The sequence below is a fragment of the Deinococcus aquiradiocola genome, from assembly GCF_014646915.1.
In the GTDB taxonomy this organism is placed as follows: Bacteria; Deinococcota; Deinococci; order Deinococcales; family Deinococcaceae; genus Deinococcus; species Deinococcus aquiradiocola.
This window is the reverse complement of sequence record NZ_BMOE01000020.1, coordinates 1-44,737: the sequence shown is the minus strand read 5'-3', so window position 1 is coordinate 44,737 and position 44,737 is coordinate 1. Positions and strand designations below refer to the sequence as shown.

Genomic DNA, 44,737 nt, shown 5'->3' with positions numbered 1-44,737 from the left:
CGAGGCGCGGGACCGGGTGCTGATGGGACCGGAACGGCGGAGCATGGTGATCAATGAAGCGGACCGGCGGGTGACGGCGTACCACGAGGTCGGTCACGCCCTCGCCGCGCAGCTCCTCCCGCACGCGGACCGCGTGTCGAAACTGACGGTCGTGCCGCGCGGCCGCGCCGCCGGGTACATGATGCCGCTCCGCGAGGACCGCGTGCACTACATCCGGCCCGTGCTGGAGGACATGATCGCCGTGGCGCTCGCCGGACGCGCCGCCGAGGAAGTGGTGTTCGGGGCCGTCACGACCGGCGCGCAGAACGACTTCCAGCAGGCCACCAACATCGCGCGCCGCATGGTGACCACCTGGGGCATGAGCGACCGCCTCGGCAAGGTCGCCCTCGCCAGCGACGAGAGCGCGTACCTGGGCGGCGGCATGCAGCCCGGCAACTACAGCCAGCAGACGGCGCGCGTCATCGACGAGGAAGTCTCGCTGCTCATCCAGCGGCAGTACGAGCGCGTCCTGAGCCTCGTGCGCGAGTACCTGCCGCGCCTGCACGTCATCGTGCCGGAACTCATCCTGCGGGAGACGCTGCTCGGCGCGGAATTCTCCCAGCTGCTGTCTGGCGGGACGCTCGAAGCGCACGTCCCGCGCGACCTGCCCCCCACCGGCCTGACCGGCGCGTGATCCGGGTGCGGGCCGGTCAGCGGGGGCATTGCTGAACGGCCCGCACCTCCGTCACTTCTGCGGGTCGCGCCGCTGGTCTTTCTCGGCCTGCTTCGCTTCCGGCTCCATCTGCCGGTCATCCACCTTGTCGAGCGTCACCGGCCCCTGCGCCGGGGTGGGGGAGGGGTCGCGGCTGATCCGCACCTCGATGGGCGCGGGGCCAGGCACGCCCAGGTCCGCGCTGTCCATCGCGATCCGGATGCGGCGGTTGAACTCGCGGCCCACCGCGAACTGCGACTTGGGCAATACCTTCAGCAGCGTGCGGATCTCGATGCCGTCGTTGCTGAGGTTCGTGACGCCCTGCACGTCCGGCGCGGCCAGGAACTTGCGTTTCCAGACGGGATCGGTGTGCAGTGCGTGCGCGACCTCCGTCATGACCTCCAGCGCCCGGTCGATGTCCGCGCCGTTCGGGACGGTGAACGTGCCGAGCACCTGCGACCAGTCCTTGCTGCTCACGCTGACCGTCAGCACCTGACCGTTCGGAATGAGGTGCACCGTGCCGTCCAGGGCGCGCAGGACCGTGAGGCGCAGCGTGAGGCGCTCCACCGTGCCGGACAGCGTCCCGCCGTTCACGCGGATGATGTCGCCCACCCCGTACTGGTCCTCCAGCAGGATGAAGAACCCGGTGAACACGTCCTTGATGAGGCTCTGCGCGCCGAACCCCACCGCGAGACCCAGCACCGACACGCCTGCCAGCAGCGCCGTGGCGTTCACGCCGAGCGCCTGCAGGACGCTGATCGCCGTGAGGATCACGATCACGAGCCGCAGCGAGCCCTCCGTGACGGACGTGAGCGTCTGCACGCGCACGGTCCGGCGCGTGAACGACTCCCCGTCCGTGCTTTCCGGCACGATGCGTTTCGCGGCGATCGTCACGAGGTTCCACGCGATGAACGCGATGGCAGCCACCACCACGATTTGCCCGCTGCTCGCCCGGACGCCCTTCCAGACGATCTCGCCGTGGTCGTACAGCAGCGGCACGTCCAGCCGCAGCGCGAAGATGGTCGCCGCGAGCGTCCCGTACGCCGCCGTGACACTCCACAGGACCCGCAGCAGACGTGAGAGGCGGGCGTTGATGTGCGGCGTGACGAGCTTCAGGAGCGCCATCACGCCCAGCCAGACGGCGTACCCGACGCCCAGCGTGAAGATCAGCTTGAACCAGTACACCGGCTGCGACATGTGATTGATCAGGACGTCCACCGCCACAGCCTACCGAACCCGGCATGAGAGATGCACCCGGCCCCCACCCGTGCGGCCCGCCCGCAACGCGAACGGCCGCCCCTGGAGGCGACCGTCGGCAGCTCTGCCGGAAGAAGCCGCATGTGCCTTGAAGTGCCGCTGCCCACAGACGCTCGGCTGAACTTCTGAAGCTCAGCTCAAGTTGGGATCAGTCGGTGCCGACCGGCGCGGCCGTCTCCAGGCCTTCCTTCAGGCGCGCGATGAGGCGCGTCTGGTCCGCGCGGTCCGCGCGCAGCAGGGCGTTCTTGACGGCGCGCGCGTCGGCGCTCCCGTGCCCGATGTAACTCAGGCCGTTCACGCCGATCAGCAGGCTCGCGCCGTACGTGCTCGGGTCGAGACGCGCCGCCACGCCGCGCAGCGACGACCGCACGAGCAGCCCGCCCAGCTTGCTGAGCAGCGACGTGCCGAGCGCGTCCCGCACCCACCCGAACAGCACCTTCGCCTCGCCCTCCGCGAGCTTCAGGGCGATGTTGCCGGTGAAGCCGTCCGTGACCACGATGTCCGTCGTGCCCTGGAAGATGTCGCGGCCCTCCACGTTCCCGTGGAAGTTCAGGTCCCCGCGCCGCGCCGCCTCGCGCAGCAGGGCGTGGACCTCCAGCGTGAGCGCGTTGCCCTTGTGGTCCTCCTCGCCGATGCTCAGCAGGCCCACCGACGGATTCTGCCGGTCCTCGACGACCTTCAGATACGTGCTCGCCAGGCCCGCCCACTGCGCGAGGTACGCGGGCTTCACGTCCGCGTTCGCGCCCACGTCCAGCATCGTGATGAACCCGTTGCGGGACGGGAGGTGCGTCAGGATGGCGGGCCGGTCCACGCCCTTCAGGCGGCCCAGCGTGAGCAGCGACGACGCCATGCTGGCCCCGCTGTGCCCCATGCTCACCACCGCCGACGCGCGGCCCTCCTTCACGAGCCGGTTCGCGACGTTGATGCTCGCGTCGCGGCGGCCACGCACGTCGCTCGCGTGGTCATCCATGCCGATCACGTCGCCGGCCTCCACGATCTCCAGCGGCAGGGACGCGCTGCCCGGGTACTTGCCGAGCTCCGCGTGCAGCTTCACGCGGTCCCCGACCAGCAGCACCTTCAGGCCCGTGCGGGCCGCAGCGACCGCGCCCTCCACGTTCGGCAGCGCACCGAAATCCCCGCCCGCCGCGTCCAGCGCGACCGGCAGGCCCGAACCCGCCCCGCCCTCAGCGTTCATCGGTGTCCGCCGCGGCCGTCATGTAGAAGGGACGCGTCAGTTCACGCTCGGCCTTGCCCGCGTCACGGCCCTCGCTCGGCAGGCGGTAGCCGGGGCGTTCCACCTCCGCGCGAATGTCCTTGAAGTCGATGTACTCGTCCGCCGCGTTCCGCAGCTCGTAACTCGTCATCTCCGGGATGCTCGCCACCACCACGCGTTTCCCGCGCGCGCGCAGCACCTCCGCCGGACGTTCGAAGTCCCCGTCGCCCGTCAGCAGGACCGCCACGTCGTACAGGTCCACGGTCGACAGCAGATCCGTCACGATCTCGATGTCGAGGTTCGCGTGCCGGTGCATCTCACCGTGATCGTCGGTGCTCTCGCGCAGCACCTTGGTGCGCACCGTGTACCCCATGTACGTCAGCGCGTCGATGAAGCGCTTCTGCTTGTCGTCCACGCTGGACGGGACGGCCGTGTAGTAGTACGCGTTGTACAGGCGGCCCATGCCCGCGAAGTGGTCGAGGATCTTCCGGTGATCGAAGTTCCAGCCGAGTCGTTTGGCGGCCGCGTACACGTTCGCCCCGTCAATAAACACACCGATCCGTTCCATGCTGCTCCCTGATGCCTTGTTCATGATCCGGCTGTGCAGGACGAAGCCTGCCGTGCCGGTGACCCCTGAATGGGTGGGGGTCCGCTTGAAGTGGTTTCCCGCTGTGCTGTCCGTCCTGCTCTCCGGGGGGCCAAGGTGAAGGCCGTACCCCGGAACCCTGGCAGCATACAAGACCGCCCCGGCCGTTGAACAGAGGCCGGGGCGGTCCTGGCTGAGGGCCGTGTCAGCTGACGTTCACGATGAAGTGATGGTAGCCGGTCGCGCCTTCCGGCAGGGCGTCCTTCTCGGCCTTCTTCTGCTCGGTGCTGCCGGAGTACGCACGGACCGCCAGTTCGTAACTGCCGGGCGTGAGCGTGACCGGCAGTTCCCACGGCGTCCACGCGTACCGGGTGCGCGGCGCGACAAGCCGCGCGTCCCGCCAGGACTTGCCGCCGTCCACCGTCACCTCGACCCGCGTGACGGGCTTGCCGCCGAAGAACGCGATGCCGCGCACGAACGACGCGCCCGCCTTGACGTTCGGGTTGACCTCCTGCGGCTCGTCGATGCGGCTCAGCAGTTCCACTTCCGCCGTGCGGCTCCACCCCCGCTTCACCCAGTACCCCGGCACGTCCCGGTCTGACAGGCTGATGCGCGTCAGCCAGCGGGGCTGCTTCATGCCGTACCGGCCAGGGATCAGGACGCGCAGCGGGAAGCCGTGCTTGCGGTTGAGGGGCGCGCCGTTCAGGGTGTGCACCAGCAGCACGTCGTCCTCCAGCGCCCGCCCGAGCGGCAGGGACTCCGTGTACCCGTCCGCGGCCTCCCACAGCAGGTACTTCGCGCCCGGCTGCACGCCCGCCGCCTTCAGCAGCTCCGAGAGGCGGAAGCCGACCCACACGCCGTTGGAGAGGAGCGGGCCGCCGACGGGGTTCGAGATGCAGCTGAGCGTGAGTTCCTCCGTGACGGGCGTGAAGCGTTTCAGGTCCGTGAGGCTCAGGCTCATGGGCGTCCGGACGAGGCCGTCCACCTTCAGTCGCCATTTCGCGCCGTCCACGGTCGGGTCGAAGGCCTCCAGGTTCTTGGACACGTAGTACCACTGGTCCACGGGCGTCACGCCGAACGGCAGCGGACCGCCGGGCGTGATGGTGGCCGGGGCGGACGCGGCCGCGCCGCCCGAATCCCGGAACAGCGCCGTGAGACCGCCGCCCGCCACGAGCGCCCCGCCCGCCGCGAGGGCCGCCGTCGTCGCGCGCCGCGTCCCGTCCGGCAGGGCCGGAGGTGCCGCCGTGACCGCGGCCCCGTCCGTGGAGGGCGGCACGATCACGCGCCCCTCGCCACGCCGGGCCGGAACGCGTACGGCACCCGCAACGCGCGGCCCCAGCAGGGCCTGCAGGGCGTCCAGCAGCAGCCAGAACGCGATCCCGTACCCCAGCGCCACCGGCCACGGCGCAAAGACGAGCGTCAGCACGCACGCCACCAGCCCAGCCACCTGACCGCGCCACACGCTGCCCAGCAGCGTCAGCCCACCCAGCCACAGCACCGCCACGCCCATGAACGCGAAGATCTTCCCGCCCTGCCCCAGTCCGAACACCTGATGCACCAGCTGAAACAACTTCGGAATCCCGAGCAGCTGCGTCAACGCGCCGAACAGGCGCAGCGGCGGGTACGCCACACCGCTCGCCACGAACAGCGCGTACCCGATGGCGCTCAGCAGCACCGCAGCAATCCACGCCCTCAACACCCGCATCCTCACCCTCCCTCCGGGCCACCGGCCCGTACACCCATCATCTCCTGTACACGCAGGAGCGGCACGCCGCCCTGAAGCTGCGTGCCGCCCCCCCAGCCTGGCCCGTGCGGGTCAGGCCGTGCCGATCACTTCGCCATCATGGAGTCGGCGACGACCTTGTCCTCGGTCACCACGAAATCCAGGGTGTTGCCGGCCATGGTGCCCAGCGCGAAGATGCTGTAGCTCTTGCCGCCCGCGACGGACACGCCGCTGAGGTTCTTGACGACCGGGGTGGTCTTGCCGAACGGCACGATGTCGAGGTTCACGCCCATCGGGTCGACGTTCACGGTGTACTCGTTGCCGTACGCCACGCCCATCGGCAGGATGGCGGCGTTGTTGTAGTCCTTCGCGAGGGCCTGCACGCGGGGCGCGTCGGGCGCGAGGTGGTACACGTTCACTTCGGCCTTGCCCTTGTTCATGTTCAGGCTCTTGGCGGTGAAGATCTTCGGCTTGAGGTTCTTCAGGTAGCCGACGGCGGCCACCGTGTAGTACGTGCCGGCCGTGAGGGTCACGTCGCCCTTGAAGACGACGGTGTTCTTGTCGCCCGCGGCGGTGATCATGACGTTGTGCTTGCCTGCAGGCACGTTGCCGTATGGGGTGACGGCCTTGAAGGGCGCGTTGGCGACGGTGCGCGTGCCGTCCACGTACACGTCCACGGCGGGCGCGTCGGACACGCCGTGCACGACACGGACGTACGCGGACTTCATGTCCATGCCCTGCGCCGAAGCGACGGTCAGGCTGGCGGTGGCGAGGACGAGGGCGGTCAGGGTGATGTTCTTCATGGTGAGCTCCTTGTGCAGCCGGTGCTCCCTGGCTGCTTCCTGACCTGTTATATGCAGCGCCCCCCCGACTGGATTGCCGGATGTGGTACGGAACGCGAGCGTGAAGTTCCCGTGAACGTCCCCGCCCCGGCCTGCCGCACACTGAAGGCATGACGAGTCTCACCGCCCGACCCCGCCGCCCGCGCCCGTGGCTGCGCGCCACCGGCGTCCTGCTGCTGCTGGCCCTCGCCTTCACGCTCGGCCTGCTGTGGCCCACCCTGCACCGCCCCGCCCTGAAGCTCGGGCAGGACGCCGCGTACCCGGACGCCCGCGCCACCACCCGCTGGTCCGAGCAGGACGGCGGCGTGATCGACATCCGGCCCGTCGGCACGCCCGCCACGCGCCTCCTCGTGCTGTACCCCGGCGGCCTCGTGCGCCCCCAGGCGTACGAATGGCTCGGCACGGCCCTCGCCCCGTGGGGCGTGCAGACCGTCATCGTGCGCTTCCCGCTCGACCTGGCCGTCACCGGCATCGGCCGCGCCGACAGCGTCATCCGGCACTACGCCCAGGGCCGCCCCGTGTACCTCGCCGGACACAGCCTCGGCGGCGCGATGGCCGCCCAGTACCTCAGCAGCCACCCCGGCACGGTGCAGGGCCTCATCCTGATGGGCGCGTACCCCGCCGGAAACGTCACCCTGAGCGGCCAGAAGACCCTGCGCGTGCTGGACCTGATGGGTGAACACGACACGGTCGCCGACCCCGCCGACGTCAAGGACGGCCTGACGCGCCTCCCCGCAGGCACGCGCCTCGTCACGGTGCGCGGCTCCGTGCACGCCTTCTTCGGCCGTTACGGCCCCCAGAACGGCGACGGCGTCCCCACCGTCACACGCGCCACCGCCGAAACGCAGATCGTGCAGAACATCCGCGACTTCATCACGCGCCGCTGAACCGGCCCTGCCACGTTACCAGCCCCAGCTGCCCGGCTCGCCCTTGAACGGCCCCACCACGTCCGGCGTGATCCACCCGCCGTAAAACTCCCCCGGCTGCGGCGTCACCGTCACGCCCCCCAGCGTCACGCGGTCCACCCGACCCGCGTACAGCGCCACGCGGTCCCGGATCGGCAGGAACTCCGGCGTCGGCCACCCGTAACTCCACGCGGCCGCCTCCTCCACACGCCCCCCGGCCGACAGGGTCCAGTAACTCGCGCGGCCCTTCCACTCGCACACGCTCCCGCCCGGCGCGGGACTCAGCACGCCCGGCAGGAACGCGTCCGGCGACAGGTAATACACGGGCGGATGACTCGTCTCCAGCACCCGGAACGCCCCGGCCGCCTCCACGATCCGCACGCCGCCCAGCCACACCTCCACCCGCCGGTCACTCCACTCCAGCCTCGGCGGACGCGGGTACTCCCACACGGACTCCTGACCGACGCCAGGACGAACAGGTACAGGTCGCATCTCGCCACTCTGCGCCGCGCCCCACGCCTGCGCTGTACCGCGCCCCCCAATCCCGCACGCCTACACTGACCGCATGACCGAACTGCGCCCCATGACCGACGCCACGTTCCGGCGCTTCCTGAACCACGCCACCACCGGGTACGCCGAAGAAAAGACCCGCAGCGGCCAGTGGGACGCCGCCAGCGCCCAGGCGCGCGCCGAAGGCGAATTCCTGATGCTCTGCCCGGACGGCCTGCACACCCCGGACCACCACCACTTCGACCTGCACGACCCCACCACCGGCCAGGACGTCGGCGTCCTCTGGTACGCCCTGCGCCACGAAGGACACCGCACGAGCGCCTTCGTGTACGAGATCGAGATTCACGCCCCGTACCGCAGGCGCGGGTACGCCACGCAGGCCTTCACGCTGCTGGAACAGGACGCCGCCGCACGCGGAGCCACGAACATCCAGCTGCACGTCTTCGGGCACAACACCGGCGCGCGCGCCCTGTACACCGGCCTGGGCTTCCACGAAACGAGCATCATCATGCGCAAAGACCTGAGCTGAAGCAGAAACGATACGATTTTGAGCTGAACGTTTGGAGTTCAGCCGAGCGAAGCGAGCACCAACAAGTACGGTTTGGAGGAGATGGAAGCGGGCAGGCGTCCTGCAGGGCGTCCGTTCTGCCCAAGAAGGGATGCCTTCGCTGTTTCCGGCATCCCTGGAATCGGATCAACACCGTGTGACGGGTGCAGGTTCAGTGACCTGATGCCGCTGAGCACCCTGAATCTATACCGGTATCACTAGCTGTCCAGGCGGCTGTTACGCCGCCTTTTTCCGCCTCGTCCTGAGGGTCTTTTCGCTTTCCAGCAGGCGTTTGAGGGCGGCTTCGCTGCGGGTGAGGCCGTCGAGGTCCGTTTCGCCTTTCGTGGCTCGGGGTTCGTAGTCGTCGAGGACCTTGCCTTCCAGGTAGCGGTCGAAGATGACGGGGCAGATGTAGCTGCTGCGCGTGACGGCGGGCGTGTTGCCCAGGTCGGCGGCGACGTGCTTCACGCAGTCCACGAGGGTCTGCCGGGCAGCACGCTCGGTGTCGGCGATGCCCGCTTCGGCGAGGTACTCGGCGGCGAGCAGGGTGCCGCCCCAGGTGCGGAAGTCCTTGGCGGTGAACGGGCCGATGACTTCTTTCAGGTACGCGTTCAGTTCGCCGCTGCGGACGCGCCTGCGGTTGCGTTCGCTGTCCACGGTCTGGAACAGCCAAGGGCCGGGGAGTTCCAGCAGTTTGCCGATGTTGCTGGCGAGGGTGCGGTCGGTGGTGGCCTTGTGCTGCGTGATGCCGTGCTTGCCCCTGAAGTGGAAGGTGACGGTGCTGCCGCTGACCTGCACGTGCCGCTGGCGCAGGGTGCTGAGGCCGTACGTCCTGTGCTGCTGGGCGTAGGTGTCGCTGCCGACGCGGAAGCGGGCGACGTGCAGCAGGCGCGTCATGAGGGCGGCGACCTTGCGGGGCGGGAGGCCGCTGGCGCGGAGGTCGGCGCCCGTGACGGTCTTGAGGGTGCCGAGCGCCCCGGCGAACCGCGTGAGGCGCTGCCATTTTTTGAGGGCGCCTGCCTGCACGAAGTCCGGGTGGTAGCGGTACTGGAGTCGTCCGGCGGCGTCCCGCCCGAACGCCTGGAGTTCCGCGTCCGGGTCGGGGGAGACGTACACGTCCTCGTAGGCGGGTGGGACGGCCAGTTTCGCGATGCGCTCTTTCCCGCTGCGGTCCCTGTAGGGCGTGCCGTCCGGCCAGAAGTACCTGAACTTTTTCGGGTCGCTGCCCTCGCGGCGCAGGTACGCTCCGGCGAGCAGCTCGGTGCGGGAGGTCATTCTTCCGCCTTCATCGGGAGTTGCCAGTCGATGGGGGTGCGGCCTGCCTCCTGCAGCGCGGCGTTCACGCGGCTGAAGGGGCGCGTGCCAAGGAAGTTCGCGACGCTCAGCGGGCTGGGGTGCGCGGACTCGATGACGACGTGCTGCGGCCCGGTGATGAGGGCCTTCTTCCTGCGGGCGTACGCGCCCCACAGCACGAACACCACGCGTTCGGGCCGGTCGTTCACGGCGCGGATCACGGCGTCCGTGACGGCCTCCCAGCCCTGATTGGCGTGGCTGTTCGGCTGGCCCTCACGGACGGTCAGGACGGCGTTCAGGAGCAGCACGCCCTGCTCCGCCCACGCGCGGAGGTAGCCGTGGCGGGGCGGGGTGAAGCCGGGAAGGTCGGTCTGCAGTTCCTTGTAGATGTTGCGCAGGCTGGGCGGGACGGGCACGCCGGGCCGGACGCTGAAGCTCAGGCCGTGCGCCTGCCCGGGGCGGTGGTACGGGTCCTGACCCAGGATGAGGACCTTCACGTCCTCCAGCGGCGTGAGACGCAGCGCACTGAACACGTCCGGCGCGGGCGGGTAGATGGTCTGCTCCCGCCGTTCGCGCACCAGGAAGTCGCGCAGCTGGTGGAAGGCGGGCGCGGCGAACACGTCCTCCAGGGCGTGCTGCCAGCTGTCCGGCAGTCCGGCGGGCTGGATGGCTCTGGGGGTGGGGGCCTCGGGGGTCAGGCCGAACAGGTCGGGTTGGTCACTCATGCGTGCCTTCCTTTGTACGCCAGCGGAACGTGCGGCGCGTGGGGGTTTGGGGGGGAGGCCCAGAGCGTTTCTTTCGGCTCGCAGGGCGGCCTTCTTGCGGCTGCCGTGCCGGTCGTACACGCGCCGCGCTTCCGCCTGGAATTCCGGCGTGGCGCGCACGGCGTTCAGGCGGGCGTGCGCGGCGCGGGACGCGCCCGTTTCCGGCACGATGGGTGGCGGGTACCCGGTGCGGGTCGTGCCGGACCACTCCCACGGTGCGTGAACGTAATCGGTGGGCACGTCCGTCAGTTCCGGCACCCAGCGGCGGATGAAGTCGCCGTCCGGGTCCTGCTCGCGCGCCTGCCGGGTGGGGGAGTACACGCGCAGGCGGTTGATGCCGACCATGCCGCTCTGCATCTGCACCTGCGCCCAGTGGATGCCGGGCTCGTGGTCCAGCCACAGGCGCGCGAGCGTCAGGCCCGTCTCGCGCCACGGGAGGTGCAGGTGGTGCGTGGCGAACGACACCAGCATGGCCCGCATCCGGAAGTTCAGCCAGCCGGTCGCGTGCAGGGCGCGCATGCACGCGTCGATCATGGGGTAGCCGGTGCGGCCGTCCGTCCACGCGCGCAGGCGTTCGCGGGCCGCGTCGTCCAGTTCGGTGGGCAGCAGGCCTCGCAGCGCGCGGTTCAGCGCGTGGAATTCCATGTCCGGCTCGCTCTCCAGGCGCTGCATGAAGTGGCAGTGCCAGTGCAGGCGGCTCTCGAAGCTGCGCAGGGACCGCAGCCAGCGCGGGTCGGCGCCCGCGTCGCCGCGCGCGGCCGCGAGGCGTTGCCGGGTGGCGTGCACCACGGTCCGCAGGCTGACGGTGCCCATCATCAGGTGCGGGCTGAGGCGCGAGCAGGCGTGCCCGGCGCCCAGCGGGGAACTCATCTCGCGCGTGTAGTTCACGCCGCGCACCGTCAGGAAGCTGTGCAGCGTCTCGCGGGCGAGCGTCTCCCCGAAGGTCCCGGCGGGCCAGGGGAGCGTCTGCGTGAGGGGCGGCAGGCCCGCCGCGCGTGGCCGGAGCGGCACGAAGGGCGGCGCGGCTGGACCGTCCAGCCGTCCCGGGGCGGGCAGCGGAGGGGCGCCCATGCGGGCCTCCCATTCGTCCGCCCAGGTGTCCCGGTCGCGCAGGCGGCGGATCACGCCGTTCTGCGGCGGTTCGTGAAAGGGGAGGCCCAGCGCGCGGGCCCAGGCGCGCACGCGGCGGTCGCGGGCGTAACTGACGGCGTTGCCGGTCTCCTGGTGCGCGTAGATGGCCGTGAACCCATACTGTGCCTGCAGGGCCGCGATGACGCTGGCGGCCTCGCCGTGCCGGACGTGCAGCGGCGCGCCGAGCCGCGCGAGGTCGCCGGACAGGTGCGCGAGCGCGTCGTTGGTGAGGGTCAGCTGCGTGCTGGAGTACTCCGGGTGCGTGAGCTGCTCGTCCTCCCAGATGTACAGGGGCAGCACCCGGCCGCGTTCGGCGGCGAGCGTGAGCGCGGCGTGGTCGTGGACGCGCAGGTCGCGTTTGAACCAGACCAGCGAGAGGGGCATGCCACAGTGTGGCGATTTGGGGGGTGTGATTCTGTATCGAGAATCAGGGTTTGTGCAAATCAGACCCCTCCTTTCACCTGTTTGCATCCGGTTCAACCGCGCCCCACCCCGCCGCCCTCGCCACCCACGCTGCCGCTCCCGGCCGGGCGCGCCCCACCGCTATACTTCCCCCCATGATCGAAGCCGCCGAAGTGCAGCATCTCGCCACGCTCAGCCGACTGGAGCTGACCGAACAGGAACAGGGCGACCTGCTCCACGACCTCAACAAGATGCTCGGGTACTTCCAGAAACTCCAGGAACTCGACACCGAGGGCGTCCCCGAGATGCAGCGCCCCGTGCACCTCGTCAACGTCCTGCGCGCCGACGAGCCCGGTGAGATGTTCGACCGGCGGACCGTCACGGACCTCGCGCCGGAACACCAGGACGGCTTCATCCGCGTGCCGCGCACGGTGGAAGGCTGATGCTCGACCTGAAATTCATCCGCGAGCACCCCGGCGAGGTCCGCCGCGCCGCCGAACTCAAACGCGTCGACCTCGACCTCGACGACCTGCTCCGCGTCGACCGGGAACTCCTCGACCTGAAGCAGCGCGCCGAAGTCATGCAGGCCGAACGCAACCAGAACGCCAAACTCGTCCCCAAGGCCACGCCCGAGGAACGCCCCCTCCTCATCCAGAAAGGCAAGGACCTCGCCGAGAGCCTGAAGGCCATCGAACCGGAACTCCGCGCGCACGAGGACGCCCTCAAGCAGCTCCTGCTGCGCGTTCCGCAGATCCCGCACCCCAGCGTCCCCGTCGGCCGCGACGACAGCGACAACGTCGAACTGCGCCGCGAAGGCACGCCCCCCACCTTCGACTTCACGCCGCAGGACCACGTCGCGCTCCTCGAACGGCACGGCTGGGCCGACCCGGAACGCGTGGCGCGCGTGTCCGGCAGCCGCTCGTACCTCCTCAAGGGCGACGCCGCCCGCCTCGAATGGGCGATCCTGACGCTCGCCCTCGACACGCTCGCCGACGCGGGCTTCGAGATGCTCAGCACCACCGCCCTCGTCCGCCCCGAAACCTTCGTCGGCAGCGGCCACTTCCCCGGCGGCGAGGACCAGGTGTACAAGATCGAGGGCGACGACCTGATGCTCGCCGGGACCGCCGAGGTGCCCGTCAACAGCCTGTACGCCGGAGAGATCCTCCCGCACGACCAGCTGCCCGTCCGGTACGCCGCGTACTCCAGCGCCTTCCGCAGCGAGGCGGGCAGCGCCGGGCGCGACGTGCGCGGCCTGATCCGCGTGCACGAGTTCAAGAAGGTCGAACAGTACGTGATGATGCACGCCGACGAGACCGCCGCGCTCGACATGTTCGCCGCGATCCTCGCGAACGCCGAACGCATCCTGCAGGCCCTGGAACTCCCGTACCGCGTCGTGCAGAACTGCACGGGCGACATGGGCGCCGGCAAGGTCCTCATGTACGACATCGAGGCGTGGGTGCCGTCCGAACAGCAGTACCGCGAGACGCACTCGTGCAGCTACCTCGGCGACTGGCAGGCGCGCCGCACCGGCCTGCGCTACAAGGGCGAGGACGGCCGCATCCACTTCGCGCACACCCTCAACAACACCGGCATCGCCGCGCCCCGCATCCTCGTGCCGTTCTTGGAGAACCACCAGCAGGCGGACGGCCGCGTCCGCATCCCAGAAGCGCTCCGCCCGTACCTGGGCGGTCGGGAATACCTCGGCCAGCCCACCTGAACCGCACCTTCAGGGCGAGCGGCAGTCCCCGCGCCCCTGACCCTCCGGTCACGCGCCGCCCGCTAGAGTGACGCGGTGAACGCCTCCACCCTGTACGCCCTGATCTCCGCCCTCGTGTACGGGGTGGGGGACTTCTCGGCGGGCCTCGCGTCACGCCACAACCCCGCCATTCGCGTGGTGGCGCTCACGCACCCGCTCGGGCTGCTCGCGTACCTCGCCCTGGCGCTCGTCACGCACGAGACGCTCCCGCACGCGCCGCAGCTGTGGCTGGCGGCCCTGACGGGCGTGATCGGCATGACGGCCGTCGTGCTGTTCTTCCGCGCGCTCGCGCTCGGCCCGATGGGCGTCGTGTCCGTCAGTTCCGCCGCGATGGGCGCCGTCGTGCCGGTCGCGGCGGGCCTCCTCGCAGGCGAGACGCTCACGCCCGCCCGCCTGCTCGGCTCGGCCCTCATCCTGACGGGCATCGTGGTGTTCTCGCTCGCCCCGTCGCACGGCGGACGGGGCGGCCTGCCGCTCGCGCTCGTGGCGGGCGTGGGCTTCGGGCTGTTCTTCGTGCTGCTGTCACACGCCACCCCGCAGGGCGGCGGGGTGTTCTGGCCGCTCGCTGCCGCGCGCCTCGCCAGCAGCCTCATCGCCGTGCCGCTCGCCGCGCGGCAGGGCGGCCTGCGCCCGCAGCGCCCCTGGCTGATCCTGGGCAGCTTCCCCGGCGACGTGTTCGGGAACCTGTTCTTCACGCTGGCCGCCCGCACCGGACCGCTCGCCATCGCGGGCCTCCTCACCAACCTGTACCCGGTCTTCACGGCCCTGATGGCCGCCCTGGTGCTGCACGAACGCCTGCGCCGCTACCAGTGGCTCGGGGTGGGCGTCGTCCTGGTGGGCCTGCTCCTCGTCCGCTGAGCGGCCCCCGCAGGACGCGGCGGCACGGACGGTGAAGGAACACGCCGGGGCCGCGCGGCCCGCACCTCGCCCCGCACTCACGGACGGGCGTGTACACTGGGCCGGTACTGTCAACCACAGGAGGTCATCACATGGATACATTTGAACAGGTCAAGGAAGTCATCGTGGACAAGCTGGGCGTGGACGAGGCCAAGGTCGTGCCCGAAGCCCGCTTCGTCGAGGATCTCGGCGCCGACAGCCTCGAAACCGTCGAGCTGATCATGGGTCTGGAAGACAAGTTCGGCGTCAGCATCGCCGACGAGGACGCCGAGCAGATCCGCACCGTGCAGGCCGCCGTCGACTACATCGCCAGCAAGCAGTAACCCCACACGGGCACACTTCGGGGCGCGGTCACACCGCGCCCCGTCGCATTGCACCCCCCACCCCCGCACCGTGCCTCTCCATCCCGCACAGTGCCCCTCCACCCCGCACCGTGTCCGCCTGAGCGTTCCCTCAAGGCCCATCCTGCACCCGTTGGAGCGAGTTCAGGAAGCGTCCGGTATATTTACGGCATTTGGAGGCCGTCACTATGCCAGAACGCACGAACATCACCGTCCAGCCCGCAGGGGAACAGCAATGAAGCGCGTCGTCATCACCGGCATGGGACCCGTCACGCCCATCGGGATCGGCGAGGCCGCGTTTGCGCAGGCGCAGCGCGAGGGCCGCAACGGCATCGGACCGATCACCCGTTTCGACATCAGCAACTACCCCGCCAAGATCGCCGGACAGATCAACGACGACCTGAGCGGCCACCTCGACCCGCGCGAAGCCAAACGCATGGACCGCTTCGTGCAGCTCGCCCTGATCGGCGCGGACCTCGCCGTGCAGGACAGCGGCCTCACCCGCGAGGAGCTCGCCGGTGAAGGCAGCGGCACCATCATCGGCACCGGCGTCGGCGGCATGGAAACCTGGGAGGAGCAGTCCGGCATCGCGCACGGGCGCGGCGCGAACCGCGTCAGCCCCATGTTCATCCCCATGATCATCTGCAACATGGCGTCCGGCCACGTCGCCATGCGCTACGGCCTGACCGGCCCCAGCAGCACCGTCGTCACCGCCTGCGCCACCGGCTCCGGCTCCATCGGCGACGCGTTCCGCACCATCCAGCTGGGCCTCGCGGACATCATGCTGACCGGCGGCACCGAGGCCGCCATCACGCCCATGTCCATCGGCTCCTTCGGCAACATGAAGGCCCTCAGCACCCGCAACGACACGCCCGAAACGGCCAGCCGCCCCTTCACCGCCAGCCGGGACGGCTTCGTGCTCGGCGAGGGCGCAGGTATCCTCGTGCTCGAAGAACTCGAACACGCCCTCGCGCGCGGCGCGCGCATCCACGCCGAACTCGTCGGGTACGCCACCAGCGCCGACGCGTACCACATCACCATGCCCGCCCCCGAAGGGCGCGGCGCGCAGGTCGCCATGCGCGCCGCCCTGCGCGGTGCGGGCGTCACGCCCGAACAGGTCGGGTACATCAACGCGCACGGCACCAGCACCCCCGCCAACGACCTCAACGAGACGCTTGCCATCCAGGCCGTGTACGGCGACCACGCCGCCACGCTCGCCGTCAGCAGCACCAAGAGCATGACGGGCCACCTGCTCGGCGCGGCCGGCGCCATCGAAGCCATCGCGACCGCGCAGGCCCTGCGCGACGGCATCCTGCCGCCCACCATCAACTTCAACGACCCCGACCCGCAGCTCACGCTGGACTTCATCCCCAACCACGCCCGCCAGCAGCAGGTCGAGTACGCCATGAGCAACAGCTTCGCCTTCGGCGGCCAGAACGCCGTGCTGCTCCTCAAACGCTGGCAGGCCTGACGGTTCCCGGCCCCGGCCGGGTGCGTGATTACAGGATGAGGGCGGGCGTCAGCGCCGGGAATTGACTCCCCGCTGACGCCCGCCCGCTAGGTTCCCGAGAGGTCACATGAAACACAAGAAAACCACCCCTGGCGAGACCCACCCCACCAGTGCCCTGCAGGACAGCGTGTTCCTGAACCGGGAGCTGAGCTGGCTGGCCTTCAACGAACGCGTGCTGGCCGAAGCGCAGGACGCCCGCAACCCGCTGCTGGAGCGCCTGAAGTACGCGGCGATCTGTGGCAGCAACCTTGACGAGTTCTTCATGGTGCGCGTGGCGGGCGTGCACCGGCAGATCGCGGCGGGCGTGGTGATCAAATCGCCGGACGGACTGCTGCCGCGCGAGACGCTGGCGCTCGTGCGGGAACGGACGCACGGGATGCTGCGGGAGATCGAGCGGGCGACCCGCAAGACCCTGAACGACCTGCACGCGGCGGGCGTGCGGATCGTACGCGTCGCGGACCTCGGCAAGAAGGCGCGCGTGACGTTGCGGGAGCACTACCTCACGCAGATTCAGCCGGTGCTGACGCCGCTCATCGTGGACCCCAGCCACCCCTTCCCGTACATCAGCAACCTGAGCCTGAACCTCGCGGTGCAGCTGCGGGACGACGAGGGGCACGAGCCGGAGTTCGCGCGCGTGAAGGTGCCGGTGGGCGTGCTGCCGAGGTTCGTGCCGATCGGGGACGTGTTCGTGCTGCTGGAGGACGTGATCGCCGAGCACCTGCAGGAACTGTTCCGGGGGCGGGAGGTGCTGGCCGCGTACGAGTTCCGCGTGACGCGCAACACCGACTACGAGTTCGACGAGGACGAGGCCGAGGACCTGCTGGCGACCATCGAGGACGGGCTGCGGCGCAGGCGCTTCGGGGCGGTGGTACGGCTGGAAGTGACGCGCGAGATGCCCGCCGCACTCCTGAGCTTCCTGGCGGAAAAGCTGAAGCTCGACGATCACGACGTGTTTCAGCTGGACGGGCCGCTCGGCACGGCGGACCTGATGGCGTTCCCGTCGCAGGACGTCGCGAAGCGCCTGCCGGAACTGAGTTACCCGGCGTTCACGCCGCACGTTCCGGACCTGGAGGGCGACGAGGACGACGGGATCTTCGCGGAACTGCAGCGCGGCGATCAGATGCTGCACCACCCGTACGACAGTTTCGCGGGCGTGCTGGCGTTCCTGGAGGCGGCGGCCGTGGACCCGGACGTGCTCGCCATCAAGCAGACGTTGTACCGCACGGGCGACGACCGCCGCCTGCTGGGCGCGCTGAGGACGGCGGCCGAGAACGGCAAGCAGGTGGTGGCGCTCATCGAGCTGAAGGCCCGGTTCGACGAGCAGCGCAACATCAGCTGGGCGCGGCAGCTGGAGCGGGCGGGCGCGCACGTCGTGTACGGCGTGAGCGGTCTGAAGGTGCACGCCAAGGTGGCGCTCGTCATCCGGCGCGAGCAGGGGAGACTGCGTTCGTACGTGCACGTCGGGACGGGCAACTACAACGCCAAGACGGCGCGGCTGTACACGGACCTGTCGCTGCTGTCCGCCAACGAGGAACTCGGGGCGGACGTGGCGCTGCTCTTCAATCACCTGACCGGGTACGCCGAAGCGGAGTACGGTCGCCTGCTGGTCGCGCCGGACACGGCCCGCTCGGGCCTGCTCGACCTGCTGCAGGTGCTGGCGGAGCGCGTCGCGGCGGGCGAGCAGGCGTGGGCGCGCGTGAAGATCAACCAGCTGACGGACCCCGCCATGATCGACGGCATCTACCGCGCGTCGCAGGCGGGCGTCCGGGTGGACCTCATGATTCGCGGCGTGTGCTGCCTGCGGCCGGGCGTGCCGGGCCTGTCCGAGAACGTCCGCGTGCACAGCCTGCTGGGCCGGTACCTGGAGCACGCGCGCGTGTACGCGTTCGGGCACGGTCCGGTCGGCGGTCCGGACACCACGTACGTGTACGTCGGCAGCGCCGACTGGATGAGTCGCAACCTCGACCGGCGCGTGGAGGTGCTGGCTCCCATCCTGGAACCCCGTCACCGGGACGGCGTGCTGGACCTCGTCGCGGCCGAGTGGGCCGACACGCGCGGCAGCTGGGAGCTCGGGCCGGACGGCGTGTACCGCAAGCTGCCCGGCGACCTGAGCGCGCAGGAGACGTTCATGCGCGCGCGCGGCAGCATCGCGGGCTGACCTGCCTGCCCCCGCCCTGCGGGTGGCGGAACGTCCCGCGCGTCCGGCGGGACCGCTTGGCATAATGTGCTCGTGAACCGTGCCCTGCTGCTGGCCCTCCCCGTGATCCTCGCGTCCTGCTCCGGCGGGGACCTGACTGGCGTCAAGACCTTCAAGTACCAGGGTGGTCAGCACCAGGAGGGACAGATCGCGTACACCGAGCACCCCCCGGTGGGCGGCACGCACAACCCCCGCTGGCAGAAGTGCGGCGTGTACGACAACCCCCTCTACGACCAGTTCGCGGTGCACAGCATGGAGCACGGCGCGGTATGGATCACGTACCTGCCGAGCCTGCCCGCCGGTGACGTCGCCAAGCTGAAGGCCGCCGTGGACGGCCGCAGCTACACGCTGCTGTCCCCGTACCCCGGTCAGGCCGCGCCCGTCATGATGAGCGCCTGGAACGCGCAACTGTCCCTGCAGGACGCGTCGGACCCGCGCGTCAAGGCCTTCCTGTCCAAGTACGAGCAGGGTGCCACCGCCCCCGAACGCGGCGCGGCCTGCGACGGGCCGTACTCCACCACCGAAACGCAGTGACGGCCCGCCCCCCCACCTTCCACCCGTCGTCCTCCAGGCGCGGCGGGACGCTCCGCCTCCTGTGGCCCGTCCTGGCCGTGCTGCTGGTCCTGGGCGGCGCGTGGTTCTGGCAGGCGCACCGCTTCCCGCAGGAAGGCAGCCCCGCCGTGCGTTTCGCGCGCGACATGCGCCTGCACCACGGGCAGGCCGTGGAACTCAGCCTGCACATCCTGGAACGCCCCGTGTCGGCACCCGTCCGGCTGCTGGCGCAGGACATCACCGTCACGCAGGAAGCGCAGCTCGGACAGATGGGCGGCTGGCTGGACATCTGGGGCCTGCCGTTCTCCGGACCGGACGCGCCCATGCAGGGCATGAACCGCGCCGCGATGGGCATGGCGAGCGACGCGGACGTGCAGTCCCTCGACACCCTCCCCGCCCGGCAGGCCGAAATCCGGTACCTGCAGCTCATGCTGCGCCACCACCGGGGCGGCGTGCAGATGGCGCAGGAGGGCCTGAAGTCCGGCGTGCCGCCCGTCGTGACGGTCGCGAACGCCATCGTGGTCAGCCAGACGGCCGAGATCGACCTCATCACCGGCATGCTCAGGGAACGCGGCGCGGCCGTCCCCCCCGCGAACGGCACGGTCGCGCCCGGCAGCACGGACGGGATGAACGGCATGCCGATGAACCACTGAACCGGATTCCGGTCCATCCACAACGAAGCCAAGTGGCCCGGCCAGTCTTTCCGTCAGTACAGGCCGCTGCCGTGGCCGGGTTCCAGCACGTACCACGCACGGTCGCCGCGCCGTGCGAGGCCCGTCACGACGTACCCGTCCCGCAGGGCCGTGCCGAGCGCTTCTCGCAGCGCGAGACGCCACGCGAGGCGCAGCGGGCCGGGCAGGGTGTCGGCAGCGGTGGGCACTTCCGCCAGGGTACGGGGCGCGCCGGGGCGGGGCGTGAAGGGTCCGGGCGTGCCGTCCGGGAGGGCCGTCAGGAGCGGTTCGCCGTCCGGGGTGGGGGCGGGCTGCTCCGCGTGCGGGGCGTTCAGGTCCCATTCGATCATCAGGCGGTCGGCAGGCACGGCCGGGCCGGACGTGGGGGCGGGCAGGTCGTACCACGCGGGGTGGTAGCTGACGGCGCGCGCGCCGAGCTTCCCGAGGTTCAGTCGTGCGTTGCGGGCGACGAGCGGGTCGAAGGTCCACGTCATGCGCGTGAGGCCCTGCGCGCGCGCGAGCCGAGCCTGCTCCAGCTTCAGGGCGACGGCCGCGCCGCTCCCGCGCCAGTCGGGGTGCACGGCCAGCAGGTGCGAGTGGTGCCACGCCTGCCCGTCCCGCAGGGCGGGGAAGCCGTACGCCAGCCCGAACGGCGTGCCGGACCCTTCCGGGTACGCGCCGACGACCACGCCGCCGCTCGCGGCACTGATGCGGAACATCGTGCCGGGCAGCACCTCACGGTCCGCGTACCCCCACGCGGCCACCTGCACGTCCTCCAGGGCGCGCATGTCGGCCGCGTCCGTCACGGCCCGCACCACGTACCGGAGGGTCAATTCCGGCCGTCCAGCATGACGTGCTCGGTCGCGACGCGCTCCACGAACTCCCGGTTGAGCGTCACGCCGAGGCCCGCTCCGGCCGGGACGCGCTGGTGACCGTCCGTCATTTCGAGCGCCTCGTGCACGGTGTCCGTCTGCCAGTAGCGGCTGGCGGACGCGGTGTCGCCCGGCTTGCTGAAGCCCGGCAGGGTGGACAGGTGGATGTTCAGGGCGCGGCCCACGCCGCTCTCCAGCATCCCGCCGCACCACAGCGGCACGCCGAACGCCTGCGCGACCTCGTGCACGCGGACCGCTTCGGCCACGCCGCCCACCCGGCCCTGCTTGATGTTGATGACGCGCCCGGCATCCATCCCGAGCGCCTTGCGGGCCGACGCGGCACCCACGATGCTCTCGTCCAGGCACAGCGGCGTGCGGATGCGGGCCTGCAGGGCCGCGTGGTCCACCATGTCGTCGTATGCGAGCGGCTGCTCCACGTACTCCAGCCCGTACGTGTCGAGCGCCTGGAAGACGCGCGTGTCCTCCAGCGTGTACGCGCTGTTCGCGTCCACCGTGAGCCGGATGTCCGGGAAGGCCGCGCGGACCGCCGCGACCGGCTGCACGTCCCAGCCGGGCTTGATCTTCAGCTTGATGCGCCTGTACCCCTGCGCCACGTGCCGCTCCACCGCCGCGACCGTCGCCGCCTCGTCCGTCTGAATGCCGAGGCTCACGCCGACCGCGACCTCCTGCCGCACCCCGCCCAAGAGCGACATGAGCGGCACGTCCAGACGCCGCGCCCACAGGTCCCACGCGGCCCCCTCCAGCATCGCCTTCGCCATGGGGTTGCCCCGGAAGCCGTCCAGGGCGCGCGTCATCGCCTGCGGGTTCACGAAGCTCCGCCCGAGCACGGCGGGCAGGAACGCGCCGCGCAGCAGCGCGAGCGCGCCCGTCACCGTCTCCTCGCGGAACATCGGCGCGTCCTCCATCACGCCCTCCCCGAGCCCCGTCAGGCCCACCGCGTCCCCGCCGCCGTGCAGCACGAGCAGCGGCACGGTCTTGGCGGTCTGCACGCCGAAACTCGTCTCGAACCGGAACTTCAGGGGCAGGCGGAGCACGAACAGCTCGGCACGGTCGATCTGCAGGGTGGGCGGCATGGCTCAGGATAGAGCGGGCAGAATCATTTGCACTTCAGTGCGAACTCCATGGCGCTGACCGGCGCGAACGGCAGGCCGTCCAGTCGGCCTTCCCTGAGGGTCACGTCGGTGGGGCGGTACAGGATGCGCGTGACCGTGAAGGGCGGCGGGCCGCTCGTCGTGAAGGTCGCGGTGAGGTTCGCGCCGGGCGTGAGCTGACGGTTGGGGCTGGCCGTGTCGTCCCAGGTGTTGAACGGCTGCACCTGTCCGTCCGCGCTCGCCGCGAAGAGCGTGCCGGAGTTCACGTCGGCGTCCCCGGCGGGGTTGAAGTCCCGCCGTGCACCGTTCGCCACGCGGAACGTCACGGCGTACCGGTCGTCCTTCAGTCCGGCGGACAGCAGCGTGAGGCGCACCGCGCCGTTGAAGAGCGGCTGGCCCGCGCAGCCCTGGATGGCCTTGATGGGCTCGGATCCGCCCGCCACGAGCGCCCCGGACTTCTGCAGGTCCGTCATGGGCAGCTGCACGAACGACTTGCCGCCCACCGTGACGACCGTGCCCTGGATGGGCGTGCCGTTGATGTACACGGTGGTGGTGCCGGGCCGGGCGGGCGCGACCGTCTGCGCGAGGGCGGAGGACGTGGCGAGCAGGGCGGCCAGGATCGTCAGGGAACGCATGACCGGAATGTAGCGCAGGAGGGGTTTGGAGGCGTCATGGCCGCGCCGGTCGGCCTGGACGGGTCAGGGCCGCCCGGTGTGGCGCGGCCCTGTGGTCCCTCGTGCCGGTCATGCCGGTGCGGGCGTTCAGCGTTCGCCGGTCTCCTGCAGTCTCGCGGTGAGCTTCTCGGGCTCCAGCAGGCTCGCGCCCGCCCCGTAGCGGGCGGTGACGGCGCGCTGCACCAGCCAGAACCCGACGCCCGCCCCGATCAGCGAGACGGCGAGGCCCGGCACGCGCATCACGGCGTTCGCCTGCGCCACCTGCGCGTTGAAGGCGTCCGTCCCGAACTTCGCGACCACGATGTGGTAGTTCGCGACGCTGTTCACGACGCCGCCCAGCACGTCCACCAGCCCGAACACCAGGGTCGCCTGCACCAGTGCGCGCGCCACGCCCGGATCGCGCATCACGACCTGCGTGGACGCGCGGTGTTCGGGGGACTCGGCGATGCTGGCGGCGTCCAGGAAGATGCGGAACATCGGGTACGCCGTGGCGATGCTCACGAACGCGAAGATCGCCGTGAGGTACGAGCGGGCGCTGTCCTTCACGGCGTACCAGAAGCCGTCCACGTACCAGAAGGCGAGCGCGCCGCTCACGAGGGCGGCCGCGCCGCCCAGCAGCGCGACGGGCGACACGTTGCGGTTCACGAGGATGTCCCACGCGACGTACGCGACCGGGATGAGGGCCGCGATCAGGTACGCGCGAACGTTGCCGCCCGTGCCGCCGCCCATCAGGTTCGCGACGCTCACGCCGCTCCCCAGGATGTTCGGGGAGAGGATCAGGATGGGGATCAGGAGCGTGAAGATCAGGTCCCAGACGGTCTTGGGCACGCTGGATTTCTTGGTGGCGGCAGGAGTGGTCATGGCTGCCCTGCATTGTGCCACTCCCAGATGAACGTCAGGCGGAGCCGCGTTCAGGCCGGGCCGTGCCCGCCGGGTTGCTCTGGTGGCCCAGGTGGTTGCGGGCCGTGCGCCCTGCTCGGCAGCCAGTACGTTTCCAGCCAGTGCTTCAGGAGCGTCGCGGTCGGCACGGCCAGCAGGCCGCCCACCAGTCCGAACAGCGTCAGGCCGACCAGCAGCGACAGCAGCACGGCCGCCGGGGAGAGGTTGTTCGTGCGGCCCAGCACGTACGGCGCGAGGGCGTTCCCGATCACCTGGTTCGTCAGGAAGTACAGCGCGAACACCAGCGCCACCTGCACCCACCCGCCCGGCAGGGCCAGCAGCAGGGCCGGAATGGCGGCCAGCACCAGCCCGATGTAAGGCACGATGTTCAGCGCGGCCAGCAGCAGGCCCAGGCCCAGCGCGTTCGGGACGTGCAGGGCCAGCAGGCCCAGCGTGACGAGCAGGCCCGCGCCCGCCCCGATGATCAGCTGCCCGCGCAGGTACCCGCCGAAGGAGTCGGCCACGTCGCCCGACAGTCGCCGCGCGTTTCCCTGCCAGTGGACCGGCAGGAGCCGCAGGACGCTCGGCCCGAGCTTCGGGTAGTCCAGCATGAAGTACGTCGCGAGCGTGATCGCGAACGCCGCCTGCCCCACCCAGCCGACCACGGACGTCGCCCCGCCGATGAGGGCGCTGCCGGACCCCAGCAGGCGCTGCACGAGCGGCATGGCGTTGCGTCCCAGGGCGCTCACCTGCGCGTTCAGCGCCCTGCCGAGGCGTTCGGGTGCGTCCTGCAGGCCCGGCACGCCGCGCAGGCGCTCCAGCAGGTGCGTGGCGAGGTCCGCGAGCTGCGTCCCGAACTTCGGGAGGTCGCCGAGCAGTCCCGCCAGCTGCGCCGCGCCCGCCCACACCAGCAGGCCCGCGAGGACCGTCAGGGTCAGCACGATCAGCAGGACGCCCAGCCCGCGCGGCACGCGGTGCCGGGACAGCCAGCGGAGCAGCGGTTCGAACAGGTACGCCAGCACGAACGCCACGACCGCCAGCACGATCACGCCCTGCAGCACCCGCGCCAGCAGCAGCACGCCCAGCAGCGCCAGCAGGGCCGCCAGCAGCCGCACCCACGCGCGCGCCCAGACGGCCCGCAGCAGCTCCGGAACGCTGCTCACGCCGTCCCGCCGCGCCCGGGTGCGGGGAGCGTCACGTTGTCTCGACGCGCAGCGGCCCGAAGGTCTGCGCCCACAGGTCGCCCTTCTGCGTCACGCCGTCCAGCTCCAGGCCGTGCGCGCCGGACACGCGCAGCACCCAGCCGCGCCCGTCCCGGTGCAGGCCGCGAATGCGGGCCGCCTGCGTGTGCGCGCGGTCCAGGCCGTCCGCGACGCGCAGGATCGCCGCGAGCTGCGTCACTCGCCGCTGCGTGACCGCGCCGAGCGCCGCGAACTCCGCGTGACTGGCCTTCGGGACGCTCCTGCGGTGGTAGCGGGCCACCTGCGCCACCACCTCGATCTGCGCCGGGTCGTAGCCGAGCAGGCCCGCGTGCCGGATCAGGTACGCGGAGTGCTTGTGATGGCTGCTCTGCCCGACCAGCAGCCCGATCTCGTGCAGGGTCGCGGCGGCACTGAGGAGGCTGCGGGTGGTGTCGTCCGCGTCCGCGCCCGTCCCGCCCGCGTCGAGCGCCCCGAGGGACTGCAGGCGGTCGTAGAGGTTCTGGCTGAGCAGCGTCACCTGCCGCGCGTGCGCGAGGTTCGCGCCGAACCGTTCCGCGAGTTCCAGCACGCTCCGCTGCCGGGCCGACAGGCCCTGCGTCCAGTGCTCCTGCTCCTGCAGGTACTCCAGCAGCATGCCCTCGCGCAGCGCGCCGCTCGACACCGTGACGCTCGCGGCGCCCAGGCGCTCCAGTACCGTGTGCAGCACGGCCGCGCCCGCCACGATGATGTCCGCGCGTTTCGGGTCGAGGCCCGGCACGCGCCCGCGCTTCTCGGCGCTCATCTGTGACAGGTCCGACAGCAGCCCCCCCAGGTCCGCCACCGTGAACTTCACGGCGTTCAGACCCCCTTCCGGCAGCGGGCCGCTGCGGGCCGCAAGGACCGCCGCGAGCGTCTCGAAGGTCCCGCTCGACCCGAACACCTGCGTCTCCGGCTCCAGCCTGAACGCGTCCAGGTGCGGCTCCAGGCACGCCAGCACGTGCGCCTTCAGGGCTGCGAGGTCCCGCTTGCGCGGCGCGCGCGTGTCGGGCGTGCCGCCCAGGAACTGCCCGTGCAGCCGCACCGAGCCCAGCGGGACGCTCAGCACCTCGCCCGGCCCGCCCGGCCCGCCCCGGACCAGTTCCAGGCTCCCGCCGCCCAGGTCCAGCAGCACGTTGTCCGGCCCGAAATGCACGCTGCCCGACGCGCCCAGGTACGTGAGCTGCCCCTCGCGCTCCCCGGAGATGATGACCGGGTACACCCCCACCTCCGCCCGCAGGCGCTGCGCGACCTGCTCGCCGTTCGGCGCGCCGCGCATGGCGCTCGTCGCGTACGCCCGCAGCTCCTGAATGCCCTGCGACGCCGCCAGCGCCCGGAAGCGCTCCAGGCTGTGCGCGAGGCGCTCGAAGCCCTCCTCGGTCACGTTCCCGTCCGCGTCGAGGCACTCGCCGAGCCGCGTGCGGTCCTTCAGGGCGTCCAGCACCCGGAAGCCGCCCGGGCGGGTCTCCGCGATCAACAGGTGGGTGGAGTTCGTCCCGACATCGGCCACAGCAACGCGCATCATCGGGGGTAGCTTAACCCGCGCGGCCCCCCAATCCCACCCGGGGCCCGCCGCTACGCCTGCCTGCGGCGCCGCAGCACCCACACCACCGCGTACCCCAGCAGCAGCGCCAGCACGCCCGTCCCCACCGGCCCCACGTACTGCCCCACCACCTCGTAATGGTCGCCCAGCAGGTAGCCCGCGCCGGACAGCAGCAGCGCCCACAGGCCGCTCCCCACGGCGCTGTACAGCACGAACGTCGGGAGAGGCATGCCGCTCATGCCCGCCGGGAGGCTCAGCAGGCTGCGGATGCCCGGCACCATCCGCCCGAACAGCACGGCACTCCACCCGTACCGGTCGAACCACGCGTCCGCGCGCCGTACGTCCTGCCCGCGCACCGTCAGCCAGCGCCCGTAGCGGTCCGCCCAGCGCACCAGCCGCTCCTCACCCACCGCGCGCCCCAGCCAGTACAGCGGCAGCGTCCCGATCACGCTGCCCAGCGCGCCCGACGCGGCCACGCCCGCCAGGTGCAGCTCCCCGCGCGCCGCCGCGAACCCCGCCGCAGGCAGGATCAGCTCGCTCGGCAGGGGAGGGAAGAGGTTCTCCAGCACCATCAGCAGCACGATCCCCACGTACCCCAGGCGGTTCATCAGGTCCAGCGTCCATTCCACCATCGCACGTCCAGCGTACCTGCCGCGCCGCCCGCCTGCCCTTTCGGGAGCACTCATGCCGCACCCACGCGCGGCGCCGCTGACGCCTGCCCGGCGAACGATGCTCTAGGGTAGAGGACGTGCGCCCCGTCCCTTCCCTGTCCAGGACCGCGTTCGCCCTGCTCGGCGGCGTGGCGGGCCTCGCCTTCGGCAACATCTACCGCTTCCGGGTGCGGCAGGAACGCGTGCGGCTGCCCGGCCTGACCGCGCCCGTCCGCGTCCTGCAGCTCAGCGACTTTCATTACGGGACCTTCATCGGCGCGCGGACCGTGGCCCGCTGGGTGACGGCCGCCCTCGCGGAGCGCCCCGACCTGATCGTGATCACCGGCGACTTCCTCGACAGTTCGCTCGGCCTGCGCCCGCAGTCGGCCCTGCTGCGCGAACTGTCGCGCCTGCACGCGCCGCTCGGCGTGTACGCCGTGTTCGGCAACCATGACTGGACGAGCCTCAACACCACCGCCACCCGCGCCCGCTTCGCCAGCGACCTGCAGCGCGCCGGGATCACCGTCATCAACAACGCGGGCCTGCACGTGCGCGGCGACCTGTACCTCGCGGGCATCGACGACTGGTGGTTCGGCACGCAGGACGAACACGCCATGCTGGGCGCGTACGCGGGCGGCGCGGTCCTGCTGCTCAGCCACAACCCCGACTACCTGCCGCACGTCCCGCCGCAGGTGACGCTCACCCTGTGCGGGCACACGCACGGCGGCCAGATCCGCGTTCCGCTGCTCGGCCCGCTGAAGCGCGCCAGCCTGTACGGCACGCAGTTCCTGGAAGGCTGGGTGGAGGCCGCCCCCATGCAGCCGGACGACGCCGACCACAGCCTGCCCGTCACGCCGCCCCGCGTGATCCGCGGTTACGTCACGCACGGCCTGGGCGTCACGGGCCTCCCGCTGCGGCTGGGCGTGCCCGCCGAGATGACCGTCTTCGACTTCCGGCCCTGACCCGGCCCCCACACGGCAGCCGGTCCATCAGGTCTGCACGCCCCGGTGGACCGGCTGCCTGTCGCCCGGTGCCCGCTGCGCCCGCCCGGACTTCAGGAGGTCAGCTCAATCTGGTCTTATCCGGTTTTGATCCGATTCCAGGGATGCCGGAAACAGCACCGACATCCCTTCCATCTCCTCCAAACCGTACTTGTTGGTGCTCGCTTCGCTCGGCTGAACTCTACAAGTTCAGCTCAAAACCGTATTACTTGCTCAGCAGGTACGCTTTCGGGTAGTGGCCGCCGCTGTACACCTGGAAGAGTTCCCTGGCGTGCCAGCGGGTCTGGGCGGCCAGCACGCGCTCGAACAGCTTGATCTCGTGCGTCAGGATGCACAGGCGGCCGTTGCGGGCCGTGAGGCGCGCCATCTCCTGCAGAAACGCCGGGTACAGCGCCTCGTTGCCGCCGTGCGAGCCGATCGCGTCGCCCCACGGCAGGTCCGAGATCACCAGGTCGAAGCTGCGGTCCGGCAGGCCGGTGTTCAGGGCGTCTACCTGCGCCACCTCGATCTCGCGTTTCGCGGCGCGGATGTTCGTCTGCGCGCACTTCACGGCGTCCGGGTCGATGTCCACGCCCACGATCGCGTCGAGGGGTCCCATCAGGGCGCGCTCGATGAGCAGGGTGCCGCTGCCGCTCATGGGGTTGAAGATCCGGTCGCGTTCCCGCTGGCCGCTCAGGCGGTGCATGGCGTACGCGATGGTGGCGTTCAGGCCGCCGGACATGTTGCACTCGCGCCACGCACGGGCCGACAGCGGGCGGCGCGTGATGCGTGCCAGGATCTCCCAGCCGGGTTCCGTCTCGCAGGGCCGCACGCGCAGCAGCAGTTCGCCTTCCTCGGGGTGGTGCGGCAGGCCCAGCTGTTCCTCGATCTCCTGCGTGAGGCGCGTGAAGGTCTCGCTGTCCTTCCCGGCGGCGCTCAGGCGGAAGCTCTGGTGGCCGCCCATCTCGATCACGCTGCGCAGGTACGCCATGACCTCCCCGAGCACCTGATGCCCGAGCAGCGCCTTGGGGCGCGGCACGTCCCAGCTGTGCACGCGGTACACGGCGACGGCGCCGCGCAGGCGCGCGAGGCGCTCCCAGCCATTCTTCACGAGCGGGTCCGGTGCGAACTGGAAGCGCACGCCGCCGCTCGGCAGGGGGCCGCCGCCGCGCACGTACGGCACCTCGCGCAGTTCCGCTTCGGCCACGGCCTCCAGACCCTTGAGTGCCTCCAGTTCGAAGTGCTCGTAGCGGCGGGGCGCGGGGCGGGGTTTGGCGGAACGGGAACCGGAGGTGCGGGAGGTGCTGCGGGTGGGGCGAGGCATAAGCCCAGAGTATAGCGTGCGCTCCCTCTGCCCCCGGGCTGCCGGTCCCGGCCGGACCTCGGGCGGGCACGGGACTCCTGAAGGAACAATTCAGCATCAGCTTCCAGCGCGGCCCGCGCGCGTGCGCTAGCCTGTACGCATGACGCAGGACGCCCCGACCCCCCCTCAGAGTGCAGGTGCCGCCGAGCGCGACGCACGGCTGAAGGCCGCCCGGCAGCACGACGCCGAGCTGCGCGAGGCGCAGTACACCCGCAAGCTCACGCTCGCCATCCTGAGCACCCTGCAGAACAAGGGCGTCCTGAGTTCCGCCGAGGTGGACTCCATCCTGCTGGCCGCGCGCCGCGCGACGGACGCCGCCATGGCGAACGTCACGCCGACCGCCGCCGTGCGCGCCGACTTCGAGACGCCCGAGGCCGTGCCCGTCAAGCCGGACAGCTGGGTGAAGACCGCCCCGAAGGCCCCGCCGGTCTTCGACATCCAGATCGACTGAAGCCTTCCTTCATGCAGGCCGCCCGGACGGACGCCCGGGTGGCCTGCACGCCTGTTCGCCCGGGTTCCTGCTCTACACTGCGGCCATTCCCGCAGGACCAACAACAGGAGTACACCGTGGACTTTACGCTGCCGAGTGACCTTCAGGAGATCCAGACGACCATCCGCGACTTCGTGCTGAACGTCGTCGAACCGCGCGCGCAGGAGATCGAGCACAGCAACAGCATCCCGCCGGAACTGATCCGGCAGGCGGCGGACCTCGGCCTGTTCGGCCTGAGCATCCCCGAGGAGTACGGCGGGGTGGGCCTCAGCACGCTGGGCCGCTGCGCGGCGTACGAGGCGCTCGGGCAGGGCCACATGGGGTTCGGCGGCATGGTGAGCGCGCACGCCAGCATCGGCACGTCCGGCCTCGTGCGGCTCGGGACGGACGCGCAGAAGCAGCGGTTCCTGCCGGGCATGGCGGCCGGTGAGATCATCGCGGGCTTCGCGATCACCGAGCCGACCAGCGGGTCGGACGCCGCCAACATCCGCACGCGAGCCGAACGTCACGGCGACACCTGGGTGCTGAACGGCACGAAGCACTACATCAGCAACGCGCCCATCGCGGGCCTGCTCACCGTGATCGCCGTGACCGACCCGTCCAGGGGCAGCAAGGGCATGAGTGCCTTCCTGGTCCCGATGGACACGCCGGGCGTCACGGTCGGCAAGATCGACGAGAAGATGGGTCAGAAGGGCAGCCTGTCGGCCGAGGTGATCTTCCAGGACGCGGCGCTCCCGCAGGACAGCCTGCTCGGCCCGCAGGACCTCGGGTACCGCGAGGCGCTCGGCATCCTCACGAACGGCCGGGTCGGGATCGCGGCGCGCAGCACGGGCGCCATGCAGCGCCTGCTGGACCTGTGCGTCGCGCACGCCAGGGCGCGCGAGCAGTTCGGGAAGCCCATCGCGGAATTCCAGGCGGTGCAGTTCATGCTGGCCGAGATGGAGATCGACATTCAGACCTCGCGGCTGCTGTGGCAGAAGGTCGCGTGGATGGTGGACGCCGGGCAGGACGTGCGGCGCATGGCGAGCGTCGCGAAGTACCACGCGACCGAGGCGCTGTCGCGCGTGGCGGACAAGGCCGTGCAGGTGGCGGGCGGCATGGGCTACATGAAGGAGTACCCCATCGAGCGCTTCTACCGCGACCAGCGCCTGCTGCGCATCTACGAGGGCACCAGCGAGATCCAGAAGGTGATCATCGCGGCGGACCTGCTGCGCTGAGGGCCGTGTGGCACGGCGCGGGAGCGGCCCGGTGAGGGGCGGCCCCGCGCCGCTGTGCTGCCGTGCGGAATGCCCTTGCACCGGGCGCAAAAAGCTCCGGCGTTCTGCGCCCAGTCGGGGTTATTGACACCCTGCCCCCACCATGCCATCCTGAGCCACTGTACCTAAAACGAGTGTTTGGTGGCTGCCCGTCAGCCCGCTGTCCCGGCGCTTCACTTCGCCCGTCGCCCCCCAGGGTGCGGACGCATGGAAGCGTTGTTCTGGACTGTTCGGGCGGTCCACCGTTCCCACAGGTCAGTGCTGGTCCCTGCGTGGTGTCGAGTGGTCATTCCTGGCCGGGCACGTCCCGGCCTGCTGTTCCCGGAGGTTCCCCATGAAGAAGGCTCCTGCTCTGCTGCTCTCCCTCGCTGCGCTCGCCCTGGCCGCTTCCGCGCAGGCGAAGGTCGTGAACATCGGTTATTCCGGCCCGCTGTCCGGCGGCGCCGCCTCCTACGGCAAGGACGTCCAGAGCGGCATCCTGATGGCCATCGACGAGATCAACGCCGCGGGCGGCATCACCGTCAAGGGCGAGAAGGTCACCTTCAACCTCGTGTCGCTCGACGACCGTTACCTCCCCAACGAGACGGCCACCAACGTCAAGCGCCTCACCTCGCAGGGCATCAGCACCATCTTCGTGCCGCACGCGGGCGGCATCCTGACCGTGCAGCCCCTCGCGACCCGCGACCCGAACTTCCTGCTCGTCGCGTACTCCAGCGAACCGAAGATCCTCGCGGCGAACAACCCCATGACCCTCATGCTCCCCCCCCGCTACGACAACTACGTGGCGCCCTTCGTGAAGCAGGAGATCAGCACCTTCGGCAAGAAGCTCGGCATGATCGGCACCACCAGCGCCTACGGCAAGGCCTGGGGTGACGTGGTCAGCGCCGAATGGAAGAAGCAGGGCGGCACGGTCGGCACCGACAACGGCGTGGACTACAGCACCACCGTCGACTACAGCAGCGCCGTCACCAAGGCCCTCGCCGAGAAGCCCGACGTGCTCTTCATCGGCGGGCCCAGCCAGCCGACCGCGCTGGTCGTGAAGGCCGCGCGCGAGCAGGGCTTCAAGGGCGGCTTCATCGTGATGGACCAGGCGAAGTTCGAGCAGATGAACCAGGTCGTGCCGCAGAGCTACCTGAACGGCGCAGTCGGCGTGCTGCCCATCGCGCAGTTCCCCGGCACGCAGGTCTTCGTGAACCAGTACACCCGCAAGTACAAGAAGATCCCCACCAGCGAGGCCGCCCTGAACTACATGGGCATGAACATCGTCGCGGCCGCCATGACCGCCGCCGGGACCACCGACGACGCCGTCGCCATCCGCGCCAAGGTCGGCGCGGCCGCCGCCTCGCTGCCGCGCACCAAGAGCATCTTCAGCATCAAGGGCGTGACCGCGCAGGGCCACGTGGACGCCGACGTGCTCGCCGCGTACCTCAAGGACGGCAACTTCACCAAGCTCCGCCTGCCCGGCCTGAAGTGACCCGCGTGCGGGACGCACGGCCCGCCGGGCTGCGCGTCCCGCCGACGGAACGCGGCCCGCGCGGCACTCCCTCCCTTCGCCCCTGACCTGCCGCGCTCCTCCACCCAGCCGGGGGAGCGCGGCGTTCTCGTTCACCGTTCGTTCCGTGCCGCTCCCGCTCCTGTCCGGGCGGTCCGTGGCGACCACGACCGACCGCCCGGACGTTCTCGCCCGTGGTTCTCTGGAGGCAACACCCGTGATCATCTTCTTTCAGCAGTTTCTCAACGCGCTCGCGCTGGGCGGCGCGTACAGCCTGGTCGCGCTGGGCCTGACGCTGGTGTACGGCGTCATGAAGATCCCGAACTTCGCGCACGGCGGCCTGTACATGGTGGGCGCGTACGTGACGTGGGCGCTCCTCACGAATCTGGGCGTGCCGTACTTCCTGGCGCTGGGCCTGTCGGCCGTGACGCTGGGCCTGCTCGCCATGCTGCTCGAACGGGTGGTCTTCTACCCGCTCAGGGCCGCGCCGCACATTCACCCGATGATCGCCGCGATCGGTGTGCTGTTCTTCCTGGAGGCGGTGATCGCGCACCCGCAGGTGTTCGGCGCGGACTTCAAGATCCTGCCGTCGCCCGTGACGGGCATGCTGAGCTTCGGCGGCATCAGCCTGACGGGGCAGCGGGTGCTGATCATCCTGGCGTCGCTGGTCGTGATGCTGGCCCTGTTCTACTTCCTGAAGCGCACCACGACCGGCGCGACCATCGAGGCGATGGCGCAGAACCGTGAGGGCGCGCGCCTGGTGGGCATCAACGTGAGCCGCGTGGCGTCCCTGACGTTCTTCATCTCGGGCGCGCTGGCGGCCATCGCGGCGAGCCTGTACGCGCCCACGAGTCTGGTGTCGCCGAACATGGGCGAGGTCATGAACCTCAAGGTGTTCGCGATTATCGTGCTGGGCGGCATGGGCAGCGTGCCGGGCGCCATCGTGGGCGCGTTCCTGCTGGCCTTCGCGGAGACGTTCGGCGGGGTGTTCGTCGGCGCGAACTTCGCGGACGTGGTGGGCTTCGCGGTGCTGGTGCTGGTGCTGGCGATCCGGCCGCAGGGCCTGTTCCGGAGGACCGCGTGAGCGCCGCTCCTGCCCCGCGCGCCCTGCCGACCGGCTGGCCCTGGCTGCTGGTGCTGCTGCTGTCGGCCGTCGTGCCGCTCGTGACGCGCAACAACTACGTGCTGGACGTGGCGATCAACGTGATGATCTTCTCGGTCGCGGCGTACGGCATGAACGTCATGCTGGGGTACGCGGGCCTGCTGCCGCTCGCGCACGCCGGGTTCTTCGGGATCGGCGCGTACGCGGTCGGCATCCTGACCCTGAAGGCCGGGTGGAGCTTCTGGCTCGCGTGGCCTGCCGGGATCGCCATCTGCGCGGTGCTGGGCCTGCTGCTCGGGCTGGTGGCGTTCCGGACGCGTGACGACGTGTTCGCGATCTTCACGCTGGGCGTGGGCGTCATCATCACGCAGGTCATCAACAAGTGGGACGCGCTGACAGGCGGCAACGACGGCCTGAACGGCCTGCTCGCCCCGCAGCTGTTCGGGATCGATTTCGGGAAGTCCCGCAACTTCTACTACCTGGCGCTCGCTGCGCTCGCCCTGACCATCTTCCTGGTGGCGCGCGTGCGGGCATCGCTGTTCGGGCGGTCCCTGATCGCCATCCGGGGCGGCGAGGACCTCGCGCGGTCGGCGGGCATCAACGTGTACACGCACAAGCTGCGCGTCATGATGCTGTCCACGGCGCTCGCGGGCTTCGCGGGCGGGCTGTACGCCGTGTACGTCGGGTTCCTGGGGTCGGCCATCACGGGTCCCGCGACGACGTTCACGGTCCTGCTGTACCTGCTGGTGGGCGGCGTCGGCACGCTGGCCGGGCCGCTGCTGGGGACGTTCATCATCCGGGTGCTGCAGCAGAGCATTCAGGGCCTGCAGGATTACCAGTACATCGTGTTCGGGCCGCTGCTGGTGCTGCTGGTGCTGTTCTTCCCGGCGGGACTGGCGGGCGTGTGGGCGAACCTGCGGGGTCGCCGTGCGTCCGTGCAGGGCACCGGCCGGGGCAAGGGGGTGCGCGATGCTGGCGTTTGAGGATCTGGGCATCCGTTTCGGCGGCAATCAGGCGGTGCAGGGCGTGACGGGCAGCATCACGCCGGGCATCATCACGGCGATCATCGGGCCGAACGGGGCGGGCAAGAGCACCTTCTTCAACCTGCTGAGCGGCTTCTACAAGCCCACCAGTGGCCGCATCACCTTCGGCGGGCAGGACATCACGCGCCTGCCCACGCACGAGGTCGTGGCGCTCGGCGTGGCCCGTACCTTCCAGACGACCACCATCTACAAGGAACTGAGCGTGCTGGAGAACGCCGTGCTCGGGCACCGCGTCCGCACGCGCAGCGGCCTGTGGGACGCGCTGCTCGGCACGGGCCGCGAACGGCAGGAGCGCCGCGCGAGCGAGGCGGCCGCCATGGACGCCCTGCGGCGCGTGGGCCTGGAAGGTCAGGCGCACGTCCCGGCGGGCAGCCTGACGCAGGAGGCGCAGAAGCGCGTGAGCATCGCCCTGGCCCTCGCGACCGGGCCGAGCGTGCTGCTGCTCGACGAGCCTGCGGCCGGCATCAACCCGGAGGAGACGGTGGCGCTCACGCGGACCATCCGTGAACTCGCGGCGGGCGGCCTGACCGTCGTGCTGATCGAGCACAAGATGAGCATGATCATGACGCTCGCGGACCACATCATGGTGCTGCACCACGGGCAGAAGATCGCCGAGGGCAGCCCCGCGCAGGTGAGCCGCGACCCGGCCGTGATCGAGGCGTACCTCGGCGGGCACGCCGCGCCGCACGTGCGCGACGAACTGAAGGCCGACCTGCTGCAGAGCGCGGCGGAACTGCCGGGAGGCCAGCATGCTTGAAGTCAGGAACCTCAGTGTCCGTTACGGGGCGTACACGGCGCTGCACGGCGTGAACCTCACCGTGAACAGCGGCGAGATCGTGGTGCTGCTCGGCGCGAACGGGGCGGGCAAGAGCAGCCTCTTCCGGACCCTGTCGGGCCTGCAGCGGCCCAGCGGCGGGGACGCCGTGTACAACGGCGAGACGCTCACGCTGGGCCGCCCGGAGCGCTGCGTGACGCTCGGCGTGGCGCAGTGCCCGGAGGGACGCATGCTGTTCCCGCAGCTGAGCGTCGAGAAGAACCTGCGGCTCGGCGCGTTCACGCACCGCCGGGACGCGGCGGGGAACGACGCGGAACTGGAACGCATCTACACCCTGTTCCCGATCCTGCGGGACAAGCGGGCGGACCCGGCGGGCAGCCTGTCGGGCGGGCAGCAGCAGATGGTCGCCATCGGGCGCGCACTCATGGCCCGCCCGAAGGTGCTGCTGCTGGACGAGCCGAGCCTGGGGCTGGCGCCGCTGGTGGTGGATCAGGTGTTCGAAGCCGTGCAGCGCGTCAACCAGGCGGGCGTGAGCGTGCTGCTGGCCGAGCAGAACGCCTTCGCGGCGCTGGGCATCGCGCACCGCGCGTACGTGATGGAGGGCGGGCACGTCACCATCGAGGGCAGCCGTGACGAGCTGCTGCACGACGACCGCGTGCGGAGCGCGTACCTGGGCGTGTAGGAGCAGGGCAGACGACGCAGGGGCCGGGAGTGTCTTCCCGGCCCCTGCATCGTCTGCCTGCCGCTGGAAGCGTGTTCAGTCGGACGCGATGAGGGTCAGTGCGGGGGCGTGGTCGGCCGTGGGCGCGAGGTCCACGAGTTCGCCGCGCTCGTAGCGTTCGAGCAGCGCGAGGGCGCGCAGCACCCGGTCGGCCTTTTCGGGGGTCTGGGTCCGGCAGAGTTCGCCCACGCCGGGCGTGGCGGACACCACGGCCAGCGGTTGGGGGTGGTGAATGGCGACTCCGTGAACGCGGCGCACAGTGAAGCTGTTCATGATGGACTCAGTCTAGTTTATGAACTCTTAACGGAGTCTGACGCGGGAGCGCTCCTGTCTGTACAGCTTCGCGCGTGCCCGCGCCAGCTGCGCCTACCCGGCCCCCACACCACGCCCGCCACGCCCTTCATGCGCGCCCCATACACCGCTTGACTTCGAGTGCGCTCTAAGTTCTACGGTAGTGGAGTGACCGAACACCTTCAGGAGAAACTGAGCATAGGAGACGCAGCGCTGCGGCTGGGCGTGAGTGCCCACACCCTGCGCTACTACGAGCGCGTGGGCCTCCTGGAGGTGCCTCGCCTGAGCAGCACGCAGCGCAGATACGGTCCGCAGGAGCTGGAATGGCTGAGATTCCTGCTGGCGCTGAGGGCCACCGGCATGCCGATGCAGCTCATCCGGCGCTACGTGGACCTCGTCCATACCGGCGAGAACACGGTCACGGAACGCAAGGGGCTGCTGCTGGAACACCAGCGGGCCGTGGAGACACAGATCGCGGCGCTGCACGAAAGCCTCGGCGCGATCGAGCGGAAGATTCGGTGGTATGACCACGAGGAACAGGTGAACTGAGCATGGACAAGATCAAACTGGGAAGTCAGGGACTGGAAGTCAGCCGCCTCGGCCTCGGCTGCATGGGCATGAGCGAGTTCTACGGCACCGCCGACGAGGCCGAGAACCTCCGCGTCTTCCAGGCCGCGCTGGACGCGGGCATCACCTTCTTCGACACGGCCGACATGTACGGCCCCTTCGTCAACGAGGAACTCGTCGGCCGCGCCCTGCGCCCCGTCCGGGACCGCGTGATCATCGCCACCAAGTTCGCCAACATGCGCGGCGACGACGGCAGCTTCAAAGGTATCAACGGCCGCCCCGAGTACGTACACCAGAGCGTCGACGCGAGCCTGAAACGCCTCGGGATCGACACCATCGACCTGTACTACCAGCACCGCGTGGACCCCAACGTCCCGATCGAGGAGACGGTCGGCGCGATGAGCGAACTCGTGCAGCAGGGCAAGGTCCGTTACCTCGGCCTGTCCGAAGCGACGCCCGAACAGATCCGCCGCGCGCACGCCGTGCACCCCATCACGGCCCTGCAGACCGAGTACAGCCTGTGGAGCCGCGACCCGGAAGACGAGATCATTCCCACCCTGCGGGAACTCGGGATCGGGTTCGTGCCGTACAGCCCGCTCGGGCGCGGCTTCCTGACCGGGCAGTTCAAGTCCCCCGACGATTTCGCGCCGGACGACTACCGCCGCCACAGCCCGCGCTTCATGGGCGAGAACTTCCAGAAGAACCTCACGGTCGTCACGGCCCTCGAAACGCTCGCGCAGGAGAAGGGCGTCAGCACCGCCCAGCTGGCCCTCGCGTGGGTGCTCGCGCAGGGCCCGCAGGACTTCGCGCCGATCCCCGGTACGAAACGCGTGAAGTACCTGCAGGAGAACGTCCAGGCGCTCGACGTGACCTTCACGCCCGAGGAACTCGCGCGGATCGACGCGGTCGCGCCGGTCGGCGTGGCGGTCGGCGAACGCTACGCGCCCCGCCGCTGACCGGCACCACAGCACCGGCAGGACCATGAGGGAGGGGCAGGCGCGCGAACGCCTGCCCCTCCCTTCTGCCGTCTGGTTCAGCCGTTCGTCAGTTCGGCGTCCAGGTCCAGCACGGCCGTGACGAGCAGGTCGTTCTGCGCGCGCGTGCCGACGCTGACGCGCAGGCAGCCTTCCAGCATCGGCTGTTTGTCCTGACGGCGGACCAGCAGGCCACGGTCCAGCAGGAACCGGTACGCGCGGTCCGCGTCCGGCGTGCGCAGCAGGAAGAAGTTCGCCCGGCTCGGCAGGGCCTGCAGGTGCTGCATGGCGCCCAGTTCGCGCAGGACCCGCTCGCGCTCCCAGACGGTCTCCTCGGCGCGCGCCGTGACGTACTCCGGGTGTTCCAGGGCGACTTCCGCGACGGCCTGCGTGAGCGTGTTGACGTTGAAGGCGCTCACCAGCTTCTGCAGGTTCTCCGCCAGGGGCGGCTGCGCCAGCGCGTACCCGAGGCGCAGGCCCGCGAGGCCCCACGCTTTGCTGAAGGTCCGCAGGGACAGGCGGTTCCCGCGCTCCAGCACCCAGGACTTGTAATCGCTGCCGGAGTACTGGTGGTACGCCTCGTCGATCACCACGATCCATCCGTCCCCGGCGGCGTCCACCACGGCCCGCAGGTCCGCCGGCGTGTCGAGGTGCCCGGTCGGCGCGTGCGGCTGCGGCAGGAACAGCACGCCCGGCCCGCCGCGCCGCAGTTCGGCCTGCAGGGCGGGCACGTCCAGCCCGAAGTCCGGGCGGAGCGGCACGCGCGTCAGGTTCGCGCCGAGCATCTGCGCTTCGAGTTCGTACACCGAGAAGTTCGGGCTGACGCTCAGCATGCGCCGACCGATGCCGCCCATCTCCATCAGCAGCTTGATGATGACGTTGCTGCCGGGCGTGACGACCACGCCCGCCAGGTCCCAGCCCTCGTACGCGCCGATCTTCGCTTTGAGCGTCTCGGCGTGCAGGTCCGGGTAGCGGTTCCAGTCGCGTTCCAGCAGGCGCTCCACCGCGAGTTTCCGCAGGTGCGGCGGGAAATCCAGCGGGCTCTCGTTCTGGTCGAGCTTGAAGGGCGCGTCGATGGGCGTGAACGGGTACGCGGGCGTGTCGCGCACCTCGTCGCGCACGCCCGCGAGCGGCGCGAGGTCAGGCGTTCCTGGCACAGAAGTCATGCCCGATGTTAACGCGGGTCGGCGCGCGGCACGGTGGGCGCAGATGACGTCCGTCCGGGCATCACGCGCTACACTCGGTCCAGAAGCATGTCCCTGCCTGACTCCCCCTCCCCCCACACGCCGGACGCGGCCGACAGTCCAGTCTCACGCCGCGAGCAGATCTACCTCGTGGCGGGCCGCCTGTTCTCCGAGCGCGGGTACCACGCGACCAGCATGCGGGACCTCGCGGCGGAACTCGGCATTCAGGGCGGGAGCCTGTACGCGCACATTTCCGGCAAGGAACAGCTCCTGATCGAGATCGTGAACCGTGCCGCCGCGCAGTTCGACGCGGCCCTCTTCAGCCTGAGGGATGAGGCGCTCGGCCCGCAGGACAAGCTGCGCGAGGCCATGACGCGTCACCTGACCGTCATCGCCGAGAACATGGACAGCGCCACCGTCTTCTTCCACGAGTGGAAGCACCTGAGCGCCGAGCCGCTCGCCGCCGTCATCGCGTGGCGCGACGGCATCGAGGCCTTCTACCGCGAACTCGTGCGCGAGGGCGTGCAGGAGGGCGTGTACCGCGCGGACCTGAACGTCAAGATGGCCGCGAACCTCGTGCTGAGCAGCGTCAACTGGGCGTACACGTGGTACCGGCCCGGCGGCCCGATGAGCCCGCAGGACGTGGCGGTCAGCTTCGAGCGCATGCTGCTCGGCGGTCTGGAACGCCCGGAAGGTGAGGCGTAATGGCCCTCCCGACCGTCACCGTCCGCATCCGTGACGCCCTGAGGTTCGGGCAGCAGCGGGCCGTGCAGCTGGAACGCACGCAGCAGCTGGAGCTGGGCGACAACCTCTTCATCCGCATCGCGCCGGGCGGGCGCAGCTTCCTGCTGTTCCAGCTGGAGGGCGAGCCGGACGAGGGCACAGGCCGCGCCGTCGCGGAGGCACTCGGCCTGCACGACCCGCAGTTCGGGTGGTTCCAGGGCAGGTCCCTGCGGTCCCTCACGGTGATCGAGGCGGGCGACGAGACGGCCCGCGCCGCGTACGAGCGCGCGCAGGAGCAACAGACGGCCAGCGCGGCGAACGACCTGCCCGGCGACCCCTGACCGCCCCTCCCCGCGGGCCGCGTTCGTAAGCTGCGGCACAGCATGAAGGGTTGGCGCCTGTCGCTCCCTGCCTCCTGCACGTACAGTCAGGGCATGACGCCCGACACCAGCACGCCCACCGGCAGCGCGCCCGCACAGCAGGGCCCGTCCGCCACGCCCGAAACCCCGGACCGTGCCGCGCAGGACCGCCGGTTCCTGAAGCACGCCCTGCGCCTCGCGCGGGAAGCGCAGGAGCTCGGCAGTTCCCCCGTCGGCGCGGTCATTGTCGGCCCGGACGGTCAGGTGATCGCAGAGGGCCAGAACCGCACCGGCGAGAAGTTCGGCCCGGACCGCGTGGGCGGCATGGGCCTCGCGCACGCCGAGATGGACGCCTTCTTCCGCGCCGGGCCGCTCGAACACCCGGAGCAGCTGACCCTGTACACCAGCCTCGAACCGTGCCTGATGTGCGGCGGCGGCAGCGCCCTCATCGGCGTGGGCCGCATCGTCTGGGCCACCGACGACGCGTGGGGCGGGTCGGGCCGCCTCATCGCCTGGGACGAGCACCCCGCCATGAAGGACACCGAGGTGACGCCCACCCCCTTCGCGGACCTGGAGCACGACGGGGCGGTCCTCTTCGCGCCCGAAGCCAGGAAGGCGTTCCCCGACGAGGGCTGGCAGATGTGGCGTGAACGCTACCCCGAGGAGACGAAGGGCGTGAAACCCCGCGAGTAAAGGTTAGCCGGACAGCAGAAGGGAGGGACGCTTCGGTGAAGCGTCCCTCCCCGTCCTGTGTTCCTGACTGCAGATTCATACGGTGTTGATCCGATTCCAGGGATGACGGAAACAGCGCCGACATCCCTTCTTGGGCAGAACAGCGCCCATGACTGGGACAGCTCCGCAGGAGAGGACGCTTGCCCGCTTCCATCTCCTCAACACCGTACTTGTTGGTACTCGTTCCGCTCGGCTGAACTCCAAGAGTTCAGCTCCAGACCAGATCAGTCGGCGTTCAGCGGTTGCCGCCGCGCGGGCCGCCACGGCCGCGTCCGCCGCCGCTGCGCTGGCCGTTGCCGCGGGCCTCGCCGGGCGCGGGCGCGACGGTGCTGAAGCGCGCGTTGTCGGCCGGGCGAGCCTGTCCGCCCTGCCCACCCTGACGCTGACCGCCCTGGCTGCCGCCCTGACCCTGGGCGCGCGGGCCGCTGGGACGGCCACTCTGGCCGCCCTGCGCGTTCCCGCCCTGGCCGCCGCGTCCGCCACCGTTGCCGCCCTGAGCGCCGCGCCCGCCGCCCTGACCGTTGCGCTGCGCGCGGTGCGCGGCCAGACGGTCACGCAGCGGGATTTCCAGGCCCTCCTGCGGCTTGGCCGTGTAGTCGAAGCCGTCCAGCTTGGCGCGCTCGATGGCCTTGCCGGTGAACCGCTCGATGCTGCGCAGGCCGTCTTCCTCGTCCCGCGCGAACAGCGTGATGGCCGTGCCGCTCAGGCCGGCGCGGGCGGTGCGGCCCGCGCGGTGCACGTAATCCTCCGCGCTGACCGGCACGTCGAAGTTGATGACGTGACCGAGTGCGGGCACGTCGATGCCGCGCGCGGCGATGTCGGTCGCGACGAGCACCTTGTACTTGCCGCTCTTGAAGCCGTCGAGCGCCTCGGTGCGGGCCGCCTGCGAGCGGTTGCCGTGAATGCGCTGCGCGCTGATCCCGGCGCGTTCCAGCTTCTCGGCCACGCGGTTCGCGCGGTGCTTGGTGCGCGTGAACACCAGCGCCTGATCCACGTCCGGCGCGGCGAGGAGGCCCGCGACGAGATCGACCTTCAGTTCGCTGCTCACGGCGTACGCGAGTTCCGTGATCTTCGCGGCGGGTCGGCCGCCGTGCCGCACGCCGACCCGGATGGGGTTCACCTGGAAGTCCCGCGCGAGCTTCAGGATGTCGTCCGGCATGGTGGCGCTGAACAGCAGCGTCTGACGCTGGTCCGGCAGGGCCTTCAGGATGCGGCGGATGTCGGGCAGGAAGCCGAGGTCCAGCATGCGGTCGGCCTCGTCGAGGACGAGCACTTCGAGCGCGCCGAACTTGGCGTTCCCCTGGTTGATGTGGTCGAGGAGGCGGCCGGGCGTCGCGATGACGATCTCGGTCCCGCCGCGCAGCGCGGCCGCCTGCGGGTTCTGGCCGACGCCGCCGAAGATGCTGGTGACGCGCAGGGGCGTGTTGCGCACGAGTTCCAGCGCGACTTCCTCGATCTGCGCGGCGAGCTCGCGGGTGGGGGCGAGCACGAGGGCGCGGGTGCGGCGCGGGGTGGCGGCGCCGGACAGCAGCTTCTCGATCAGGGGCAGCAGGAACGCGACGGTCTTGCCGGAGCCGGTGGCGGCCGTGCCGAGCACGTCGCGGCCCTGACGGGCGGGCGGAAGGCTGAGCGCCTGGATCTCGGTCGGCTGCGTGTAGCCCATGCGGGTCACGGCGTCGTTGAGGGTCTTGGGGAGCTTCATTTCCTGGAAGGTCGTCAGGGTGGCGGTGTCGGTGTTCGTCATGGTTGGCCTTGGCACAGCAGGAGAGGAAACGCCGCAGCACGGTGCTGGGGGGCGTAAACGGCGTGACCGCCTGAGACGTTCAGGTCGGTGCAGCCCGGCAGAGGGCTGTGGCCTCTGCGTACAACCTGGATTCTGGCCCGAAGGGGAACAGGGGGCCGCTTGCGTGCAGTCTGACAGGTTTTGACGGGAATTGCGCGCCTCACCGAACAATTCCTGGCGTGCACCTGTGCCTGCGTCGGGGACGCGCGGCCGGACGGACGTGCAGGGTCCCCGCCACCCCCCGCACTGCATCAAGGTTTCCTCAAGCCCTGGCGGCCCCCGTTCGCCTCACCTGGGACGAAGGCTCACAGTTCCGCGCGCCCTCCTCTTGCCACACTGCTCACGGTCAGCCGACACCGGGGCACACGAGCGTCACGACCCGGCCCGCCCGGCGTGCCCGTCACGGCGCACGCAACCCATCACGGAGGAACCCATGAAGATCACGTTTATCGGCCACAGCGCCTTCCTGCTCAGCGACGGCGAGCACACCGTCCTCATCGACCCCTTCATCGAGGGCAACCCCGTCGCGAAGCACACCGTAGAGCAGATCAAGGGCATGAACGTCAGCAGCATCCTCATCACGCACGCGCACGGCGACCACTGGGGCAACGCCCTGCAGCTCGCGGAAGACGGCGCGCCGATCATCGCCACGGCCGAGATCGGCGGGTACGCGTCCGCGAACGGCGCGAAGAACGCCATCGGCGCGAACATCGGCGGGACCGTCAGGCAGCCCTGGGGCAGCGTATACTTCACGCCCGCGTGGCACAGCAGCAGCTTCCCGGACGGCACGTACGGCGGCATGCCGACCGGCCTGATCATCGAGTTCGGCGGCAAGCGCCTGTACTTCGCGGGCGACACGGCGCTCTTCGGTGACATGAGCCTCATCGGGGACCGCGGCATCGACCTGGCGTTCCTGCCGATCGGTGACCACTACACCATGGGGCCCGAGGAGGCCGGACGCGCGCTGGACCTCATCCGTCCCCGCGACGTGATCCCCATGCATTACGGCACCTTCCCGGGCCTGAGCGGCGACCCGCAGGTGTTCGCCGCCGAGGCGCAGAAGCGCGGCGTGACGGCGCACCTCGTGCAGCCCGGCGAGACCATCGAGTACTGATCTCCGTTCCTCTGCGTCCGGGACCACGTTCCTGAGGCGCGTGAACACCCCGGTTCCGGGCGCACCGGCAGACGTGACGGCCTCCCTCCGTGGGGGCCGTTTCTGCTGGCCCGCTCCGGCGGGCGGCGTCAGGTGCTACACTCGAGGGACGCCTGCGGGCTGGAGTGGGGGCGCAGTGTCGGCAGGCGACGTCGACCGACACCGTGTTCCGACTCCGGCCAGACAGTGACCGGGTAGGCCACCGACAGGAACCACACCCCGAACACAGCCACACCAGCCAGTGCCGCCCACGCCCGTTCAGGTTCACGTGGGCCGGACACGACGCGTCAGGTGGTACGGTGCGGGAGCGCAGCGCGGGACGCTGACCTCCTGTCCCGGACCGGACGGCGGCTGGGCGCAGAGGCGTAAAAGGACAGATATGAGCGACGATCAGATGAACACGCAGGCCCCCGAGCAGGACACCGACACCGCCGCGCAGGACACCACCACTCAGGCCGCCGCGCACGAGCAGGCCCCGGCCGAACTGCACGGCGTGATCAGCGCCCTGCAGGACGGCCCCATCGACGAGGACAGCGTCATGGACGAGGAGGAAGGCGAGGGCGAGGAGGACGAGACCTTCGTGGACGCCGACGAGCTGTTCTCGGTCCTCTCGAAGCTGACCACCATGCTGGAGGACCAGGCCAAGGAGATCCGTGGCCTGCGCCGCGAGATGCGCGAACTGCGCGAGGGCATGGGCAGCCAGGCGCAGCCCGCCCCGAGCACCTTCCGTCCCCGTGAAGACCGTCCCCGCGAGGACCGTCCCGCCCGTGAAGGCGGCTACCAGGGCCGTGAAGGTGGCCGCGAGGGTGGCGGTTTCCGCGACCGTGGCGAGCGCAGCGGCGGCTACCAGGGCAACCGTGAGGGCGGCTTCCGTCCCCGCGAGGACCGCCCGCGCGAGGGTGGATACCAGGGCAACCGCGAGGGCGGCTTCCGTCCCCGCGAGGATCGCCCGCGTGAGGGTGGATACCAGGGCAACCGCGAGGGTGGCTTCCGTCCCCGCGAGGATCGCCCGCG

At 70.4% G+C, this 44,737-nt stretch carries 43 protein-coding genes and 2 pseudogenes; 26 read left to right on the top strand and 19 right to left on the bottom strand.

Annotation, left to right across the window (positions count from 1 at the left end; genetic code table 11):
- A pseudogene (locus IEY33_RS17850) lies at nucleotides 1-673 on the top strand (ATP-dependent zinc metalloprotease FtsH); the annotation flags it as partial.
- 51 nt (nucleotides 674-724) lie between these two features.
- Here IEY33_RS17850 and IEY33_RS17845 read toward each other — a convergent pair.
- From IEY33_RS17845 to IEY33_RS17825, 5 genes are all read right to left on the bottom strand, one after another.
- On the bottom strand, nucleotides 725-1,909 hold the full coding sequence (locus IEY33_RS17845; protein ID WP_229671138.1) for a mechanosensitive ion channel family protein: 1,185 nt from the start codon (nucleotides 1,907-1,909) through the stop codon (nucleotides 725-727).
- 187 nt (nucleotides 1,910-2,096) lie between these two features.
- Nucleotides 2,097-3,143, bottom strand: coding sequence for a phosphate acyltransferase PlsX (gene plsX, locus IEY33_RS17840; protein WP_188964644.1), 1,047 nt, complete (start codon nucleotides 3,141-3,143; stop codon nucleotides 2,097-2,099).
- The gene (locus IEY33_RS17835; RefSeq protein WP_188964652.1) at nucleotides 3,133-3,729 is read right to left on the bottom strand and encodes a LabA-like NYN domain-containing protein; all 597 of its coding nucleotides are present in this window, start codon (nucleotides 3,727-3,729) and stop codon (nucleotides 3,133-3,135) included. Before IEY33_RS17835 ends, plsX begins: the two co-directional genes overlap by 11 nt.
- 223 nt (nucleotides 3,730-3,952) lie before the next feature.
- A complete protein-coding gene (locus IEY33_RS17830) occupies nucleotides 3,953-5,452 on the bottom strand; it encodes a molybdopterin-dependent oxidoreductase (protein ID WP_188964643.1) in 1,500 nt (499 codons plus the stop codon).
- Between the two features lie 125 nt (nucleotides 5,453-5,577).
- A complete protein-coding gene (locus IEY33_RS17825) occupies nucleotides 5,578-6,273 on the bottom strand; it encodes a DUF4397 domain-containing protein (protein WP_188964642.1) in 696 nt (231 codons plus the stop codon).
- A 149-nt stretch (nucleotides 6,274-6,422) separates the two neighbouring features.
- Here IEY33_RS17825 and IEY33_RS17820 point away from each other — a divergent pair, with 149 nt between their 5' ends.
- Nucleotides 6,423-7,199, top strand: coding sequence for an alpha/beta fold hydrolase (locus IEY33_RS17820; protein WP_188964641.1), 777 nt, complete (start codon nucleotides 6,423-6,425; stop codon nucleotides 7,197-7,199).
- 15 nt (nucleotides 7,200-7,214) lie between these two features.
- Here the strand turns inward: IEY33_RS17820 and IEY33_RS17815 are convergent, their stop codons facing one another.
- Entirely contained in the window at nucleotides 7,215-7,667 is a 453-nt protein-coding gene (locus IEY33_RS17815) for a DUF427 domain-containing protein (RefSeq protein ID WP_229671137.1), read from the bottom strand.
- Nucleotides 7,668-7,782: 115 nt separating this feature from the next.
- Here IEY33_RS17815 and IEY33_RS17810 point away from each other — a divergent pair, with 115 nt between their 5' ends.
- A complete protein-coding gene (locus tag IEY33_RS17810) occupies nucleotides 7,783-8,256 on the top strand; it encodes a GNAT family N-acetyltransferase (protein WP_188964639.1) in 474 nt (157 codons plus the stop codon).
- A 255-nt stretch (nucleotides 8,257-8,511) separates the two neighbouring features.
- Here the strand turns inward: IEY33_RS17810 and IEY33_RS17805 are convergent, their stop codons facing one another.
- Nucleotides 8,512-9,549 carry a DNA topoisomerase IB gene (locus tag IEY33_RS17805; RefSeq protein WP_188964638.1) on the bottom strand — a complete coding sequence of 346 codons (1,038 nt, stop codon included), beginning with the start codon at nucleotides 9,547-9,549 and terminating at the stop codon, nucleotides 8,512-8,514.
- A complete protein-coding gene (locus IEY33_RS17800; RefSeq protein ID WP_188964637.1) occupies nucleotides 9,546-11,846 on the bottom strand; it encodes a uracil-DNA glycosylase in 2,301 nt (766 codons plus the stop codon). The genes IEY33_RS17805 and IEY33_RS17800 overlap by 4 nt, the downstream gene beginning before the upstream one ends.
- A 173-nt stretch (nucleotides 11,847-12,019) precedes the next feature.
- Here IEY33_RS17800 and gatC point away from each other — a divergent pair, with 173 nt between their 5' ends.
- The 8 genes from gatC to IEY33_RS17760 all read left to right on the top strand — a co-directional run bounded on the left by gatC (nucleotide 12,020) and on the right by IEY33_RS17760 (nucleotide 19,770).
- Nucleotides 12,020-12,307, top strand: coding sequence for an Asp-tRNA(Asn)/Glu-tRNA(Gln) amidotransferase subunit GatC (gatC, locus tag IEY33_RS17795; protein ID WP_188964636.1), 288 nt, complete (start codon nucleotides 12,020-12,022; stop codon nucleotides 12,305-12,307).
- Nucleotides 12,307-13,581, top strand: coding sequence for a serine--tRNA ligase (gene serS / locus IEY33_RS17790; protein ID WP_188964635.1), 1,275 nt, complete (start codon nucleotides 12,307-12,309; stop codon nucleotides 13,579-13,581). Before gatC ends, serS begins: the two co-directional genes overlap by 1 nt.
- A 75-nt stretch (nucleotides 13,582-13,656) precedes the next feature.
- Nucleotides 13,657-14,478, top strand: coding sequence for a DMT family transporter (locus IEY33_RS17785; protein WP_229671136.1), 822 nt, complete (start codon nucleotides 13,657-13,659; stop codon nucleotides 14,476-14,478).
- A gap of 131 nt (nucleotides 14,479-14,609) precedes the next feature.
- Nucleotides 14,610-14,840, top strand: a complete 231-nt coding sequence (gene acpP / locus IEY33_RS17780) for an acyl carrier protein (protein ID WP_188964634.1) — start codon at nucleotides 14,610-14,612, stop codon at nucleotides 14,838-14,840.
- 253 nt (nucleotides 14,841-15,093) lie between these two features.
- Nucleotides 15,094-16,329, top strand: coding sequence for a beta-ketoacyl-ACP synthase II (gene fabF / locus IEY33_RS17775; protein WP_188964633.1), 1,236 nt, complete (start codon nucleotides 15,094-15,096; stop codon nucleotides 16,327-16,329).
- Between the two features lie 106 nt (nucleotides 16,330-16,435).
- Nucleotides 16,436-18,526 carry a polyphosphate kinase 1 gene (ppk1, locus tag IEY33_RS17770; RefSeq protein ID WP_188964632.1) on the top strand — a complete coding sequence of 697 codons (2,091 nt, stop codon included), beginning with the start codon at nucleotides 16,436-16,438 and terminating at the stop codon, nucleotides 18,524-18,526.
- A gap of 72 nt (nucleotides 18,527-18,598) precedes the next feature.
- Entirely contained in the window at nucleotides 18,599-19,099 is a 501-nt protein-coding gene (locus tag IEY33_RS17765; protein WP_188964631.1) for a thioredoxin-like domain-containing protein, read from the top strand.
- Complete coding sequence (locus IEY33_RS17760) at nucleotides 19,096-19,770, top strand: DUF305 domain-containing protein (RefSeq protein WP_188964630.1); 675 nt, start codon at nucleotides 19,096-19,098, stop codon at nucleotides 19,768-19,770. The genes IEY33_RS17765 and IEY33_RS17760 overlap by 4 nt, the downstream gene beginning before the upstream one ends.
- A gap of 53 nt (nucleotides 19,771-19,823) precedes the next feature.
- Here IEY33_RS17760 and IEY33_RS17755 read toward each other — a convergent pair whose 3' ends face one another.
- The 7 genes from IEY33_RS17755 to IEY33_RS17725 form a co-directional block, all read right to left on the bottom strand.
- Entirely contained in the window at nucleotides 19,824-20,621 is a 798-nt protein-coding gene (locus tag IEY33_RS17755; RefSeq protein WP_229671135.1) for an acyl-CoA acyltransferase, read from the bottom strand.
- Nucleotides 20,618-21,754 carry an o-succinylbenzoate synthase gene (gene menC / locus IEY33_RS17750; protein ID WP_188964629.1) on the bottom strand — a complete coding sequence of 379 codons (1,137 nt, stop codon included), beginning with the start codon at nucleotides 21,752-21,754 and terminating at the stop codon, nucleotides 20,618-20,620. The genes IEY33_RS17755 and menC overlap by 4 nt, the downstream gene beginning before the upstream one ends.
- A gap of 23 nt (nucleotides 21,755-21,777) precedes the next feature.
- Nucleotides 21,778-22,407 carry a hypothetical protein gene (locus tag IEY33_RS17745; RefSeq protein WP_188964628.1) on the bottom strand — a complete coding sequence of 210 codons (630 nt, stop codon included), beginning with the start codon at nucleotides 22,405-22,407 and terminating at the stop codon, nucleotides 21,778-21,780.
- A 126-nt stretch (nucleotides 22,408-22,533) separates the two neighbouring features.
- Complete coding sequence (locus IEY33_RS17740; protein ID WP_188964627.1) at nucleotides 22,534-23,307, bottom strand: VC0807 family protein; 774 nt, start codon at nucleotides 23,305-23,307, stop codon at nucleotides 22,534-22,536.
- 50 nt (nucleotides 23,308-23,357) lie between these two features.
- Nucleotides 23,358-24,488, bottom strand: a complete 1,131-nt coding sequence (locus IEY33_RS17735; RefSeq protein WP_188964626.1) for an AI-2E family transporter — start codon at nucleotides 24,486-24,488, stop codon at nucleotides 23,358-23,360.
- A gap of 31 nt (nucleotides 24,489-24,519) precedes the next feature.
- The gene (locus IEY33_RS17730; protein WP_306415624.1) at nucleotides 24,520-26,067 is read right to left on the bottom strand and encodes a Ppx/GppA phosphatase family protein; all 1,548 of its coding nucleotides are present in this window, start codon (nucleotides 26,065-26,067) and stop codon (nucleotides 24,520-24,522) included.
- A 50-nt stretch (nucleotides 26,068-26,117) separates the two neighbouring features.
- Nucleotides 26,118-26,717 carry a DedA family protein gene (locus IEY33_RS17725; protein WP_188964648.1) on the bottom strand — a complete coding sequence of 200 codons (600 nt, stop codon included), beginning with the start codon at nucleotides 26,715-26,717 and terminating at the stop codon, nucleotides 26,118-26,120.
- Nucleotides 26,718-26,833: 116 nt separating this feature from the next.
- On the opposite strand from IEY33_RS17725, the gene IEY33_RS17720 reads away from it, so the two are divergent.
- Nucleotides 26,834-27,697, top strand: a complete 864-nt coding sequence (locus tag IEY33_RS17720) for a metallophosphoesterase (RefSeq protein ID WP_229671134.1) — start codon at nucleotides 26,834-26,836, stop codon at nucleotides 27,695-27,697.
- Between the two features lie 244 nt (nucleotides 27,698-27,941).
- Here IEY33_RS17720 and IEY33_RS17715 read toward each other — a convergent pair whose 3' ends face one another.
- Nucleotides 27,942-29,039 carry a methyltransferase domain-containing protein gene (locus IEY33_RS17715; protein ID WP_188964625.1) on the bottom strand — a complete coding sequence of 366 codons (1,098 nt, stop codon included), beginning with the start codon at nucleotides 29,037-29,039 and terminating at the stop codon, nucleotides 27,942-27,944.
- Between the two features lie 139 nt (nucleotides 29,040-29,178).
- Between IEY33_RS17715 and IEY33_RS17710 the strand changes: the two genes are divergently transcribed.
- The 7 genes from IEY33_RS17710 to IEY33_RS17680 all read left to right on the top strand — a co-directional run bounded on the left by IEY33_RS17710 (nucleotide 29,179) and on the right by IEY33_RS17680 (nucleotide 35,918).
- Nucleotides 29,179-29,529, top strand: a complete 351-nt coding sequence (locus IEY33_RS17710; RefSeq protein WP_188964624.1) for a hypothetical protein — start codon at nucleotides 29,179-29,181, stop codon at nucleotides 29,527-29,529.
- A 116-nt stretch (nucleotides 29,530-29,645) separates the two neighbouring features.
- Entirely contained in the window at nucleotides 29,646-30,785 is a 1,140-nt protein-coding gene (locus tag IEY33_RS17705; protein WP_188964623.1) for an acyl-CoA dehydrogenase family protein, read from the top strand.
- A gap of 373 nt (nucleotides 30,786-31,158) precedes the next feature.
- Complete coding sequence (locus IEY33_RS17700; protein ID WP_188964622.1) at nucleotides 31,159-32,298, top strand: ABC transporter substrate-binding protein; 1,140 nt, start codon at nucleotides 31,159-31,161, stop codon at nucleotides 32,296-32,298.
- A 235-nt stretch (nucleotides 32,299-32,533) separates the two neighbouring features.
- Entirely contained in the window at nucleotides 32,534-33,400 is an 867-nt protein-coding gene (locus tag IEY33_RS17695; RefSeq protein WP_188964621.1) for a branched-chain amino acid ABC transporter permease, read from the top strand.
- Complete coding sequence (locus IEY33_RS17690; protein ID WP_229671133.1) at nucleotides 33,397-34,401, top strand: branched-chain amino acid ABC transporter permease; 1,005 nt, start codon at nucleotides 33,397-33,399, stop codon at nucleotides 34,399-34,401. Before IEY33_RS17695 ends, IEY33_RS17690 begins: the two co-directional genes overlap by 4 nt.
- Nucleotides 34,388-35,218, top strand: a complete 831-nt coding sequence (locus IEY33_RS17685; protein ID WP_188964620.1) for an ABC transporter ATP-binding protein — start codon at nucleotides 34,388-34,390, stop codon at nucleotides 35,216-35,218. Before IEY33_RS17690 ends, IEY33_RS17685 begins: the two co-directional genes overlap by 14 nt.
- A complete protein-coding gene (locus IEY33_RS17680) occupies nucleotides 35,211-35,918 on the top strand; it encodes an ABC transporter ATP-binding protein (protein WP_188964619.1) in 708 nt (235 codons plus the stop codon). Before IEY33_RS17685 ends, IEY33_RS17680 begins: the two co-directional genes overlap by 8 nt.
- A gap of 75 nt (nucleotides 35,919-35,993) precedes the next feature.
- Here the strand turns inward: IEY33_RS17680 and IEY33_RS17675 are convergent, their stop codons facing one another.
- On the bottom strand, nucleotides 35,994-36,230 hold the full coding sequence (locus IEY33_RS17675; protein ID WP_188964618.1) for a hypothetical protein: 237 nt from the start codon (nucleotides 36,228-36,230) through the stop codon (nucleotides 35,994-35,996).
- A gap of 186 nt (nucleotides 36,231-36,416) precedes the next feature.
- Here IEY33_RS17675 and IEY33_RS17670 point away from each other — a divergent pair, with 186 nt between their 5' ends.
- Nucleotides 36,417-36,797: a MerR family transcriptional regulator gene (locus IEY33_RS17670; protein WP_188964617.1), complete on the top strand. Its 381-nt coding sequence runs from the start codon at nucleotides 36,417-36,419 to the stop codon at nucleotides 36,795-36,797.
- A 2-nt stretch (nucleotides 36,798-36,799) separates the two neighbouring features.
- Nucleotides 36,800-37,771 (top strand): aldo/keto reductase, encoded by a 972-nt coding sequence (locus tag IEY33_RS17665; RefSeq protein WP_188964616.1) that lies wholly within the window; start codon nucleotides 36,800-36,802, stop codon nucleotides 37,769-37,771.
- Between the two features lie 77 nt (nucleotides 37,772-37,848).
- Here IEY33_RS17665 and IEY33_RS17660 read toward each other — a convergent pair whose 3' ends face one another.
- Nucleotides 37,849-38,955: a pyridoxal phosphate-dependent aminotransferase gene (locus tag IEY33_RS17660; protein WP_188964615.1), complete on the bottom strand. Its 1,107-nt coding sequence runs from the start codon at nucleotides 38,953-38,955 to the stop codon at nucleotides 37,849-37,851.
- Nucleotides 38,956-39,042: 87 nt separating this feature from the next.
- Here IEY33_RS17660 and IEY33_RS17655 point away from each other — a divergent pair, with 87 nt between their 5' ends.
- From IEY33_RS17655 to IEY33_RS17645, 3 genes are all read left to right on the top strand, one after another.
- Nucleotides 39,043-39,678, top strand: a complete 636-nt coding sequence (locus IEY33_RS17655; protein ID WP_188964614.1) for a TetR/AcrR family transcriptional regulator — start codon at nucleotides 39,043-39,045, stop codon at nucleotides 39,676-39,678.
- Entirely contained in the window at nucleotides 39,678-40,037 is a 360-nt protein-coding gene (locus IEY33_RS17650; protein ID WP_229671132.1) for a hypothetical protein, read from the top strand. Before IEY33_RS17655 ends, IEY33_RS17650 begins: the two co-directional genes overlap by 1 nt.
- Nucleotides 40,038-40,130: 93 nt before the next feature.
- A complete protein-coding gene (locus IEY33_RS17645; RefSeq protein WP_188964613.1) occupies nucleotides 40,131-40,748 on the top strand; it encodes a nucleoside deaminase in 618 nt (205 codons plus the stop codon).
- Between the two features lie 274 nt (nucleotides 40,749-41,022).
- On the opposite strand, the gene IEY33_RS17640 is transcribed toward IEY33_RS17645, so the two are convergent.
- Nucleotides 41,023-42,531, bottom strand: a complete 1,509-nt coding sequence (locus IEY33_RS17640) for a DEAD/DEAH box helicase (protein WP_229671131.1) — start codon at nucleotides 42,529-42,531, stop codon at nucleotides 41,023-41,025.
- 472 nt (nucleotides 42,532-43,003) lie between these two features.
- Here IEY33_RS17640 and IEY33_RS17635 point away from each other — a divergent pair, with 472 nt between their 5' ends.
- Nucleotides 43,004-43,684 carry a metal-dependent hydrolase gene (locus IEY33_RS17635; RefSeq protein ID WP_188964612.1) on the top strand — a complete coding sequence of 227 codons (681 nt, stop codon included), beginning with the start codon at nucleotides 43,004-43,006 and terminating at the stop codon, nucleotides 43,682-43,684.
- A 418-nt stretch (nucleotides 43,685-44,102) separates the two neighbouring features.
- Nucleotides 44,103-44,737 (top strand): annotated as a pseudogene (locus tag IEY33_RS17630) (hypothetical protein); the annotation flags it as partial.

What these genes read in the sequence shown, in the direction of transcription:
- plsX (WP_188964644.1), bottom strand. Translation starts at nt 3,143, where the DNA reads ATGAACGCTGAGGGCGGGGCGGGTTCGGGCCTGCCGGTCGCGCTGGAC.
- IEY33_RS17835 (WP_188964652.1), bottom strand. Translation starts at nt 3,729, where the DNA reads ATGGAACGGATCGGTGTGTTTATTGACGGGGCGAACGTGTACGCGGCC.
- IEY33_RS17830 (WP_188964643.1), bottom strand. Translation starts at nt 5,452, where the DNA reads ATGCGGGTGTTGAGGGCGTGGATTGCTGCGGTGCTGCTGAGCGCCATC.
- IEY33_RS17825 (WP_188964642.1), bottom strand. Translation starts at nt 6,273, where the DNA reads ATGAAGAACATCACCCTGACCGCCCTCGTCCTCGCCACCGCCAGCCTG.
- IEY33_RS17820 (WP_188964641.1), top strand. Translation starts at nt 6,423, where the DNA reads ATGACGAGTCTCACCGCCCGACCCCGCCGCCCGCGCCCGTGGCTGCGC.
- IEY33_RS17810 (WP_188964639.1), top strand. Translation starts at nt 7,783, where the DNA reads ATGACCGAACTGCGCCCCATGACCGACGCCACGTTCCGGCGCTTCCTG.
- IEY33_RS17805 (WP_188964638.1), bottom strand. Translation starts at nt 9,549, where the DNA reads ATGACCTCCCGCACCGAGCTGCTCGCCGGAGCGTACCTGCGCCGCGAG.
- IEY33_RS17800 (WP_188964637.1), bottom strand. Translation starts at nt 11,846, where the DNA reads ATGCCCCTCTCGCTGGTCTGGTTCAAACGCGACCTGCGCGTCCACGAC.
- gatC (WP_188964636.1), top strand. Translation starts at nt 12,020, where the DNA reads ATGATCGAAGCCGCCGAAGTGCAGCATCTCGCCACGCTCAGCCGACTG.
- serS (WP_188964635.1), top strand. Translation starts at nt 12,307, where the DNA reads ATGCTCGACCTGAAATTCATCCGCGAGCACCCCGGCGAGGTCCGCCGC.
- acpP (WP_188964634.1), top strand. Translation starts at nt 14,610, where the DNA reads ATGGATACATTTGAACAGGTCAAGGAAGTCATCGTGGACAAGCTGGGC.
- fabF (WP_188964633.1), top strand. Translation starts at nt 15,094, where the DNA reads ATGAAGCGCGTCGTCATCACCGGCATGGGACCCGTCACGCCCATCGGG.
- ppk1 (WP_188964632.1), top strand. Translation starts at nt 16,436, where the DNA reads ATGAAACACAAGAAAACCACCCCTGGCGAGACCCACCCCACCAGTGCC.
- menC (WP_188964629.1), bottom strand. Translation starts at nt 21,754, where the DNA reads ATGCCGCCCACCCTGCAGATCGACCGTGCCGAGCTGTTCGTGCTCCGC.
- IEY33_RS17745 (WP_188964628.1), bottom strand. Translation starts at nt 22,407, where the DNA reads ATGCGTTCCCTGACGATCCTGGCCGCCCTGCTCGCCACGTCCTCCGCC.
- IEY33_RS17740 (WP_188964627.1), bottom strand. Translation starts at nt 23,307, where the DNA reads ATGACCACTCCTGCCGCCACCAAGAAATCCAGCGTGCCCAAGACCGTC.
- IEY33_RS17730 (WP_306415624.1), bottom strand. Translation starts at nt 26,067, where the DNA reads ATGATGCGCGTTGCTGTGGCCGATGTCGGGACGAACTCCACCCACCTG.
- IEY33_RS17725 (WP_188964648.1), bottom strand. Translation starts at nt 26,717, where the DNA reads ATGGTGGAATGGACGCTGGACCTGATGAACCGCCTGGGGTACGTGGGG.
- IEY33_RS17715 (WP_188964625.1), bottom strand. Translation starts at nt 29,039, where the DNA reads ATGCCTCGCCCCACCCGCAGCACCTCCCGCACCTCCGGTTCCCGTTCC.
- IEY33_RS17710 (WP_188964624.1), top strand. Translation starts at nt 29,179, where the DNA reads ATGACGCAGGACGCCCCGACCCCCCCTCAGAGTGCAGGTGCCGCCGAG.
- IEY33_RS17700 (WP_188964622.1), top strand. Translation starts at nt 31,159, where the DNA reads ATGAAGAAGGCTCCTGCTCTGCTGCTCTCCCTCGCTGCGCTCGCCCTG.
- IEY33_RS17685 (WP_188964620.1), top strand. Translation starts at nt 34,388, where the DNA reads ATGCTGGCGTTTGAGGATCTGGGCATCCGTTTCGGCGGCAATCAGGCG.
- IEY33_RS17680 (WP_188964619.1), top strand. Translation starts at nt 35,211, where the DNA reads ATGCTTGAAGTCAGGAACCTCAGTGTCCGTTACGGGGCGTACACGGCG.
- IEY33_RS17675 (WP_188964618.1), bottom strand. Translation starts at nt 36,230, where the DNA reads ATGAACAGCTTCACTGTGCGCCGCGTTCACGGAGTCGCCATTCACCAC.
- IEY33_RS17665 (WP_188964616.1), top strand. Translation starts at nt 36,800, where the DNA reads ATGGACAAGATCAAACTGGGAAGTCAGGGACTGGAAGTCAGCCGCCTC.
- IEY33_RS17660 (WP_188964615.1), bottom strand. Translation starts at nt 38,955, where the DNA reads ATGACTTCTGTGCCAGGAACGCCTGACCTCGCGCCGCTCGCGGGCGTG.
- IEY33_RS17655 (WP_188964614.1), top strand. Translation starts at nt 39,043, where the DNA reads ATGTCCCTGCCTGACTCCCCCTCCCCCCACACGCCGGACGCGGCCGAC.
- IEY33_RS17650 (WP_229671132.1), top strand. Translation starts at nt 39,678, where the DNA reads ATGGCCCTCCCGACCGTCACCGTCCGCATCCGTGACGCCCTGAGGTTC.
- IEY33_RS17645 (WP_188964613.1), top strand. Translation starts at nt 40,131, where the DNA reads ATGACGCCCGACACCAGCACGCCCACCGGCAGCGCGCCCGCACAGCAG.
- IEY33_RS17640 (WP_229671131.1), bottom strand. Translation starts at nt 42,531, where the DNA reads ATGACGAACACCGACACCGCCACCCTGACGACCTTCCAGGAAATGAAG.
- IEY33_RS17635 (WP_188964612.1), top strand. Translation starts at nt 43,004, where the DNA reads ATGAAGATCACGTTTATCGGCCACAGCGCCTTCCTGCTCAGCGACGGC.